This window comes from Paracoccus angustae, assembly GCF_042648745.1.
Classification (GTDB): domain Bacteria; phylum Pseudomonadota; class Alphaproteobacteria; order Rhodobacterales; family Rhodobacteraceae; genus Paracoccus; species Paracoccus angustae.
Window position 1 is genome coordinate 337118 of the sequence record NZ_JBHRXY010000001.1, and the last position, 50777, is coordinate 387894.

Below are 50777 nucleotides of genomic sequence, written 5' to 3' on the forward strand. Positions count from 1 at the left end.
GCGGCGCAGCGTCAGGTTGACGCGCGCGCCGCGCACGCCCGGATGGGCCGCCAGCGCGGTTTCCACATCGGTGATGCAGGTCGCGCAATGGGCGGAGGGCAGCGACAGGATCAGCGTTCCGTCGGCATGATCGGCCCGGTCGGCCAGGCGTTGCGCCAGGGGGGCGGCATCGCAGGCGGGGCAGGCGCTGAAGCCCGATGCGGTCAGGTCGGCCATGTCATTTCGCCCTTGCGCCCGCATGATGGTTCAGCCGCTGCCGGAACGGCGTTCCGTCCTCGGCCACGGCCTGGACATGGATGATCCAGGCCCCCGGTTCCAGATCCAGGGGAACGCGATAAACGCCGCCCGCCACGGTGAAGCCGGGCGTCACATCCGCGCGCTTGTGCGTGGGCCTGCCGATCGTGGCCGAAAAGTCGCGCAGAACCGGATGCCGCCCCTGCCGGTCCAGGATCTCGATGGTCAGCTCGGATCCCGCATGGCGGGCCCTGGCCGTCCAGCCCAGATCCTGCTGCGCCTGCCGGTCGCGGTCGAATTCCTGCGAGGCGACATAGCTGTTTGGCACCTCGAGTCCCGGAAAGCTGCCCACCGCCAGAAAAGCCATCACGACATTGACGGCGATGATGACGCCAAAGGCGGCCAGCGTGATGATCAGGACGTGGCGGCCCGTCAGTTCCCTTGCCATGTCATTGGCCCTTTCCGTGGAAGATGGTGCCGACCGTCGCGGCGGTTCCGTCGGTTTCGTCCCGGACCACAAGGTCCAGCGGAGTCGTTGCCGCCGTGGCAAGCGCCGATCCCGCGGGCGCCGTGACATACAGCCTGCGGCTCAGCGTCTCGTCCGCGGGCACATCGACCGCGCCCGAGGGGGCGCCTTCGACGGCGACGGCCACTCCGTCGGCGCCCTCGACATCGAAGCGGAAGGCGCGCGTTTCCTGCTGCTTGTTGCGCAAGCGGACCTCGTAGGTGTTGCGGATCGCGCCGTCGGACATGGTGACGAACAGGGGGTTGCGCACCGGCGAGACGTTCAGTTCCAACGGCGAGCGGATGAACAGCGCCACGACCAGCGCGACCCCGATGCCGGACCACAGCGTGAAATACAGCACGGTCCGAGGACGCAGGACGTGCCTCCAGACGGGCTTCGGCTTGGCCCCGGCGCGTTCGGCGGTTTCGTCCCGCAGCGCCATGTAGTCGATCAGGCCGCGCGGCTTGCCGATCTTGTCCATGATCTCGTCGCAGGCGTCGATGCACAGCGCGCAGGTGATGCATTCCATCTGCTGGCCGTTGCGGATGTCGATGCCCATGGGGCAGACATTCACGCAGGCCATGCAGTCGATGCAGTCGCCGGAAGGGTCGGCCGGGATCGGCCCGCCGACGCCGGTGCGCACGCCCGGATAGGGCACCGCCGGATACTGCCCGCCCGCAACGGGGCCCGCGGCATGGCTGGCGGCCGCGGCGGTTTCGGCCACGGCCGGGCCGCGGTGGCGGACATTGGTCTTGCCGCGCGGTTCGCCCCGCCATTCGCGATAAGCGACGGTCAGCGTGTCCTCGTCCATCATGGCGGCCTGGATGCGCGGCCAGGGGCAGGCATAGATGCAGATCTGCTCGCGCGCGAAGCCGCCGAAGAAGAAGGTCGTCGCGGTCAGGATCGCCATGGTGATATAGGCCACCGGATGGGCCTGGCCCGTCAGCAGGTTGCGCAGCAGCGTCGGCGCGTCGGTGAAATAGAAGATCCAGGCCCCGCCGGTCATCAGCGCGATGACCATCCAGACCGCCCATTTCGCGGCCCGCAGCCTGAACTTCCGGGCGTCCCAGGCCTGCCGGTGCAGGCGGATGCGGGCATTGCGGTCGCCTTCGATCCAGCGTTCGACCAGGATGAACAGGTCGGTCCAGACCGTTTGCGGGCAGGCATAGCCGCACCAGACCCGGCCCAGGGCCGAGGTGAACAGGAACAGCCCCAATCCCGCCATGACCAGAAGGCCCGCGACGAAATAGAATTCGTGCGGCCAGATCTCGATCCAGAAGAAGAAGAAGCGCCGGTCGGCAAGATCGACCAGGACCGCCTGATCGGGCATGGACGGACCCCGGTCCCAGCGGATCCAGGGCATGACGTAATAGATCGTCAAGGCCACGGCCATGACGATCCATTTGAGGTTCCTGAACCGCCCCTTGACGCGTTTCGGAAAGATCGGTTCCCGCTTGGCGTAAAGGCTGGGGTGGTCCAATTCGGAATTGGACATTTTGAAAGTCGCTCCTGTTTCGCGAGGGCCGGTCTAGACCGGATGCCCGGGCGATTCCTTGACCTGCGTCAAATGCGGCCCGCCCTTGTCCGGGCGGCACAGCCACTTTCGCCTGGGCAGGATCGTCGCGGCCTTCCGCCTTGCGCAGCATCGGTTCATGGCGCTTTCCTGCCTCATGCAGGTGGCATACCGTCCGTCTGACAGAAGGAGCCTTCCATGCTGACCATCCACGGCGTCACCCGTTCGCGCGCCTCGCGCATCATCTGGCTGTGCCACGAAATCGGGCTGGCGTTCCGGCAGATCCCGGTGATCCAGGCCTACCGCCTGGCCGATCCCGATGCGCCCGACGCGCCGCCGAACACGCATTCCCCGGCCTTCCTGTCGCTGTCGCCCGCGGGCGCGATCCCGGTGATAGAGGATGACGGCCTGATCCTGTCCGAGTCGCTGGCCGCCACCCTGTATCTGGCCCGCAAGCATGGCGGCGCCGTTGGCCCGGCAGATCTGGCCGAGGACGCGCTGATGATGCAGTGGAGCTTCTACGCCGCCACCAGCGTCGAGCCCGACGCCCTGACCATCCTGTTCCTGCACGCCCGGACCCGCCTGCAATCGGGCGAGGATCAGGCGCTTGTCGCCAATGCCGCCGAACGGCTGATCCGGCCCCTGACGGTGATCGAAGAGCATCTGGCGACCCACGAACATCTGGTCGGGACGCGCTTCACGGTGGCCGATCTGAACATGGCCGAGGTTCTGCGCTATGCCCAAGGGTATGGGGAATTGATGGGGCAGTTTCCGGCAACCATGGCCTGGCTGGAACGCTGCCAAACCCGTCCAGCCTTCCGCAGGATGTGGGAAGCACGTCTGGCAGAACCGGAGTGATCATGAAATGACATCAGAATGTGCAACACCCTAGGCATTCAGGCGTCTGCCACGACCCGCTTGCTGACCAACCACATCTTCACCATGACCGAGCTGCGCAAGCCGCATAAGATTCGTGAACGCTCTCGCGGCAAGCCGGTGGCGATCCCGACGAACTCGCAACTGGTCGGCTATCTTGTCACCGATGAGGCGACGGACAAAGGGCAGCACCGATACGCGACCCGCGACGAGGCGATGGAATCGCAGCGGCGCGCCAGGTATCGCGCGCTGCCCGTGCTTGATCACCTGCGCGGCAACCAGATCATGAGCGATTGGCTGCTGCCCTCGGCCAACATGGTCGAGACGATCCATGATGCTGTGCTCAATCCGGGCGAACTGTCGGGACGCGCATTGGACAAGTCGGGTGCGGGCACCGTGGCGCGGCCGAATGGCCGCGTGACACCGCCTGACCCGGCTGGCCTTGTCGCGCCCGGCATGAGATAGTCCCCCAGCCGAAAAACAAGAGCAGAACCCCATGGCCGACGACCTTCTTTCCGCCGTTGACGCGACCGACAGCTATTCCGCCGCCTCGATCGAGGTGCTGGAGGGGCTGGAACCCGTGCGCAAGCGCCCCGGCATGTATATCGGCGGAACCGACGAACGCGCGCTGCATCATCTGGTGGCGGAAATCCTCGACAACTCGATGGACGAGGCGGTGGCGGGCCATGCCAGCCGGATCGAGGTCGAGCTGCTGGCCGATCACAGCGTCACCATCCGCGACAACGGCCGCGGCATTCCCATCGACCCGCATCCCAAGTTTCCGGGCAAGTCCGCGCTCGAGGTGATCCTGTGCACCCTGCACGCGGGGGGCAAGTTCTCGGGCGACGCCTATCAGACCTCGGGCGGGCTGCACGGGGTGGGCGCGTCCGTCGTGAACGCGCTGTCGGACAGCATGATCGTGCAGGTCGCGCGGAACAAGGAACTGTTCGAACAGCGGTTCTCTCGCGGCATCCCGCAGGGGCCGGTGGCGCGGATCGGCGCCGCCCCGAACCGGCGCGGCACCACCGTCACCTTTCACGCCGACGAGGAAATCTTCGGCCATCACCGCTTCAAGCCCGCGCGGCTGCTGAAGATGGTGAAGTCCAAGGCCTATCTGTTCAGCGGCGTCGAGATCCGCTGGAAGTCCGAGATCGACGACGGCGAAACCCCGCGCGAGGCGACCTTCCACTTTCCCGGCGGCCTGGCCGATTACCTGGCCGAGACGCTGCACGGCGCCAGCACCTATGCCGACCGCCCCTTCGCGGGCAGCGTCGATTTCCGCCGCCAGGGCGCGCCGGGCAAGGTGGACTGGGCGATCAACTGGACGCCCTCGCGCGACGGCTTCATCCAGTCTTATTGCAACACCGTCCCCACCCCCGAGGGCGGCACGCACGAGGCCGGCTTCTGGGCCGCGATCCTGAAGGGCGTGCGCGCCTATGGCGAGCGGGTCAGCAACAAGAAGGCCGCCAACATCACGCGAGAGGATCTGCTGACCGGCGGCTGCGCGCTCGTGTCCTGCTTCATCCGAGAGCCGGAATTCGTCGGCCAGACCAAGGACCGCCTCGCCACGACCGAGGCCGCGCGGCTGGTCGAGAACGCCGTGCGCGACCATTTCGACACCTGGCTGGCGGCGGACACGAAATCGGCGCGCGCGATCCTGGACTTCCTGGTTCTGCGGGCCGAGGAACGCCTGCGCCGCAAGCAGGAAAAGGAAACCGCCCGCAAGACGGCCACCAAGAAGCTGCGCCTGCCGGGCAAGCTGGTTGATTGCAGCGCCACCAGCCGCGAGAGGACCGAGCTGTTCATCGTCGAGGGCGACAGCGCGGGCGGCAGCGCCAAGATGGCGCGCGACCGGACCAACCAGGCGCTGCTGCCCTTGCGCGGCAAGATCCTGAACGTGCTGGGCGCGGCATCGAACAAGATGGGCGCCAACCAGGAAATCAACGATCTTTGCCAGGCCCTCGGCGTCGGCATCGGCTCCAGGTTCAACGTCGACGACCTGCGCTATGACAAGGTCATCATCATGACCGACGCCGATGTGGACGGCGCGCATATCGCCAGCCTGCTGATGACCTTCTTCTTCACGCAGATGCGGCCGATGATCGACAAGGGGCACCTGTATCTCGCCTGTCCGCCGCTTTACCGGCTGACGCAAGGGGCGCATCGCGTCTATGTCGCGGATGACGCCGAAAAGGAACGGATGCTGGCCAAGGGCCTGGGCGGCAAGGGCAAGATCGACGTGCAACGCTTCAAGGGCCTGGGCGAGATGGACGCCAAGGATCTGAAGGACACCACGATGAACCCCAGGACGCGCAAGCTGATCCGCGTCAGCATCGACGACGACGAAGGCGGCGAAACCGGCGATCTGGTCGAAAGGCTGATGGGCAAGAAGCCGGAGCTGCGCTTCGAATACATTCAGGAAAACGCCCGCTTCGCCGAAGAACTGGACGTGTGAGATGCGGCAGTATCACGACGCCTTGCGGACGGTTCTGGAGCAGGGGCAGGAAAGTTCCGATCGGACGGGAACCGGCACGATCAGCCATTTCGGGCTGCAATGCCGCTATCCGCTGGCCGAGGGCTTTCCGCTTGTCACGACGAAGAAGCTGCACCTCAAGTCGATCATCCACGAGTTGCTGTGGTTCCTGTCGGGCGACACGAATATCGGCTATCTGCGGGAAAACGGCGTCTCGATCTGGGACGAATGGGCGGACGAGAACGGCGACCTGGGTCCGGTCTATGGCCGCCAATGGCGCCGCTTTCCCAAGCTGGTGCCCAGCGGGCTGGACGCCGATGGACGCCCGCTGTTCTTCGCGGGCCATGTCGATCAGATCGCCGATCTGGTCGAGGCGATCCGCAGGACGCCCGATTCGCGCCGCCTGATCGTTTCGGCCTGGAACCCCGGCGACGTGCCGGACATGGCGCTGCCGCCCTGCCACACGCTGTGGCAGGTGCGGATCCTGGGGGGCAAGCTGCATTTGCAGCTTTACCAGCGGTCGGCGGACATGTTCCTGGGGGTGCCGTTCAACATCGCCTCCTATGCGCTGTTGCAGGTGATGCTGGCGCATGTGACGGGCTACCGGCCGGGCGATTTCATCCACTCCATCGGCGACGCGCATATCTACAGCAACCACCTGGATCAGGTGCGCACCCAGCTTGAGCGGACCCCCAAGCCCCTGCCCCAGTTGCGCCTGCGCCGGCAGGTCGATTCCATTTTCGACTTCCGCTTCGAGGATGTCGAAGTGCTGAACTATGACCCCGATCCGGCCATCAAGGCCCCGGTGGCGGTATAGCCCATGCTGACCCTGATCGCTGCCCGCGACCGTAACGGCGCCATCGGCAAGAACAAGGGCATCCCCTGGCGCGCGCCCGAGGATCTGGCCTTTTTCCAACGCGAAACCATAGGCGGCGCCGTGATCATGGGCCGCCGGACCTGGGAAAGCCTGCCGGTCAAGCCACTGAAGAACCGCCTGAATCTGGTCGTGTCCTCGGACCCGGCGGTTGCCGAGCAGGTTTTTCCCTTGCCCGGCGCGGCGGTCGATCACGCGCAACGGGCGGGTCATCGGCGCGTGTACGGGATCGGTGGGGCGGGCATCTATCGCGCGCTGCTGCCTGCGGCGGACCGGCTGCTGCTGACCGAGGTGGACCTCACGGTGCCGGACGCCGACGCGTTCTTCCCGGAGTTCGACGAAGCTGACTGGCTTTGCCTGGGCTCGGTCCCGCTGCGCCCTGCCGAGCCCGGCTGCGTGCTGTTCGAATTCCTGCGCCGCCGCTAGGCGGTTTGCACCCTGCCGCCCGCCGTGCCAAGCTGCGGACGATCCGCGGCAAGACAAGGAGATCTCCGTGAATATCCGTTACCTGCACACGATGGTCCGCGTGAAGGATCTGGACAAGACCATGGCCTTCTTCAAGCTGCTGGGGCTGGAGGAAACGCGCCGCGTCGACAACGACAAGGGCCGCTTCACGCTGGTCTTCATGGCCCCGCCCGGCCAGCCGGAATGCCCGGTCGAGCTGACCTACAACTGGGACGGTGACGAAGGGCTGCCCTCGGACAGCCGTCATTTCGGCCATCTGGCTTATCGCGTCGGCAATATCTACGAGCTGTGCCAGAAGCTGATGGATGCGGGCGTCACCATCAACCGGCCGCCGCGCGACGGGCACATGGCCTTTGTGCGCAGCCCCGACAACGTGTCGATTGAACTGCTGCAAGAAGGCGATCCCCTGCCGCCGGCGGAACCCTGGGCCAGCATGGAAAACACCGGCCACTGGTAGGCCTGCCGCCGCCGGTCAGTAGATATAGCGGATCTGTTCCAGCCAGAACCGCTCGATCCGGCGGCTTTGCAGGTTCACCTGCTCCAGGGGCGGGTCTTCCAGAACGCCGGACATGGCCAGACCTTCGGCATGGCGCAGGAACAGCCGGTGGACCATGTCGCGGATCGCCTGGCCTTCCGCCGTCAGCTTGACGCGGACCGACCGGCGGTCCAGGTCGCTGCGTTCGTGATGGACATAGCCCATCGTGACCAGCTTCTTCAGGTTATAGCTGACGTTCGACCCCTGATACATGCCGCGGGACCGCAATTCGCCCGCCGAAACCTCGGCCTCGCCGAGGTTGTAAAGGATCATCGCCTGCACCGGGGTCAGGTCGTGCTGGCCGAGGCGTTCGAATTCGTCCTTGACCAGATCCAGCATCAGCCGGTGCAGCCGTTCCAGAAGCTGCAAGGACTCAAGATAGGCTTCGGTCGTGTCTGCCAGATCCGGCAGGGCCTGAACGTCGGCCTGGGGGCGCATATCGCGCGGCGCGGGGGAAATCATGGCGTCTCGCGGTCCTGATTTGTTCGACATGACCGCATCATTGCCCTGAAAATCAAAATCTTCAGTTAATGCGACGCAACTTCCGCAAGGGATTAGAGAAAATTCTAGCGAATTGGCCGCAGCCGCTCTGCCGCATGGGCCGCGATCCTGTCCAGGATCGCAGAGATCGTCGCAGGGCCGCGGTTGCCGCCGCCGTTCACGCGGGCCGTGATCCACAGATACAGATCCTGGTCGTTCTCGCTCAGGACGGCCTCGTAGGCATCCAGATCCGCGGGCGACAGGTCGGCCAGGGAACCGTCCGCGAAATGGCCCAGAATCAGGTCCATCTCCTTCATGCCCCGGCGCCAGCTGCGCATGGTCAGGCGGCGCAGGCGGATCTCGGCGGTTTCATGCATTCTGTCGTTCCTCATGCGGCGCGCTGCCTGCGCTTGTCGTCCCGGTCCGGGCAGCATAAGCCATGCGGCGACGCCATTCAAACCGCCGAGGCCGCCCATGGGTTTTCTGTCCGACCGCCTGTCCCGGATCAAGCCGTCGCCCACCATCGCGATGACCACCCGCGCGGCCGGGCTGCGCGCCCAGGGCCGCGACATCATCGGCCTGTCGGCGGGCGAGCCCGATTTCGACACGCCCCCCCATATCCGCGACGCCGCGAAGGCGGCGATCGACGCGGGCCACACGCGCTATACCGCCGTGGACGGAACGCCGTCGCTGAAACGCGCGATCTGCGACAAGTTCGCGCGGGAAAACGGACTGGACTATGCCCCGTCGCAGATCACCGTGGGCACGGGCGGCAAGCAGATCCTGTTCAACGCCCTGCTTGCGACGCTGGATGAGGGCGACGAGGTGATCATCCCCGCGCCCTACTGGGTCAGCTATCCCGACATGGTGCTGCTGGCGGGCGGCACGCCGGTGGTCGTCGAATGCGGCCTGGACCAGGGCTTCCGCCTGACCCCCGAGGCGCTGGAGGCGGCGATCACGCCGCGCACGAAATGGCTGATCCTGAATTCGCCGTCCAATCCCTCGGGCGCGGGCTACGACCGGGACGCGATGCAGGCGCTGACCGACGTGCTGCTGCGCCATCCGCAGGTCTGGTGCCTCGCCGACGACATTTATGAACATCTGGTCTTCGACGGGTTCGCGTTCGTGACGCCCGCGCAGGTCGAACCCCGGTTGAAGGATCGCACGCTGACGATGAACGGCGTCAGCAAGGCCTATGCCATGACCGGCTGGCGCATCGGCTATGGGGCGGCGCCCGAATCGCTGATCAAGGCGATGGCCAAGCTGCAATCGCAGTCCACGTCCAACCCCTGTTCGATCAGCCAGTATGCGGCCGAGGCCGCGCTGACCGGGCCGCAGGACTACGTCACCGAAAGCCGGGCCGTGTTCCAGCGCCGCCGCGATCTGGTGGTGTCCGGGCTGAACGCCTGCCCCGGCATTGAATGCCCGGTGCCGCAGGGGGCCTTCTATGTCTATCCCTCCATCAGGGGTCTGATCGGCAAGACGTCGGCCGGGGGGATCGCCATCAGCGACGACGAGGCGTTCGCCAACGCCCTGCTGGAGGAAACAGGCGTCGCGGTGGTCTTCGGCGCGGCTTTTGGCCTTTCGCCGCATTTCCGCATCTCTTACGCCACCAGTGATCGGCAATTGACCGAGGCCGTGTCCCGGATCCGCCGGTTCTGCGAAAGCTGCGCGTGACGGCGCCTAAAGCGCCGTCCAGCCGCCGTCCACGCTGATCGTCGTGCCGGTGATCTGGGCGGCCGCGTCGCTGCACAGGAACACGGCCGTGTCGCCCATCTGCTCGACCGTGGCGAATTCCTTGGATGGCTGGCGTTCCAGCATGACGTTGCGGATCACCTCGTCGCGCGTCATGTTGTATTCCTTCATCGTGTCGGGGATTTGCGCCTCGACCAGGGGGGTCAGGACATAGCCGGGGCAGATGGCGTTGCAGGTGATCTGCTCGCGCGCGGTTTCCAGCGCCGTCACCTTGGTAAAGCCCACGATCCCGTGCTTGGCCGCGACATAGGCCGACTTGAAGGCGCTGGCCGTCAGTCCATGGGCCGAGGCGATGTTGACGACCCGTCCCCAGCCTGCGGCGCGCATCATCGGCAGGGCCGCGGCGGTGGTGTGAAAGGCTGAGGTCAGGTTGATGGCGATGATCGCGTCCCATTTCTCGACCGGGAAATCGGGAATCGGCGCGACATGCTGGATGCCCGCGTTGTTGACCAGGATGTCGCAGCGCCCGGCTTGGCGGATCAGGTCGCGGCATTCCTCGCCCTTGGACATGTCGGCCTTGATATAACGGACACTTACGCCATGTTCCTCAGCCAGATTCCGGGCCAGCGCATGATCCTCGGGGCGGTCGGTGAAACTGTTCAGGACGATGTCGGCCCCGGCCTTGGCCAGCCGCTGCGCCACGCCAAGCCCGATGCCCGAGTTAGAACCCGTCACGATTGCCGTTTTACCGCCTAGAAATCTTTCGAACATCGTGCCTCACACCTGTTGCCCGTGATGTCCCGGGGACGCCGTGGACCCCGGTTTGCAGGTGCAGCATGGGCAAAAAAAAACGCCCGCACAAGGCGGGCGCTAGTCATGAGGCAGGTTTCATACAGGCAAGAAACCTATCGAGCAGTAAGGTATTTATACGCCAAAGCCCGCCAGAGTCCAACGAATAAGTCTCACCTGACATTGACGATCTTCCGGCAAGTCAGTTGAATTTGTATCGAAAAGAAGAAAATCGGGCAGACGGGCGATGAAGATCTTAAGAAACCTTAACAAATCCGCGACTATACGCGTCTTGTGCCTAATATTGGGCGCTTTTTCAGGTGTTGCATCATTGCCGCTTTGGGCCCGCGCGGAAGGGGTCCACGCCCTTGCCATGTATGGCGAACCGGCGCTATCCCAAGGATTCGCCGCCTTGCCCTACGTCAACCCTGACGCGCCGCAAGGCGGAACGATTCGCCTGGCCGAACCGGGCGGGTTCGATTCGCTGAAACCCTGGGTGCTCAAGGGCAATGCTGCATATGCGATAGGCGTCCATGTCGCCGAGACGCTGATGTATCGCAGCCTTGACGAGCCGTTCACCCTGTATGGGCTGCTGGCCCGGTCGGTCGAGACCGCGCCCGACCGGTCCTGGGTCGAATTCACCCTGCGTCCCGAGGCGCGCTTTTCCGACGGCAGCCCGGTCACGGTGGAAGACGTGATGTGGTCCTTTCAGACGCTGGGAACGCAGGGGCACCCGCGCTATCACGCGGCCTGGGCCAAGGTCGCCAAGATGGAGCGGACGGGCGAGCGCAGCTTGCGCATCACCTTCACCGAAACCGACCGCGAGCTGCCGATGCTGATGGGCCTGCGACCCGTCCTGAAAAAGGCGCAGTGGGAGGGGAAGGACTTCTCGGCCTCCAGCCTGGAGGCGCCGGTCGGATCGGGGCCCTATGTGGTGGACCGCGTGGATCCCGGCCGCTCGATCACCTTTCGGCGCGACCCGGACTATTGGGGCCGGGAACTGGCGGTGAACCGGGGGCGCAACAATCTGGATGTGATCCGCTACGATTACTTCGGCGATGCGAACGCGATGTTCGAGGCGTTCAAGGCGGGCGAGGTCACGGTCTGGCGAGAGCTGTCCGCGCTCAGGTGGGAACAGGAATACGGCTTTCCCCTGATGCGGCGGGGAGACGCCCTGAAATCCGAGATCCCCAACGGCCGCCCTTCGGGGATCATGGGGCTGGTGATGAACACCCGCAACCCGCTGTTCGCCGACTGGCGGGTGCGGCAGGCGATGATCGAGGCGTTCAACTTCCGCTTCATCAACGCGACGCTGAACGGCGGCAAGGACCGGCGCATCACGTCCTATTTCGCCAATTCGGACCTGGCGATGCGGCCCGGCCCCGCCACGGGACGAGAGGCCGACCTGCTGGCACCCTTCGCCGCCGACCTGCCGCCCGGCACCGTCGAAGGCTATGTCCTGCCCGAGGGATCGGACCGCGCCCTGGACCGCACGGGCCTGCGCCGCGCCATCGGGCTGCTGGAGGAAGCGGGCTGGACGGTGCGGGACGGCGTGCTGCAAGACGCTCAAGGCCGGCCCTTCGCCTTCGAGATCCTTCTCAACCAGTCCGGCACCGCGATGCGCACCGCGTCCGAAACCCAGCAGATCGCAGACATCTATGTGCAGGCGCTGCGGAACCTGGGGATGCGGGCGCGCATCACCCTGCTGGATCCGGCGCAGTTCGTGCAACGCACCAACGAATTCCAGTTCGACATGACCTGGTACGAACGCGCGCTGTCGCTGTCGCCGGGCAACGAGCAGCTTCTCTATTGGGGATCGGCCGCGGCCGATCAGCCGGGCAGCCGCAACTGGATGGGGATGAAAAGCCCGGCCGCGGAATCGGTGATCACGGCCATGGTGAATTCGCAAACTGCAACCGATTTTACCGCCGCCGTCCGCGCCTTGGATCGAATTCTGACCGCAGGGCGTTATGTGGTGCCGGTCGGGTTCTCGCCGGTCTCGCGGCTGGCCCATGCCGCGGACCTGCGGTATCCTGCCCGGACAACGCCACTCTACGGAGATTGGCCGGGCTTCATGCCCGAGCTGTGGTGGCAGGAGGCAGAGGAATGAGAGCAGTGATTGGAGCGCTGCTGGCCTGCATGGTGCTGGCTGGCTGCAACACGGTCGCAGGCGTCGGAGAGGACATCACCGGCATCGCGACTTGGGCGCAATCGTCGATGGGAGGCGGATACTGATGAAATGGCACCACGTGCAACAGAACTGGGCCGCCTTCTACGAGGCGATCGTCGAGAAATGGCCCGAGGTGGACGAGGCGGACCTGGACGAGATCGACGGCGACCAGCGCGCATTTGTGGCCTATCTGGCCGAAACGACAGGCCAGGAACCGTCCGAGATCCGCGAGGAACTGCGCGAATGGCTGGCCGGAGAGATCCCCTCGGACGTGGTCATGGATCCGACGCATGACAACCACTCCATCGCGCTCAGCGGCAAGTACGTGAACGAGGGCGAGGACGAATATGCCGACGACGCCCGCTTCGGGGATGACGACGAATATCCCGACGACGGCGACCGCTGAGACCCTCAGGCGGCGCGCGGTCCCCACAGGATCAGGGCCGCGCCCGCCAGACAGATCGCCGCGCCCCCCAGATCCCACGGGTCGGGCCGCCGCCCCTCGGCCAGCCACAGCCATGCCAGCGAGGCGGCGATGTAGATGCCGCCATAGGCCGTATAGGCCCTGCCCGCCTGGCTGGCAGGGCTAAGCGACAGAAGCCAGGCGAACAGCGCCAAAGAGGCCATGCCCGGCGCCAGCCACAAGGCGGACCGCCCAAGCCGGAACCAGGCCCAGAAGGCAAAGCATCCGGCGATCTCGGCCAGCGCGGCCAGGACGTACAGGGCAAGGGCTTGCATGGCCTAGCGGATAGCCCGGCCAAGGGCCGAGGTCCACCGCCCTTTCCAGTTGCAACAAGCCGCGCCGTCTGCCAGATGCACCCCCGACGGAAGGGGCAGCATCGAAGGACCGCCGCCATGAACCGCACCTTGAAGATCGCCCTGGGCAGCATCGTGGTCGGCATTGTCGTGCTTGGCCTGAAGACGCTGGCCTGGCGGGTGACGGGTTCGGTCGCGCTGCTGTCGGACGCGCTGGAAAGCACGGTCAATGTCGCCACGGCGCTTGCCGCCCTTGTCGCCATCCGGATCGCCCAGCGGCCGGCGGACCAGGGCCACCCTTACGGCCACCACAAGGCCGAGTTCCTCAGCGCCGTTCTGGAAGGCGTGATGATCATCGTGGCCGCCCTGCTGATCCTGGAGGAAGCCTTTCGCGGCGTCATGGCGCCGCGCGCGCTGGACGCGCCGCTGGAGGGCCTGCTGATCAACGTCGCCGCCAGCACGATCAACGCGGCATGGTGCTGGGTGCTGCTGAGCCAGGGCCGCAAGCTGAAATCCCCGGCGCTGGTGGCCGACGGCAAGCACCTGTTGTCGGATGTCGTCACCTCGGGCGGGGTGATCGTGGGCGTGCTGCTGGCCATCGTGACGGGCCAGACGATCCTGGACCCGATCCTGGCGGCGGTGGTCGCGGTCAACATTCTGTGGTCCGGGTGGAAGGTGATGACCGCCTCGCTGGGCGGGCTGATGGACGAGGCGGTGTCGGACGACGTGCTGACGGCGATCCGCAGCACCATCTCGGACCAGGCGCATGGGGCGATCGAGGCGCATGACCTGCGCACCCGGCACGCGGGCAGCATGACATTCATCGACTTTCATCTTGTGGTGGACGGCGAGACCTCGGTTTCCGAGGCCCACGCGATCTGCGACCGGATCGAGGCCGCGCTGAAGCACCGCCTGGACGACGCGCAGATCACCATCCATGTCGAACCCGAACACAAGGCCAAGCATTCGGGCGTGCTGGTGCTTTAGGCCGCCAGCCTGACCCAGACGGGAACGTGGTCGCTGGGCTTCTCGGCGGCGCGGGCTTCCTTGTCGATGCCGGTTTCCACCAGCAGGTCGGCGGCCTGCGGCGACAACAGCAGGTGGTCGATGCGGATGCCGTCGTCGCGCGACCAGGATCCGGCCTGATAGTCCCAGAAGGTAAAGGGCCCCCGCGTGGCCCAGGGATCGCGGATGCGCACGGCGTCGGTCCAGCCCTGATGGACGATCCGGCGGAAGGCCGCGCGGCTTTCGGGCAGGAACAGCGCGTCCTCGGCCCAGGCCTGCGGGCGGGCGGCGTCGCGGGGTTCGGGGATGATGTTGAAATCGCCCCCCATCACCACCGGCATCTCGCTGGCCAGCAGGTCCAGCCCGCGTTGGCGCAGGCGCTCCATCCAGGCCAGCTTGTAATCGTATTTCGGTCCCGGCGCCGGGTTGCCGTTGGGCAGATACAGCCCCGCGATGCGGACGGCCCGGGTGCCCACCACCGTTGCCTCGATGTAACGGGCCTGTTCGTCCCCTTCGTCGCCGGGCAGCCCGCGGGCCACGTCCTCCAGCGGCAGCCTGGACAGGATCGCCACGCCGTTGAAGCCCTTTTGCCCGTGGGTTTCGACCGTCCATCCCAGATCCTCGAAATGGGACCGGGGAAAGGCCTCGTCCACGGACTTGATTTCCTGCAAGACGACCAGGTCGGCCGCCGATCCGGCCAGCCAGTCGGTCAGCGCCTGGATGCGGGCCTTGACGCCGTTGATGTTGAATGTCGCGATTTTCATGGCCGCATCTTTATCCGCCGCCCCGCGATTGGCAACCATGGGCGGGATACACGCGTTCACCCCCATGCGCCGCCTGTTCGCCCTTTTGCTGATGGTTGCCCTGGCCCTGCCCTCCTGGGCCCAGGACAGGCTGCCCGCCGGACTGATGTGGAACCGCAGCGGTTTGCCCGCGACCCTTCCCCTGGTCGTCAAGACCATGCCCGGGCAGGATTACGTCGTCTTCCTGGCCCCCACCGAGGGGGGCGATCCCGTGATGGCGGGCTATATCCGCGGCGGCGCGTTCTTCCGCCTGCTGGTGCCGCCCGGCACCTGGACGGTCCGCTTTGCCCATGGCCGCGACTGGCAGGGCGAGGACGAACTGTTCGGACCGGGAACCGAGTGGATCGGCCTGGACCGGCCGCTGACCTTCGAGGCGGGGGTCGCACGCAGGCAGGGCCATATCGTCCGGCTGATCGAAAGCGACGGACAGGTCAGGGTGGCTTCCTCTGGCCCGCTGGACATCTGCCAGGGCCTGACCGTCACAACCGAGATCGACAAGCGCGACGAGAACCGCGAGGCTCTGAACCTGCTGCCCGCGCCGGGCCTTCAGGATCTGCGCGACGACTTCGACGCCTTTCCGCGCAGCGACTTCAACCGCCTGCCCGCACCCGGGCTGCGCCGGACCGAAACGGAACTGGACACCCGCAGCCGGGTCTGCCCCTAGATCGAAGCCCGGCCGCGCAGGCGGCTAAATCGAGAAGGACGTGCCGCAGCCGCAGCTGCTGGAAGCGTTCGGATTGTCGATGACAAAACGCGCGCCGATCAGCTCATCGGCAAAGTCGATGGTCGCCCCCGCCAGATAGGGCAGCGAAACGGGATCAACGACGACCTTCTGGCCCGCGCCTTCCAGCACCAGATCGTCGGCCTCGGCCCGGTCCAGGCGGATGTCGTATTGAAAGCCGGAACAGCCACCGCCTGCCACGGCCACGCGCAACGGGCGGACCTCGCCCGAATCGTTGATCTCGGCCAGGCGGGCAAAGGCGCGTTCGGTGACTTTCGGCGGCAGGTTCATGGGGCGTTCCCGTTTTCGAGGGCAGGCCCTAAATATAGGGTCCACCGCATCCGTTGCAAGGAAGGCCATGCCCCCGTGACTGCCCCCTATGCCTGCCATCCCGAAGCCAGCCGCGGGCGGCTGCACCCGGAACGCATGTCCACATTCCGCAGCCCCTGGCAGCGCGACCGCGACCGCATCATCCATTCCTCGGCCTTCCGCCGACTGAAGCACAAGACCCAGGTTTTCGTCGAACACGATGGCGAGGCGTATCGCGGCGATTATTTCCGCACCCGCCTGACCCACACCATCGAGGTGGCCCAGGTCGCCCGCACCATCGCGGGCGCGTTGGGCCTGAACCCGGATCTGGCCGAAACCGTGGCCCTGGCCCATGACCTGGGCCACCCGCCCTTCGGCCATACGGGAGAGGATGCGCTGGCCGCGTTGATGGAACCCTATGGGGGCTTCGACCACAACGCGCAGGCCCTTCGCATCGTCACCCGCCTGGAACGCCATTACGCCGATTTCGACGGCCTGAACCTGACCTGGGAGGCGCTGGAAGGCATCGCCAAGCACAACGGCCCCGTGACCGGTCCCCTGCCCTATGCCCTGGCCGAGGTGAACGCCCAGTGGGATCTGGAGCTGCACACCAACGCCAGCGCCGAGGCGCAGGTCGCGGCGGTGGCCGACGACGTGGCCTACAACCACCACGACCTGCACGACGGCCTTCGCGCCGAGTTGTTCACGGAAGCTGAACTGGCCGAACTGCCCTTGGTCGGCCCGGCGTTCGCCGAGGTAGACCGCCTTTACCCCGGCCTCGATCCCACCCGCCGCCGCTACGAGGCGCTCCGCCGCGTCTTCGGGGTCATGGTGGAAGACGTGATCGCCGTCGCCCAGAACCGCCTGGCCGGGTTGCAGCCGCAATCCGCGCAGGAGATCCGCGACATGGACGGGCCGATCATCCGCTTTTCCAAGCCGCTTTACCAGAACATCAAGGCGATCAAGTCCTTTCTGTTCACGCGCATGTACCGCGCGCCCTCGGTCGTGGTGGAACGCAGCAACGTCACGGCGATGCTGAACGACCTGTTCCCGCTTTTTCTGCACGATCCCGGCCAAATGCCCGAACACTGGTGCCGCGTCGCCCGGGCGGCGGGGGACGAGACGCAATGCGCCCGTGTTGTTCTTGATTACGTCGCAGGCATGACTGACCGCTTTGCCATCGCCGAACACCAGCGGCTGTTCTCGAACCGCTGAAATCTGAACCGAAGGCTTGCCCCCGGCGTTCGACGTGCTGAAGCATGAACGCAGGAAGGAACAAGACATGTTCACACGCAGCGGATCGGCCGAATGGCAAGGCGGGCTGAAGGACGGCCAAGGCAAGGTTTCCACCCAGTCGGGCGCGCTGAACGGCCTGGCCTACGGCTTCAACAAGCGTTTCGGCGATGAGCCCGGCACCAACCCCGAGGAACTGATCGGCGCCGCCCATGCCGCCTGCTTCAGCATGGCGCTGTCCAACGAGCTGTCCGGGGCGGGCATCGGCAACATTGCGATCGAGACGGCATCGAAAATCACCCTGGACAAGGACGGCGACGGTTTCGCGGTCACCAAGGCGCATCTGGTCACCCGCATTTCGGCCGACGGCGACCGCGCGCGGATCGAGGAACTGGCGCAGAAGGCCAAGACGGGCTGCCCTATTTCCAAGCTGCTGAACGTCGAGATCACGATGGACGCGACGGTCGCCTGATGCGCATCCGGATCGGGCACGAGATGACGATCGAGGTGCCGCAGGCCACGCCGCTGATCAGCCTGACGACACCCGAGACTGCGCGTCACCGCGATTATGTCTTTCCCGAGGATTTCAGGACGACGCCCCATGTCCCGGTCCAAAGCTATGTCGACCGTTTCGGCAATGTCTGCCGGCGCATGGTGGCGCCGGCAGGCAGCTTCACGCTCTACAGCGACATCACGATCAACGATCCCGGCACGCGGGACGAAGCCGACTTCGACGCCCCGGAATGGCCGGTCGAGGCGCTGCCCCCCGAGGTGCTGGGCTTTCTGACCGCGTCCCGCTATGTCGAGACCGATCTGGTCAGCGACGAGGCCTGGGGCCTGTTCGGCCATCTCGCGCCCGGCTGGAACCGCGTCCAGCACATTGTCGATCACGTCAACGGCAGCCTGGTCTTCGATTACAAGCTGGCTTCGCAGTTCCGCACCGCCGCCAGCGCCCGGAACGACCGCGTGGCCGTTTGCCGCGACTTCGCGCATCTGACGCTGGCCTATCTGCGGGCGCTGAACATTCCGGCGCGCTATGTCAACGGCTATGTCGGCGACATCGGGGTGCCGCCTGCCGCCGCGGCAATGGACTTCGCCGCCTGGATCGAGGTTTTCCTGGGCGGCAAGTGGTGGACCTTCGATCCGCGCAACAACGAGCGGCGCATCGGGCGCGTGGTCGTGGCGCGCGGCCTGGACGCGGCGGATGTGCCCCTGATCAACAGTTTCGGTCCTCATGCGCTGACCGGCTTCAGGGTCTGGTGCCATCCGGTGGACGAGACGGGCAATGAACTGGACGGGATGCTGTTCGCGTGACGCTTGCCATTGCGGCCGCCGCGTGACCATCTGGACGCGGCAACCTCCAGGATCACCATGCGACCCTTTCACGGCCTGTCCGCGTTTCCGATCACCCCCGCCGATCCCGACGGCACCCTTCGCCCCGCCGATCTGCGCGCGATCCTGAGCCGCGCCGCCGATGCGCAGGTCGACTCGGTCTGCGTGCTGGGCAGCACCGGCGGCTATGCCTACCTGGATCCGGACCAGCGCCGCGCCGTGGCCGAGGAAACGATGGCCGAGATCGGCGGCAGGGTGCCCGTCGTGGTTGGCGTGGGTGCGCTGCGCATGGATACGGCCGTCTCGCTGGCCCGCCATGCCAGCGATGCCGGGGCCGATGCGCTGCTGGTCGCGCCCATCTCCTATACCCCGCTGACCGAGAGCGAGGTCTTCGCGCATTTCTCGGCCATTGCCGAGGCCAGCGACCTGCCGATCTGCATATACAACAACCCGACAACCACGCATTTCACCTTTACTGCCGACCTGCTGACCCGGCTGTCCGGCATCCCGACCGTTCGCGCGGTCAAGATGCCCCTGCCCGCCGACGGCGATTTCGCGGCCGAGATCGCCGCCCTGCGCGCCCGCCTGCCCGAGGAATTTTCCATCGGCTACAGCGGCGATTGGGGCTGCGCGGGCGCGATGCTGGCGGGGGCCGACGCCTTTTACGGCGTCGCGGGCGGCACCTGGCCCGAACCGATGCTGCGCCTTGTCCGCGCCGCGCAATCGGGCGACGACATCGAAACCGCACGGATCGACACGGCTTTCCAGGCCATTTGGACGCTGTTCCGCCGATCCGGCAGCTTCCGCGTGGTCCACCGGGCCGCGAACCTGCTGGGCCTAACCGACGCGCAGCCCCCGCGTCCGATCCTGCCGCTGCAAGACGCGGACAAGGCGCTGCTTGCGGCCATGGATGCGCTGGCGGCGATCCAGGCATACCGTTGCATACCAATTGCCTATCCCGCTCGCGGCGGCTAGAACCGCGCCAAACCGCGAGGGAGCCTTTCGATGACCAAGACCCGCACCGAAACCGACAGCTTCGGCCCGCTGGAGGTTGACGCCAGCAAGTACTGGGGGGCGCAGACGCAGCGTTCGATCCAGAACTTTCCCATCGGCTGGGAACGCCAGCCCGTCGCGATCATCCGCGCGCTTGGCGCGATCAAGCTGGCGGCGGCGCGCGTGAACCAGGCCAACGGCGATCTTGATCCGGCCATCGGCAAGGCCATGGAGCAGGCCGCGACCGAGGTTTTCGAGGGCAAGTTCGACGACAACTTCCCGCTGGTCGTCTGGCAGACGGGATCGGGCACGCAGTCGAACATGAACGCCAACGAGGTGATCTCGAACCGCGCCATCGAGATCCTGGGCGGCGAGCTGGGCAGCAAGAAGCCGGTCCATCCCAACGACCACGTGAACATGGGCCAGTCCTCGAACGACACCTTTCCGACCGCGATGCATGTGGCCATCGGGATGATGGCGCGCGACACGCTGATCCCAGGCCTGGAAAAGCTGCACAAGGCCCTGGCCGCGAAGTCCGAGGAATTCAAGGACATCATCAAGATCGGCCGCACCCATACGCAGGACGCGACGCCCTTGACGCTGGGCCAGGAATTCGGCGGTTACGCCCATCAGGTCGCCAAGGGGATCGAACGGGTGAAGGCCTGCCTGGGCGACATCTACGAACTGGCGCAGGGCGGCACCGCGGTCGGCACCGGGCTGAACACCAGGAAAGGTTGGGACACGGCCATCGCGGCCGAGATCGCCAGGATCACCGGCCTGCCCTTCGTCACCGCCCCCAACAAGTTCGAGGCCCTGGCGGCGCATGACGCCATGGTCATGTTCTCGGGCGCGTTGAAAACGGTCGCCGCCTCGCTGTTCAAGATCGCCAACGACATGCGCCTGCTGGGATCCGGGCCCCGGTCCGGCCTGGGCGAGCTGATCCTGCCGGAAAACGAGCCGGGTTCCTCGATCATGCCCGGCAAGGTCAACCCGACCCAGGCCGAGGCGCTGACCATGGTCTGTGCGCATGTCATGGGCAACGACGCGGCGGTGGGGTTCGCCGGGTCGCAGGGGCATTTCGAACTGAACGTCTACAACCCGATGATGTCCTACAACGTGCTGCAATCCATGCAGCTTCTGGGCGATGCGGCGGGGTCGTTCACCGACAACATGGTGGTCGGCACGCAGGCGAACGTGGCGCGGATCGAAAAGCTGATGAAGGAATCGCTGATGCTGGTGACGGCCTTGGCGCCCACCATCGGCTATGACAACGCCACAAAGGTCGCCAAGACCGCGCACAAGAACGGCACCACCCTGCGCGAGGAGGCCATTGCCCTGGGCTTCGTGGATGGCGAGACCTTCGACCGCGTCGTCCGCCCCGAGGAGATGATCGGTCCCAAGGGCTGATCGGATCTTGACCTGATCCGGCCGGAGCGCGGTATGATGACCGCGCCCCGGCTTTTTCATGGAAAGCGCATGACGAAGATCATCAACCTGCGGCGGGCCCGCAAGCAGCGCAACCGCGATGCCGGACGCGCCGCGGGCGATGCGAACGCGGCCAGGTTCGGCGAAGCGAAGCCTTCGCGTCAGGCACGCGAGGCGGAAGCGGACCGCGCCGCCCGGTCACATGAGGCGCATCGCCGCGACGACGCCCCGGGCGATGCTTGACCTGCCCCCCATGACCCCGCCGCTGAAGCGGTCGGTGACGATCGACGGCCACCGCACCTCGGTGTCCCTGGAGGACGCATTCTGGCGCGGCATCGCCGAGGCCGCAAAGGCGCGCGGCGTCACGCGGGCGCAACTGATCGGTCAGATCGACCACGCCCGCCCGCCCGAGGTCGGGCTGGCGACGGCGCTGCGCCTGTTCGTTGTCGCGGAGCTGCGCCGTTAGCCGGGGGCTGTCTGCCCCCGGACCCCCGAGGATATTTAGACAAAGGTGAAGGGATCAGGCGCGCAGGGTGCCGCCGGTGGCCTTTCGCACCTTGTCGATGATCTTCTGGCTGACGGCCTCGATGTCAGCGTCCGTCAGGGTCTTGTCGCGAGGTTGCAGGCGGGCGGTGATGGCGATGGATTTCCTGCCGCCCTCAAGCCCGGTGAACTGGTCGAAAACCGTGACGCTGTCGATCAGCCCCTTGTCCGCCCCGGCGGCGGCATTGACCAGGGTCAGCGCCTCGACCTGCGGGTCCACGACAAAGGCGAAGTCGCGCTCGACCGCTTGCAGTTCCGGCAGGACCAGCGCCGGACGCGTCGCCGTGCGGGTCTTGGGGAAAGGCACGTTGGCGATGCGGACGGTGAAGGCCACCGCCGGACCCTTTACGTCCAGCGCGCGCAGGATGCGGGGATGCAACTCGCCGAAGGTCGCCAGGACATTGGGGCCAAGCGCGATGTTGCCCGCCCGGCCCGGATGCCACCAGGGATCCAGCTTGCGGTTCACCTGCACCTTGGCGGGCGCGCCGAGGATGGCCAGCACCGCCTCGGCATCCGCCTTGGCGTCGTAGAGATCGACCTTGCGGCGGCTGCCGAAGGGATCGCGCGGCGCGGTGTTGCCGATCATCAGGCCCGAAAGCTGCGTCGCCTGCTCGCCCGGCTCTCCGCCCGCGAAAACCGGGCCAAGCTCGAAAAGGGCAAGGTCGGCAAAGCCGCGGGCCTGGTTGCGGGCGGCGGCGGACAGCAGGCCCGGCAGCAGGTCCGGGCGCAGATGCGTCATTTCGCTGCTGATCGGGTTTTCGACCCGCACGGCATCCGCGCCGCCGCCGAACAGGTCCGCCAGGGCGCGGTCGATGAAGCTGTAGGTGACGCATTCGTTGTAGCCAAGCGCCGCCGCCTGCCGCCGCGCGGCCTTTTCACGGACCTGCAAGGGGGTCAGAACGGGCTTCGGCACACCGGGGCGCGGGCGCGGCAGGGGCTGGCCTTGCAGCTTGGTCAGGCTCGCGATGCGGGCGATTTCCTCGACCAGATCGGCCTCGCCCAGCACATCGGGCCGCCAGGACGGAACATGGGCCATGTCCCCTTCCATGCGGAAGCCAAGCGCCGCCAGCGTCGCGCGCTGCACATCCGCCGGAATGTCCAGCCCGACAAGGCTGGCGGTGCGGTCGGTGTCCAGGCGATAGGCGCGCGCGGTGTCGGGCACCGCCCCCGCCTCGACCACGTCGGACGGCTCTCCGCCGCACAGATCCAGGATCATCTGCGTCGCCCGTTCCAGCCCCGGGCGCGTAAAGGCGGGATCGACCCCGCGTTCAAACCGATACCGGGCGTCGCTGTTGATCTTCAGCGCGCGGCCCGTGGCGGCGATGGCAACGGGATCCCAATAGGCGCTTTCCAGGAACACGCCGGTGGTCTCCTCCGAGCAGCCGGAACGTTCGCCGCCCATGATGCCCGCGATGCTTTCGGGACCGTTGTCATCGGCGATCACCATGGTGCCCCGGGGCAGCGCATAGGTCTTGCCGTCAAGCGCCAGGATTTCCTCTCCGGCAGCGGCCGGACGGACATTCAGGTCGCCGGAAATCTTTTCTAAGTCAAACACATGCAGCGGCCTGTTCATGTCGTATGTGAACAGGTTGGTGATGTCCACCAGCGCGTTGATGGGGCGCAGACCGATGGCGCGCAGGCGCTGTTGCAGCCAGTCCGGCGACGGGCCGTTCCTGACGCCCCGGATCACCCGCCCCGCGAAATAGGGCGCCTTCCCGGCAATCGCCGGGTCGATGGTCACGGCGACGGGGCTGGCGAAACGGCCCGGCACCGCCGTCCCCGTCGCCGGCTTCAGCACTCCCAATCCGCGCGCCGCGAGGTCGCGGGCGATGCCGTGGACGCCAAGCGCGTCGGGGCGGTTGGGCGTGATCTTGATGTGGATCATCGGATCCACCTTGTCCGGCGCGTTTGCGGCCAGCCAGTCCACGAACCGCTGCCCCACCTCGCCCGAGGGCAGTTCGATGATGCCGTTGTGTTCGTCCGACAGTTCCAGTTCGCGTTCCGACGCCATCATGCCGTGGCTTTCGACGCCGCGGATCCTGCCCACGCCCAGGGTGGTGTCGATGCCCGGCACGTAATCGCCGGGCTTGGCCAGGACCACCGTGATCCCTTCGCGCGCGTTCGGCGCGCCGCAGACGATCTGCTTCTCGCCCTCGTCCGTCAGCACGCGGCAGACGCGCAGGCGGTCGGCATCGGGATGCTGTTCGGCGTGCAGGACGCGGGCCAGGGTGAAAGCCTTCAGCTTGGCCGCCGGATCGCGGACCTCCTCGACCTCGAGACCCAGGTCGGTCAGCGCCTCGGCGATCTGGTCAAGGGTGGCGGTCGTGTCGAGATGCTCTTTGAGCCAGGAGAGGGTGAACTTCATGACGCAGCTTTCCGGTTCGCGCTTGTGGCGTTTGCCTGCCTTGAACCGTTCCGGGGCGCGATGGTCAAGCGTCAAGCCCGATTTTGCCGCGCCGCAAGCCATCTTTCACCCGCTGGCGATTGTCTGTCGGTCCCGCCGCTGCCACAGTTCGCCCGAACCCGGCACCTGCCGCAGGAGGTTTCCCATGCCCTTTCGCCTATCCGTCCTGGCCAGCCTGACCGCATCGGCCCTTGGCCTGACCGTGCTGGCGCAGGAAGCGCCCCGGATCTGCGGAGCCGCGCAGGTCACATGGCTGGCCGAAAACGAAGCCGGTCAGGACATCTCGGCCAGCGAAGCCGCGCTGTCCGCCCCGGTGCGGGTGATCGGAAACCAGGCCGCCGTTCTGGCCTTCCGCAACACCGCCTCCAGCCAGGCCCTGCGTGTCGAGGCCGGCGCGGACAACGGCGATCCCGCGATCTCGCTGCTGACCGAAGACGGCGACGTGATCGCGGAAAACGACGACACGCCGGTGTCGCTGAACTCGCGCCTGGAAACGGCGGTCGGTCCGGGCGTCTATTGCGTCTCGGTCCGGTCGGTCGGAGACAGCGGCATGGCTGCCACGGTGCAGGTCTCGCGTCCCGAACAGGCCGCGCTGCTGGAGGAGAACAGCGAAGGCGGCGGCAACGGCATCGCCGCCTGCACTCCCGCCACCCCGGCGACACCGCTGGCCGAAGGGGCGATCGACGGCCAACTGGCCCGGGGGCTGGTCAGCGCCACGCAGGACGGCGCCCGGGTCGGCTATCACCGCTTCACCCTGTCGCAGGCGGCTCCCGTGACGCTGCGCGCGTCAAGCCCGACGCTGGACCCTCAACTGAAGCTGTTCGACGCCCAGGGCAACCTGATCGCGGAAAACGACGACGCCGACGGGTTGAACGCGCGGCTGGATTTTGTTCCGACCCTTGCGGCAGGGGATTACTGCATCGGCGCGGCCACCCTGTCGTCCGAAGCGGGCGAGATGACGGTCAGCGCCGAAAGGCTGGATCCCCAGACCTTCCTGCGCAATGCCTATCGCAAGGGAGAGCTGAACCCGCCGTCGGATGGCAGCTATCCGGTGCAGGCGCTGGACCTGGCGCGGCAAAAGCAGACGGTGGTTCTGCATGACGGCGCCGCGCAATGGCTGGGATTCGATCTGGACCAGCCGACGGTGGTCGTCGTCAGCGCCTTCGGCTCGCTGGTCGGGGCCGACCCGCGGCTGGTGCTGTTCGCGGCCTCGGGCGCGCTGGAGGCCGAGAACGACGACGTGGACGGCGGCACCGACGCGCGGGTCGGGCCGGTCCTGTTGCAGCCGGGCCGCTATCACCTGGGCGTCGTGGACGTCAGCCGAAACGACGCCGCGACGGGGCCGATCCGGCCCATCGGCCTGATGTTCGACCGCTTCCTGCGGGCCGAGTGATCCTTGCGCGAGACGCGGGGGTTCCTATCTATCAGAACAAAGGGGCGGCTGATCCGCCCGGCTGATGGAGAAAGCCTTGGCGGACACAATCCAGCAACAGCTGCTGATCGAGCAGCGCGTCGCGAACGAATCGAAATCGCAACTGGTCGCCTATCTGCTGGCGATCCTGCTGTGGGGACTGGGCGTGCATCGCATGTATCTGGGCCGCTGGGCCAGCGGCCTGATCATGCTGGTTCTGTCAGGCATCGGCATGTTGACGGCACCCATCCTCATCGGGTGGATCCCCCTGGCCTTTGTCTGGGTCTGGGCGTTCATCGACCTGTTCCTGATCCCGGGCATGATCCGCAACGACCAAGCGGTGATCCGGCAGCGGCTGATGGCGGGCCACCGATAAGGAAAAGGCCGCGCGGCATCTGCCAGCGCGGCCTTTCTTTGTCTGACGGACCGGCTTACCTCGGCGCGATCATCATCACCATCTGTCGGCCTTCCAGCTTGGGCATGGATTCGATCTTGCCCGCCTCTCCCACGTCGTCCCGAACGCGGTTCAGCAGTTCCAGCCCCAGATCCTGGTGGGCCATCTCGCGGCCGCGGAAGCGCAGCGTCACCTTGACCTTGTCGCCCTCGCCCAGGAATTTCAGGACCGATCGCATCTTCACGTCATAGTCGTGGGTATCGGTTCCAGGACGGAACTTGATTTCCTTGATCTCGATGATCTTCTGCTTCTTGCGGGCCTCGGCCTCGCGCTTTTGCTGTTCGTACTTGAACTTGCCGAGGTCCATGACCTTGCAGACCGGCGGGGTCGCGTTCGGCGAGATTTCGACCAGATCCAGCCCGGCGTCCTGCGCCATCTGCAACCCGACCGACGGCGGCACGACGCCGACATTCTCTCCGTCAGGGCCGATCAGGCGGATTTCGGACACGCGGATGCGTTCATTCACGCGGGGGCCGGTGTCGCGGGTGGGCGGTGCGTTATGCGGTCGACGGGCTATGGCGATGCTCCTTGGATGGCCAAATCGGAATGGACGGAAAATAATCGTCAAGGCGGCGCGATTCAACCGGATTTGATGGATGATTTGCCCGCGGGGCGCATCCGCCGCCCTGTCCGCCGCCTTTTCCGCACGTCCAGGCTGTGCCATAGCTGGCGGCGAACCGCCCCATCGAGCAAGGACTGCCCGCCATGCGTATTCTTTCGGCCATGATCGTGATTCTGCTTCTGGCTGTCGGCGGCTGGTGGATCTGGCAGGAAACCCGCCCTGCGCCCGCGGCCCCCGTGACGGCTGACGCCCCGCCCCCCGCGGATGCCCCCGCCGTGACCCAGGCGACCGAGGCCGCGGCCGATGCCGCCGCGGATGCCGCCGCCGTCGCGGCCGATGTCGCCGCCGAAGCCGCCCGGGCCTCCGAGGAGGCGGACCTCGCCCCCGTCAGCGACGCCGCCGCCCAGGCCGAGGCTGCGGCCGAAGCTGCGCTGACCGCAGCCGACCGCGCGGCCGAGGCCGCCGCGGCCCCGCCCGCCGTTCAGGCGGCCGAGGAAGCGGCAACGGCCGCCTCCGATGCCGCCGCGGCCACCGATCAGGCGGCCAGCGCAGCCGTTGCTGCCACGCGGATCCAGTCCCTTCTGACACCCGAAGGGTTCGACGCCGCCCAGGTCGGCCGGATCATCGACGAGGCCGCGATCAGCGACACGCAAAAGGCCACGCTCCGGCGCCTGGTCGAAACGGCGGGGACCAACCCCGACCTGCTGCGCCAGGCCCTCGACCAGGTAAGATCCGTGATGCCGTGACCGATCATCCGCCCCTGGCCGATTTCCTGAAATCCCGTCCCGCCGCGTTGAAGCGCGGTCCGATCGCCATTGTTCTGGCCGAAGACGATGCCGCCGTGGCCGAAACCCTGCGTCATCACGCCCGGATTGGATTTCGTCACATCCTGGCGCTGTCGCCCGATCCCGTTGCCGTGCCGGACGACCTGGCCCCCCGCATCACCTGCCTGCGCTGGAACACGAGGCGCCCTCAGGCCCACCGGGACGCGGTGAATGCGGTTCTGGCCTCCGTTCCCGCCGGAACCTGGCTTTACTACTGCTACAACGCCGAGTTCCTGTTCTTCCCGTTTTCCGAGACCCGCACCGTCGGCGAACTGCTGGCCTTCCATGCCGAGGAACGGCGCGAGGCGATGCTGACCTATGTGGTCGATCTTTATGCGCCCGATCTTTCCCGTGCCCCGAACGCCGTCAGCCTGACCGAGGCGATGTTCGACCGGGCGGGATATTTCGCCCTGGGCCGAAAGGGACCGGACGGCCGGCCGCTTGACCGGCAGCTGGATTTCCACGGCGGCCTGCGCTGGCGGTTCGAGGAGCACGTCCCGCCCGCCAACCGCCGGATCGACCGCATCGCGCTGTTCCGCGCCGCGCCAAACCTGCGCCTCGAGGCGAACCACAGCTTCAACATCGCCGAATACAACACCCATTCCTGCCCCTGGCACCACAACCTGACCGCCACGATCGCCTCGTTCCGCGCGGCCAAGGCGCTTGCGACCAATCCCGGATCCCGCGAGGCCATCGGCAGCTTCCGGTGGCGCAACTCCGAGCCGTTCCACTGGAAGGCGCAGCAACTGATGGACCTGGGACTGATGGAACCCGGTCAATGGTTTTAAGCTTGAGAAGATGGCGGACAGTGAGGGACTGCATATTCTTTGCAGTTTCAACACATTGTGTTGGAAAACAGCCGAAATGCCGCCGCATTTGAATCAATGGGTTAGCATGGGTGGTGGAAAACGCCGGGCATCGGATTTTCAATCCATCGCCACCCCCGCAATATCAACGGCTGCTGACCGTCCCGAGCGTCAAACTGGGGGCTGTGGGGCAATGGGTTGGCGGGGGAATGTCAAACCGCAGGAGGGATGCTGATGTGGATTGAAGGCCCGCACGTTCCGGTCGATCTTGAAGGCCGAGCCGCTTGGAAATGGGTCGATGTTTGGGGCGAGAAACGCAAGCCAATTATGGACGTGATCCCGACTGGATTTTCCCGCGAACCATGGCACTGCGGGGGAGTGTGGTTCTTCCCTATCGACCGCCCTGCGCCACCCGCCCCCACCACACAGGAGGATCGCACATGAGTGAGAAGGACCGCTTCTGGGAGTTCCACAACGGCTATGCGGAGACAAAGCGCCTGATCATTGACGGTCTGCGCCGCGCAGGCTGGTCCAAGGAGGACGCGAACGAGGAAGCCGACGTGCGCGAGGCCCGCGACTATGCGAAATGGCTCAAGCGGTTTCCTGTCCCCGAGGATGACCACCCATGAACCGCGTCCAGTATGACGACGACGGCCAGCTTGACGAGGTTGTCACAGATGCCGGGATGCACCTTGAGCGTATGAGCGAACATGGTTGGTTCCTGGCAGGGCAACGGTCGGACGGGACGGAGATTGCCATCTGGTTCAGGGGCAAGGTTACGCTGGTGGAGGAACGGATATGAGTGAGGCGCTGAAACGGCTGATAGACGCGGTGGATGCTGAACACACGCTGACCACCCAATTCGCGGATGCTTTCCCCAGCGAAGGCTTCCATGACGCCATACATGCGTATTCTGGCTCTTTGGATGATGCTAGATCGCTAATGGCTGACCTGCTGCCGGGTTGGCGGATGCGGATCGAACAGTCAGAAATTGTGGATCATGGCGATAGCTTCACGGCCTGCGTCTGGCCGAATGACTATACCCGCCGCGAACAGGTGTTCAGGCCGTCAGGTGAAGCCTCTAACCCCGCCAGAGCGTGGCTGCTGGCGATACTCCGCGCCAAGCTGGCCGAGGCAGACAATCCCGCCACGAAGCGGACATCGCCTGATTAGCCCGGAGGCTGCGCCTTCACGAAAAGGTGCGCCGTGGCCATCCCGCCACCGCCCCAACTGAGCCGCGCGTCTGCCCCTTTGGTGCCGCACTTTCCGCACCGCATTCGCGCCGCGTGGGATCCGATGTGGTAGTCCTCGCCATACCGCGCAGCTAGGTCGGCCACGGGCACAGTGACGTAGTGCCTGCACGATGCCGTATTGCCGCAGTAAAATGTGACGATATGGCCCATGTAGAGATGGGCGGGTCCAGGGGCGTGCTTGATCATCCCCTACAATCAGCACAAGCCGAGTGATTCGGCCAGAAACGATGTATCAACCCCTGCCCGCTAGCATGGTCCGATGATCTCGATACTGACCGCCATTATCCTGTCCGCAGGCATCCAGGTCCACGATGGCGACACTATGGCCCGGGGGCCGGACAGGGTGCGCTTGTGGGGCGTGGACGCGCCGCCGCTGGACGGAGCGGGGGGCACCGCCAGCCGAGACTACCTGCGCGCTCTGATCGCCGGTCGGCCTCTGTCCTGCGAGATGCTGTATCGGGACCGCTATGGGCGCCGCGTGGCCCGGTGTCGTCTGCCGGACGGGGCCGACGTGGGATGCGCGATGGTCGCTGCGGGACATGCACGGGACTGGCCGCGCTATAGCGGCAGGGCGTATCAGGGGTGTGGAAAAATGTAAGCAGCTTGCATTTTTTTGTTGACGCATGAATGTAAGCAGCTTAAATTGTAACTATGGGAACGGGTAGACGCCCACAGCAGGAGACAAGCAGATGACCCCCGAAGAGTTTTTTACTCAATACGCCGTCGCCGAAAAAGGCTTGGACGCCATGGAAGCCGCCATCGGTCCGCGCCGCAAATGCTTTAGCAATCCTGGCGCGCTGATGATCCGTTCCGCCACCGACGCAATTGCTCAATCTCTCGCCAGCATGATCGTCGATGCGGATGGACTGGATGCCGCTGCGCATGAAATCGGCCGTCTCTTGCTGGCTCGCGACACGATGGCTGACTGGACCGTCGAGGAGCGCGCCAACCTGGCCTACGAAAGCGTGACCCGCACCGATCATGTCGCGATGGTGGACTGACCATGGCACAGACAGGATACTGGAAAAACCGTGGGTTCTATCAAGCTTATTTCAATGGCCATTGGATCGGTGCTTTTGCCTCGCCGGAAGCGGCCCACGAAGCTGTCGAGAAAGCAAGGCGCAGGGCCATCGCATGACCCCCGAGGTTTTCACCTGCTGGCTAGCCGAGATGAAAGCGGCTGGCCGCGCCAAGACCGACAAGGAAGCTGGGACGATGCTCAGACTGTCCTCCACCTCCATCTCTCAGATGAAGCGCAAGGGGGTGACGGGCGATGCGGCATATCGCACGGCACTAGCCTGCGCTGCTGTGCTGCATGGTTTGGAGCCGTACGGCGGACCCGATACCAAAAAGTGAAAGCCATGCAAGGCATGACCCGTGCATGGCTTTCTCATATCCCCGAGGCATCGGGGGATCACGTGACCAAAGTCGTGATACGACATCGGAACTCGGTCTATCCCCGAGAGATCGGGGAATATAGGGAATGATGCCATGAGCGGCGGCGAAGTCAAGAGCGCGCGCCGATCAGTAGGCGCAGGCGATGACGGCGGGGGTCAAGCGCGGCTCCATTCGCTCTCGTGCCACCGCCGCTGCCACATGACGCCATCGCGCCATTGAAAGAAACCCGGCTCCTGCACCTTCTCCGTCAGCGGCTTGTATGCCGTGATGCAGAAGCCCTCGGGCATGTGGACGATGCGATGGATGCGGTCGTGCGGGATTTCGAACTCATCGCCTGGGCGCCGCTCGACTGTCTCCACCAGCCCCTGCGGCCCGTAGATTTCTTCGGTGTATCCGCCGCGAATGATCCGGCTTACACACCGAAATGGGTGGTCATGGGGGTCGCCCAGGTCCGGCAGGGTGAATTCATGGACCACCCATCCGCCGCCGTGCAGGTGAACCTTTAGCATCCCATCCCACATGCGTTCGGTGTGCGTATGGCTCATGCCGGATCACCCGGCGCGATTGGCGGCGCCACGGTATGCACCTGTCCCGCGTCCACCTGACAGGACACCCCGTCAGGCGTGGTGATCAGCGCGGTCCATGTCCCGCCCTCCGGGGCGATCCAGATTTCGAGGATCGCGCCACGGTCGGAAAGGCCCGCCATGATGCGCGCTTCACCGTATGCATCAGCCAGCCGGGCGTGTGCGTCCGCTGTCGGCAGGCAGGCTGCGGCCAAGGTCAGGGCGGCGATCATCACCGCACTGCCTGCTTGATCGCCTCGCCGATGGCCTGCCCTGCCTGAAACGCGGGTTCAGCCTTCACAGCCTCGATCTTGGACTTCGCCAAATTCTCGATGACAGCTTGCGACGGGTTCAGCTTGTTCAAGGCATCCGGCACCGAACGCTTGGCATAGTCGAGGATCAGGTCGATGGCTGCGGCACCGGTCATCTGTTTGGCGAGGGCCAGCCGGGCGGCGGTCGTCAGCGCAGTATGCAGGTCGCTCTGATACTTCGCCTCAATGTCGATGCCCCACTTGCGGCGGGCGGTGTTGGCAGCCCAGCCAATGATGGCCGTCAGCAGCAAGCCTGCAATTTCCAAAAGATGCGGAGCGGCAGCGTTGAACAGGTCGTCCATGGTCATTCTCCTTGAAGCGCCGCCCAGGTCGCCTTTCCGACGATCCCATCCGGCAGCAGTTGATGTTTCCGCTGAAATGCGACGACAGCCGCCTCTGTGGCGGGGCCGAAGATGCCATCCCCGACAAGGCCGAGGATCAGTTGCAGCGCGACGACCGCATCACCCCGGCTGCCGCGTCGGATGACCGGCATGGGGCCACGTGGGGCTTGCGGTTCCACGTCGCCCAAGGCTGCGCTGATCCGATCCCGCAGCATGTCACCGATCCGCACGGGATCACGGCTGTCCAGGATGCCAAGCGGGTCATAGTCATAATCCCATTTGTTTGCCTGAGTGACCCCCAGCGTCGTCTGCACCTCGGCATGGGACAGCACCGTGCGCCGCGTGACAGGGATGCTGTATTCGCGGCAGAGGCGGGCCACCTCGGCAATCATCCCCTCTACCTGCACAGGCGTCGGGAAGGCTTTGCAGGCGCGAGGGTTGCCCCATTCGGCATTCGCCATGCAGGCCATGCTGACGCCGATGGACCCCGTGTTCAGTCCGCGCGTGTGGGCCGCATACTGGCCGCTGCGCAGCACCTTACCGGCGACGTTGGCGCTGATGGGGTGCAGCCCGGCATGGACCTCGCCGTTGCCGTCGATCAGCCGGTGATAGTGCTGCTTGTCGAAGGCAGACGGGGACAACCCGCCCGCAGTGTGATGCAGAACGATGCGTTGCATGATGCTGTCCATGAAAAAGCCCGCGCTAGGCGGGCGGGGTCAGTAGCCGGGGTCGGGATGATGCCTGCCCGTCACAGGTGGCGGATCGTAGACCTGTGCGGCCAGCCAGCGCAGATGCACGTCTTCGCAATGCACTGGATCGCGGAACGCCACCGCCATGCACTCGATGAACAGGTGCCAGCCACGCCGCCATGCTCGGCTGCACAGCGGTTCGTGCATCGTGCCGCACAGGACGCGGTTGCAGGCCGCAGAGGTGCGCCAGTGCCAGCCGGTTTCGATCATTCCTTGCGCCCCTGCATCCGCGACTGGATTTCCAGCTCCTTCGCCAGATCCCCGATCACGTCCCGAAGATCATGCGCCTGATTGGCAACCGCATTAGCCGCTTGCGTGTTGGCCCGGATGACTGACAGGTTGTCGTTCTTGCTTTCCACCAGCCTGTCAGATGCCGCGCTGTTCAGCGTCAGGGCCTTGGTCAGCGACTGTTTCGCATCAACGTCCTTGTCGATAGAATGGGTCATCAGTTTGGCCGCTGCCGTGAAGGCGTCCAGCGATTGCACGATCCGCTCAACGTCCTTGCTGCTGACAATAGCCCCGGCGACTTCAAGAACATCCTCGCCAGCGGCAGGCTTGCCCTTCCGAACTCGCTGAACGCCCGCAAAGCCAAGCAGCCCGCCGATCAGCAACAGGATCGCATCTGCCCACTTGGCAGGGTCGATATTGCTCAAATCCATGCGTCACTTCCCCTGCCGACCCCGAAGAACGTCCACCCAGGATCGGTAGGAGTTGATGATCTCGAAAAGCACGGCGGTCGAATACATGGCTGGGGCTGACCATGCCCCGCCGCCGTCCATAGACGCATCCAGAAACCCGAGGCAGTAGCGCGACCAGAAGAACAGACAGGCCAGCGAGGCAATCAGCCGCATGTGGGGCGATATGCCGAAGCCCGAGAAGGTGCCGTTCACCGTCAAGGCAATGATCCGCATGAGGCAGCAGGCCAGGACGAACACCGACCATGTTTCCTGACTGGCAATCGCCGCCAATCGGGAGAAGGATGGAGAGGTCGTGAACATGTCGTGCTGGTATTTAAGCGCCAGCCCCATCGCCAAGGCGGGCCATGCCATACCCCATTCCGTGACGCGAATGGGCAGATGGGCATAGATGCCCTGCGTGATGCGGCGAACAATTATCATACCGGGGTCATCCTGTTGTTCCGTCTGTATTTTCGCGCCCGGATTGAGCATCCGCCTGCGCTTTCACCGAGACACGCCCCGCCTGCCGCATGGATCATTAACCATGAGTGATGATTCGCATTTCAGGGGTGGATTATGGGTATCAGGTCATTGTGCGCGGCTGCCGTCGCGGTTGTCGGGATCGGGCAGGCTGCGGAGGCGGCGACATATACAACGACGAATTACGATCTGACGGTCCGATACGAAGGGACAGTCTTCGACAGCGTGCTTTACAGCAGCCTTTTTGGCGAGGAGGACGATAAGTATTACGGCTACGTCCCCGCTGGCGACACGTCTCTTGGCCTGCAAAGCTATCTTTTCGGCGCCCCGGCGATCAGCACCACGTTCCGGTTCACCGTGAGCATCCTTGATCCTCTGGTCCCTATTACCGAGCCATTTTACGGCAATGGCGGGCGCACCCCTGTTTGTCAGCTTGGGCCTTGGGACTGCACCAGGACCAATCGGACATCCTTGGACCCTTACGGCTTTTTCCTGGCATGGGATGATGACTGGATCATCAGTGGCGCGCCCACGGTCGGCTCGTCAATAGAAGTGTTCTTTCATGCGATCTACGGCGACACGGAGGGGACTTTTTATACCACGGACCGCAGTCACGCGTACTCGTATAGCTTTGAGACATCGAATTTCACGGTGCTCTCCGTCAATGATCCAGCGCCCGTGCCCCTGCCCGCGACCGCTGCCCTCCTTCCGCTTGGCCTCGGCGCTCTCGCGGTGATGCGAAAGCGCCGCCGTCTCAGCTGACCGTCAGCACCAGCTTGCCGCCCGTCACGGTCACACCTGCGGGCAGGGATGCGCCGTTATTGACCACGGTGACGCCCGGTCCAGTTAGGTCGTAGGTGCCCGCGGGCAGGCCTGCGGGGACCACGATCTGCGCAGTCGGGGCAAGATTGACGGTCGCGGTCACGGTCGGCTCCACCAGTCCATCGCCCACCGCGCCCGAGCGGAGCCGTTGCAGTGAGCCGACCTCTGCATTGGATACTGTCCCGATGGTCAGCAGCCGCTGCAACGGCGCGCCGTTGTAGTTGCTTTGAGCGGTGATCTCGAAGGTCTCGCCTGCAACCGGGGTGCCGACCACATTGTCCAAATAGACTCTGTAGCTGTCCCCACGATTGTTGGCGCCTTGGCGCTCGACACCCGCCACGCGCGCGGTGAAACCGCTGATACTGCCGACGACCGGCTTGCCGATTGTCTTATAGATCAGCGGGCCATAGCTCGAGTTCGCACCGGCAGCCGTGGTGATGGAAAGACTTTTGCCAAATTGCAGCTTACCGGCAATGGTCATGGATGCGCTGCCAGAACCGTCCCACCCCGCCTTGCAGCGGCTACCCCCGATGGCCAGGGTCTTGCCAGCGGGGATCGTGCAATTCGGGCCGAACAGGGCTTGGGCCTGACCACACAAGTCAATGCTAAGCTGTGAGGCTTGCGAGGTGATATTCAGCCGTCCGCCCGAAGCGAATACATCAAGGGCTTGTGCAGCGGTGCCGATATAAAGCTGCCCGGCGCTCTTGATCGCCACTTGCAGGGCATCGGTCAGGGTGCCGACATTGAGGCGACCCGAGAAAACCTCGAGGAGCCCACCGCTGCTTTTCAGAGAGGCAATGACCGCATTGACCAGTGCAAAGCGGACGAAGTTGCCGGACAGGTCCACGGTGTCCGCCGCGTTAAGCCCCGGAAGGTCGTCCGTGGACCAGTTGTAATGGTTGTCCCAACGAACACCTTCAAAGTCGGGGTCGGGCACGAACACCAGATCGGCCTTGGCCGTCCTGGGATTGGCGGGGGTCCAGCCGAAACGGCTGCGCGCCCAGCGGACGCTTTGCTTCACCTTCGCGCCGACGCTTTCGGCGGCGATAAGATGCTCCGAAAGCTGGCGGATTGTGGTCTTGGTGGTGCCGGTCAGCAGGCCGCCGAGCCGCTGTGCCGTTGTCAGCTCAAGAACCGCCGTGTCCAAGCCCTCGACATTCTTGGTGAATTGGCCCCACTTGTAGACCTTGGTCGTATCCTTCAAACCAAGCGCGCCGATTTGGACAGCATCATCGACGTTAGGCTTTGCGGCGATCTCTGTGGAGTTTTCCGGGTCGGCGTGGTGCGCAAGAACACCTCCCTTCGAGACTGTCTGAATACCGCTGAAATGATGCCCGCCCTTGATGCTACCAATGGAACTCTTGGCTGTGCGATAGGCGGCACTGAACCCCACGTTATCGAGATTATTGGAGAAATGCTCTTTGCCAGTCAGAGCCTGATTATTCAAGTTGATATTGTTGTCGACTGACAGGTTCCCCTCAAGATGGACACCACCGCGAAGCTGTGTCCCGCAAGAAGAATTTTCGCCGAAGTAGTTATATCGAACCGTCATGTTGGTGACGCTTTGGGACAAATATATCCCGTGGCTGAACATGGTCGGGGGCTGCGGATAATTGATCGACCCTTTGATCTTGTCGTAACCATCGGCCCAGCCCGCGTGGTAAAACAGACTGCTGTCGATGACGATGCCATCAGAGTCGCTGCCATAAATCCCGGAACAATAATTGCCGCCTTGAGGACGCCAGACTTGGGTGCCGTCGGCCTCTGTATCCACGGCATCCACACGACCCTCCGTCGTCAGGTGATAGGTGCGGAAAGACTTCACCTCGCGGAAGGTATTCAGATAATTGTAAGAAAGCACCAATTCGTAACCAAGCGTCACATGGTCATAGGCAACGCAATAATTATAGCGAGGATAGCACTTCTCGTTGCGCACAGTCTCTACGTCTTGAACAACGCAATAAGGGATGAGATGGAAATTGCTGGAAATCTTGGTGATTGGCAGCGCACCGGAGCCAAAGGAAGCGATCCTCATGGGATGCAATTCGTCTTCCCCGTAAAGACCGCCCCAATTCAGAACCGTGTAAGTATATCCGCGCTCTAGGAAATAGTGATCGGAGCGGCCCGGCATATTCAAGCCGCCGACATGATCTTGCCAGATCTTCGCGACTGCTTCGCTGACAGCCATGGCGGCACTCCCGCCGTATTGCGGGCGAGCCAGCAGCCAAGGACCGTTTACCTGGGTTTCCGTGGTAGCGGTGCCGTTCGCGGTCGCATGGGCGGCGATCTGTGCCCTTGTCATGGCAGAGGGCGCATTAGAAACATACATCTTTCGATGCCGCTGGCCCGGCTCGCAGATGAACCGGTCTTTCGATGGGTCGATGGGGAGCCAGTAGCCCTCGCCATTGACGTGACCGCTGGCCTGACCGGCTGCCGTCACATGGATCAGCGCCTGCGACCCGCCCGGCAGATCAGCGGTCACATCTTGAGCCGCAAACACGTCCAGAAGGTTCAGTGTCGTCTTTCCATCGGGTCTTGGTGCCGCACGCCCGGCGGTGGGTGACGTAACATCGTCCTGCAAGACATTGACCCGCGCGCCGAGGGCGGTCATCTCGACGGTATCGGGCACCATTCCATAATTGGTGATCGTCACGGTGGGCTGCGGCACGCCGCCGATGATGAGCCGCGCCTCGAAGGTCTGGCCCTCAAGGCCGGGGGCTTTGATGGTGACGGTCATTTCACAGGCTCCGTAGGCGGGTGGTGGCAAGGATCTTCGCCGTGGCTCCATTCGGCATGACGAAGATGTAGTGCATGGCGACCCGGCCTGCTGCCGGGGTGAAAGTGTCGGTGCGGCTCAAGGTCGTCTGGCCAGTGGTTTTGGTGATGTCGAAAAAGTCCGTTCCCGTCGAACCGCCCGCATCCGCCAAACGACCGATAATCCGGGTTGCGCCGCCGAACTCCAGTTCGGTTCGTAGCTCATAAGCCTGACCCGGGGTCACATCGCAGTAGACGCGCGGGTTGGTGTTTGCTGCGGCATCCCACTCGATCAGCAAGTCACCATTCGGCTGCGGCGTGATCTTTCCTTTCTGGCTGGTCGTAGCGCTCGGCTTGAAGGTCGGGAATATCCCGGTGGACACCGCCGGGACCGCCGTCCCCGTCGCAAATGCCGTGCGCTCCCCGTGCTGGTCCGATGCCACGACCTCGAAGCGCACGGTCTTGCCCTGGTCCGCCGCGGTCAGGGTATAGGCCATGCCCGTCGCGCCTGCGATTACCACGGGCGTCTCACCCGTATTGGCCGTGGTCCGCCGGGTCCAGCGATAGGCAAGGTCGCAGTCGTCCGCCAGCGTCAGCCACAGGCCGGGATCGCCGGTCAGCACCTGACCCACGGTCCCGGTTCCGCTCTGCGTCGGCGCGACGTGCGCCACGGGACCAGCGGCCATCTGTGAGGGAGTGACGGTGCGAGTGCCTGCGTATCGGGCGGGCTGGATGATTTGGAGGTCGAATGGCGCGCTGGCGGCGTCCACGCCCGTGATGCGCCCGGTATTGGCGCTGGTGATGACCAGGGCCGGAGGCGCGGGCTGCACGTCCAGCGTGGCGCTGTAGGCGGTGTAGCCCGCCAGCGTGGCGCCGATGGTCACGGGGGCGTCCGTGGCGGGGGTGAAGGTCCACGCCTTCGTTGTCCCGACGCGGGTCGCCGTCAAGGCTGTGCCGCCTTGTGCCACGGTTACGGTATCCGGCGCTTCGTTGAAAGTGACCGTCGCCTGCTGGCCTGCCGTGAGGGTGCTGACGGTCGCGGTCAGGGTCGGCTGGGCGGTCAGGGTCCATTCGGGGGACCAGAGGATCAGCTCGCCCTGGCTGTTCCAGAACCGGGTGCCGGTGCGGATCTTGTCGCCTGCGGCAAGGCCGCTCGTGCTGAATGTCGCGCCAGTCTGGCCTTCCTGGATGGTGCCGTTCACCTCCCAGATCGCGGCAGCGGTCGGCACAGGGTTGCCCGTCGCCTCACCGATGGACTGGCGCGTCAGGGTGCTGCCGACGGTCGTGCCGCCACTGATCACAGGATCGGAGACGCGCGACGGGGCGGCAAGCGCAGGTGCCGCGCTGGTGGCCGTCTTGGCTGCGCTGGCAGGGCCTTGCCCGACCGCATTCACAGCCCGCAGGGTGATGCTGTATGCCGTGCTGGCGGCGGGCATGGTGATGGCGCGGGGACCAGTGTCCGCGCTGTCCAGAGCAACCCATTCTCCCGAGCCAATGCGATATTCAATGGCCGTGATCGATCTGCCTCCCGTCGCAGGCAGACTGATGATGTTCAGCGCGATTTCCGCCGGGCCGGTGCCGGTAGAAACAGACCATTGGCCCGCGCCGAACTGCGCAGGAGCCGTGGCAGCCGGTGCGCCGCTGGTGGCGGCCTTGGCCGTGCTGGGGTCGCCTGGGCCGACGACGTTCACCGCCCGCAGGCTGATGCTGTATTCCGTGGACGGGGCTGCCATCGTGACCGTGCGCGATCCTGTGCCGGTCCCGTCCAGGTTCACCCATGCGCCCGTGCCGACACGATACTGGATGGCGGTGATCGGGCTGCCATTCGCGGCAGGCAGGACGGAAACGGTGATGGTGATCTCGCGCGGGCCGGGGCCGGTGGTTACCGACCATTGATTGACGGCGAAGGTGTTGGGCTTGCTGATGGATGTTCCCGACAGCAGCGAGACGCCGTTCGCGTCCAGCATGTCAGTCTGCGTCGGCACGCCGTTCGCATCGGTCAGATAAACCGCCGTGAAGTTGTCGCGGATGTATTGCAGCATCGGATCAGCCCTTGATCAGATAGGCGGTGTTCGGCGCCTTGGGGTTCAGGGCGGCGTATTGGGCTGCCGTGATGATCTGGACGGTGAAGCCCTTGATCGCGCCCGCCAGCTTGTTGTCGGCGGCGATTTCTTCGATGGACTTGGGCGTGTCGCTGTGGCGGACGTAGATGTCTTTCAGGCTGGTGACGCTTGACCCGTCATCGAACGTGAAGGCCATGGTGTATTTGGTGGTGCCCTCAATGCCCTTGTCATTGGGCCACAAGGTTACGGTGAAATCGCCGGTCGCTGTGGTCACGTCCGCCTCCACGACCTTCTTGGCGATGATTTCCCCCGCCTCGTAATCGGAGCCGGACAGGGTGAACTTGACGCCAGTGATGGCCGCGTCCTGGTCGTCGGGCGTCTTGACCGACCCCGTGATGGTGGTTTGGCTGATCGGCATGGTCGCCTCCTTTGGCGCATGGAAAATCCGCCCGAAGGCGGTTATGGGGGGTCAGGATGTGGGGGTCGTCAGATCCAGCGGGGATTGGGGATGTTGAACCGGATCGCCGGTCCAACGCCGTCGGGCGTAAAGCGCCATACAGGGCTGAAAAACTTGGCGCCCGATGCGAAATCACGGTTGTTTGTGCGTCCATTGTCGGAATGACCGAACGCGACCGAATGTCTCACCGTGGTTTCAGGTGCAATGGTCTGCAACGTCATTACGTTGATGCCGATATAAGCCATGTCCTTGTTGTATTCGTAAACGGCGAGGCTGAAACTGCCATCAGCAGTCGGATGATCATTGCGGGCCTCGATGCTCATCAGGAACTGCGCATAAGGATCAACGCGGTAGATCTTGCGCGCTGGCAAGTTGGTCGCCGTATGGTCCGGGGCAACATAGCACCAGCCCAAGTGATCGTTGTCCTCGATGGTCAGCGGCGTATCGGCCAGATAGACCGGCTCACGGCGGGCATAGGTGGTGTGGGTCTGCGCTGCCACAAAGTTGGTTGCCCAGCCGAGGCCACCGTCTACGGTCAGATCGCATGACACCGGGTCCAGTTCGGCGGGCGCCTGCTCGGAGAAGGCCGCATCGGCGTAGCGTTTGCCAAGCGCGGTCAGATCCTCTCCGCTGAAATGCAAGTCATCGATCAGAGATACCGGCTGCAATCCGACCGACGACGCGATCTTGACGCGCGGAAACGCATCCTCGCGGGTGCCCATCTGGAGGCGCTTCAAAGACGATGCGTGTCTTACCCTGAAACGACCATTGGTGGCACCGACCAGCAATTCTCCCGCAATCACGGTCGTTTTGTTGCGCGCGATCCTCCCGTTCAGCTCAAGGCGTTTCAAAATGGTGCGAAGCTTGCGGGCATAGATCTCTACCTGATCTTCGCGGTTGGCCTCTCCCTGGTGCCAGATCATGTAGTCAACGCTGGTCGGGGCACCGGGAACCAGCGGGAGAGATGTGTTCATCTGGTTCATGGCGAAAGTGAAAAGATCCAGTTCGCCTGGTGTCTGTGACCATCCGTTATTCGCCACATCGACGCTGTTCATGAACGCCTCGATGTGGTGCCCGCCTGCCGCGACGAGGATCAGGTATACCTGCCTGCCAGTGCTAACCTGCAATTCCTTGCAGAACTGGAATGCGAGGTTGTTCGCCACAGTGCCAATAAAGGGATTTTGGCCGGGTGTTGCGACAACCCACGCTGTGCCGTTTGCTGCGGGTGACACTTGGCTGTTCCAAGCAAAGACGGAGGGGTTGACGGTTAGGTCGCCTCCAGTCTGTTCCGGGGTGGATCTCATGTTCGATTGGCCGAGGGCAAGCACGACAAGGGGAAGTTGGTCGTAATGCGCAATGATCTGATCCCGCATGGCGCGGAACTCATTCAGCAGAGCCGACTGTGCGGGACCACCAATCTGCGAAAAAACAGCAGCATCCCAAAGTTCACTTAGGCTGTCCTTGGTTTCACCCTCTACGCGGTCGATCCTCTCGCGCGTATCCGCCCACGTCTCATCAGTGTGGTCGTAGAGCGCGCCGAGGACACGGTTCACCTCGGCATCATGCGTCCGTTTTGTTGCCCGCCCGCTGTTTAGCGGCAAGCTGTAGTTCGGCTTTCGAGCCATCATCTTCTCCGATTAGGTGGTGGTGGCGCTGATCGAGGCGCTAAACGGCGACGGCTGGCCGTTCCGGTCGATGGATCGCGCGAAATAGTAGCGGGTCACGCCTGCCCCCAAGCCTGTGTGGACCTCGGTCACGGCAGTATTCGAGGCGCCATAGACCGGGCCAGCCATCAGGGCGGCGGCGGTGCTGTTGTTCGTGGCGGATTGCCAGATTTCCATGGCCCGATAATCCGGGTCATTCGGCGCGCGGAAGGTCGCGGCGATCTGCCCTGCCCCGCCGACCGCACTGACCGGCGTAGGGGCAGGAGCGAGATAGCCGCCCGCCGATGCGGTGATCCAATCCGAGACGACGAATTTGGATGCCGTGCCGATACCCAAGGTCCGCATCTGGACGCGATACTGCTGACCGACCACGACCGGGGCCACATAGCCGAACACGTCGCCGTCCGCGTCCCGGATCTTGCCGTCGATGGTCCCGCCCGCCTGCCACGGCTCCCCTTGGCGCTGATATTGCCATTCGTAGCTAATCGCACTGGCCGAAGGAGACGGGTCAGCCTCGAACCGGATGCGGGGAATGGACGTGTCGCCGCTGGTCAGGACCGTGCTGGCATCGCTGATCCCCGTGACTGCGCCCGGGGTCTGCAATCCCTTGATGGTCGGGTCGAAGTCCTCAAGGGTGATGTCCTGCTCGTCCGTCTCCGGGTTCCAGGCATAGATGGCCGGGCTTTCCTCGCGCAGCATGGCCGGGCAGCGCATGGCAACCCCGTCCTGCCCCACGGGATCGAAGCCGGGATGGATGCTCTCGACCTTGTATGTTCCGTTCCGCCGCGTGTAGGGCGCGGGTAGTTGCAGCGACATGACTGACGCCGCCACCAGATCGAAAGCATCGCCCGGTAGAACCCCGGACCAGGACCGTTGCATCCGCGTCCTGCGGCCCATGATCGCCGCGACGTATTGCGCCTGCCGGTGATCGGTTACAAAGCCCAGGTCGTATTGACCGAGGCGAGGCAAGCCGCCATCCTCTTGCTGCGCCCCGTCCAGGACATAGATCGGAGTGGTCGCATCCTCATACATGCGCTCTGGCGACGTGTAGGTGGCCGTCACCTCCGTGACCAACTCCCCAAGCGGACGGTTGCGATTAAAGGTCATCGGCTGATCGTCCAGTACGTCCGAAATCGTCATCACCGGCTCTTGCCAGACCGCTGGGACAAGCCCCAGCCTGCCGCCAACCCGGATGATCTCGGATGCCCCCGCCTCGACAAGCGGGATGATCGTATCCTCAAGCTCCTGCCCTTGGCTGAACACCAGGACGCCATTTGTCTCGAAGCGCGGAATGGTGCCGTTGCCCTTGACCGAGAATGGCACGTCAGCCTCGTCAGCAGCCCATGCGAAGGTATCCAGCCACAGGTTGCGGTCGTCATAGGGCCGCAAGGGGTTCTTGCGCAGGGCGTCCAGCACACACAGCGCCTGATTGGCCGACCATGCCGCCGGGGCCGAAGGATTGCGCGGATCGCGGACCAGCGACCAGCGACCGTCCACCATCACCTCGGGCGGGGTGGCGGGCAAGCGTTCCTGCCGGTCGTCGTTGTCGCCAACGTCCGCCCTTAGCCACAGAACCGTGCGCCCGCGCCAGCCGTCCGTGGCCTTGAAGATATCCCCGGCCTCCGAGAGGAACTGCGCGGGGGGCGAAACCTGATCCCCGCGCCCGATCCAGTAGCGGGTGTGGTTCTCGAAGGGATCGTTGGTCGCGGTCGCGCCGTTGCCCGCGAAGTCGTAGGGATTGCCGGTCGCCTCGACCTTGCGCTTGTCCAGATAGAGCGTGAACGGCCCCGCGCTCGGGCGGCTGTTCAGGATGAAGCAGCCATATAGGATCCTGCCCTTGACCCTGACTGGCGCGGGAGTTCCGGGTGCCCAGCATTTCCCATACACGAACCGATAGGCAGGCAGGCTTGTCGGCTGGTGCAGTTCGCGGATTACGTCCTGCTGGCGCGGGCTTTTCCGGGTTAGCGCCCCGACCGCGAGGTTCAGAATGACGGATGCGCCGATCTTGACCGCAGCCGCCGCCAGAGGCGACAGGGACGCGACCCACGCAGACACGGCCTGCACCGCTGCCACGACAGGCCCGGCATCAGCGGGGCCACCAAGACAGACAAGCGCCGTGGTCGCCAACAGAAGTCGTCTAAGCACGCCAGCACCGTTCTGCGCCGGGCAGGATAGTGTAACCCATCTCGCTTTTCCCCGCCCATTGGCCCGGTTGAATGCAGATCAGCAGCGCGCGCCCATCCGGCCCGCCCGCCATGCCCGGCCCCGACAGACCAATTTCGCCCGGCTGCCCTGTTCCGACATGAAGCCCCGATATGCGGGCCAGCGCCTCGGCCATCGCCGGGAAGCCGCCCCAATCGCGGATCAACCGATAGGCCCCAATGGCGTCCGAGTAGGTGCCCCTGACCTCCGCCATGGGGTCTGTGCCATGCAACAAGGCGAACACATCCGAAGCACTCGTGCAGCAATCTGCCGTGCCCCATTGCCAGCGTGCCGACATGACACGCTCGACTTCTTCCAGCACCTGATCGGGCGTCATGTCTCAGGCCAGGTAAGTCTTTGCGCTCTCGCATAGGCCATCTGCGTCAGCCGCCCCGCTGTGTCGGTCGGGTATTGCCGCCGCTGGTCCTCGTCGCTGTGCGAGATGGACGCCATGGACCGCGCCTCCTGCCCTGTCAGCACCGTCACCTGTGCCTCATGCTCCACGCCGGTATCCGATCCCGATGCGGTCAGGGTCAGCATGTCCATGATGCCGCTGAATAGCTGTATGGGCTGCCCTACGAGGGCATTGCCCTGCCCCGTCGTCTGCTTGCCGTCATGCCCGCCCGGCCTGCCTTTCACGGCGCCGATGTGCAGCGCCATGCTTCGGTTGCGGATCGTGTCGTCCGCATAGCCGTCCATGTCAGCCGCCACACCAGCAAGGGCAAGCACCGCCTCAACAGCGGCGATCTCCGCGCCTTCCTCGGGGATCTGCACGTTGCCGACCATGCCGACGCCCTTCCACGTCTTGCCGCCCCAAGTGATCGGCCCCACGCCGCTGTGCGCCCAGACCGGATCGTCGGGCCAGTCCAGCCAAGCGAACAGGACCGGATAGCCGCCCTGCCGGAACGCCGCCAAGGTGGCCGGGTCAACGCCGCGCCGCAGGATCACACCGGCCTCCACGGGTCAATCTCCGTGAAGGGGCCGCGCTCGTCCTCGAAGACCTCTGTGAACGTCCACTGATAGGACCAGTTCTGCCCCACAGGCTGCGCTGAACGGGGCATGGCATCAGCCTCGAACACACCGGTTTCCCGTGTCCCGATCTCGATGGTGCCGGATCCCGTCAGCGGCTCCAGCAGATACAGCACCGCCTCGCCGCTACCATCTGACCGCGCGGGCCGCATGACCATGGATGTCCTGCCGCCCATCGTGACGAACTCGCCAGGGCGCGCGACCGGCATGTTGGTAGGCAGGCCAGTGACGCGCACCCGATTGCCGGACAGCGCCTCGCCATAGGTGACGCCCGGCCCGGTCCACCAATCCACAGTCGCCGGTGGCGTTAGCCATGTGACCTCGGCAGGCGGCACGATCCACGACACCGGCTTGGTGCGCCCGGCATTGTCGGACATGTCGTCCAGATGCCAGTTGATCGGCGTGGAGTGGAGGCGCACCAGATGCACGCCCCCATCCAGCAGCCGTTTCAGCACCTCGATATAGCCCGCCCCGTTGCGATCAGCCGACAATGCCGCCACGTCCAGCGATGCCACCCGCCGCCTGCGCTGTGCCGCGCTGATGTAGCTGGCGCCCGTGATCAGCGACCGGGACCGGCTCACCGGATCAATGATCGTCCATTCCGCCGCGACATAATCCACCGGGGGCCAAGCATAGACATTGACCATCAGATGCCCCAGCCGCGTTTCGATTTGCCCATGGCACGGCGGGTCGCCCCGACCGAGCGGTTGACAAGCTGCGGGGCTGCCCCTGCGATTTCCCGCTGCGTCACCTTCTTGACGTAGGCATTGCCTTCTTCGTCAAAGGATGCCGTGACATGGAAGCCGCCCGACATGCCTTGCCCCTTGGTCGTGTCGATCACCTGTTCGCCGCGATGCAGCAGGGCCAGGAAGCCGCTCTTGCCGTCCAAGCCGCCGGAACGGGGACCGCTGGGGGTCCAGCCCCCGCCATCAAAGGAGGGGATGGCGTTCACGCCCGCCCCGCGCAGCGCACCGGCCAGCGGATCAACCGCACCGAAGGCAGCACCGAGCAGGCTGCCGAAGATGCCACCGCCCCCTCCCGTCCCGCTGAACTGCGACATGAGCGCCTGCCGGATGCCGCTGGTCATCAGGTCGTGCGCGATACCCTTGAAGATGTTGGCAAGGCTTTCGCGCAGGCTGTCACCGCTAAGGACAATATCTGCCATCGTTTCCGAGATTTCGTCTATGCCGTCCTGAAAACGCTTCTGCGCTTCCTCGGTATCAGCCAGTTGCTGCGTCAGGCTGCCAAACTGCGCCGCTTGCTGTTCGATCTTCGCCGTCATTTCCGGCGTCAGCTTCACGCCTTCCTTCTGGATGCGGTCGAAGGCTTCCCAACGGGCTTGCAGGCGGGCAACTTCGCCCTCGGATTTGCCGACTGCCTCGATCTGCCGCTTCAACAGTTCGGTGTCGCGGTTGATCGTCTCGAACGGGTCGAAGGCGGAACCGCCCCCACCGCCGCCGCCCCCGGATTTCTTGCGTCGTCCCCCACCGCCGCGCGGTGCGACATAGGTAGGCGCTTCCGGCGTGCGGATCACGCCCCCAGCCGCGACCTGAACGCGCATGGCGGACCCCTGCCCGCCGCTGAAATTGCCGAGCGGGTCCATGTTCGTCTGACTGGCCGCGATCTGCTTTGCCGCCCGTTCGGAGGCGACACGGGCGTTCGCCAGATCCCAAGCCGCCGTGGCTGCCGATTGCAAGGTGCCCAGAAGCCCGCCGGTTGCCGCATTGGCTGCGTTGAAATACCCGGCAAGGCCGCTGGCTGCGTCGGACATGGACCAGATTTCAATGCTTGCCAGCGTGGCGTTGGAACTCAACTCCACGACCGCAGCACCGGATTGCTCCGTCAGGGCTTGGAACTGCATTGCTGCCTGCCCGCTATCGACTAGGGCGGCGTAGACCTCTAGCAGGCGCGGCGGGATGTTATCGACCGTGCCATACACATCCAGGAAGTAGTCGCGCATCTCTGCGGCTGCGGCAGCCTGTGCCTGCGGTCCTTGTGCGCCTTCAAGTTCCCGGTTGAGTTGCAGCAGGCGGGCCATCTGGTCCACCGTGATCTCAAGATCCTCGGCCAGTTCCCGGGTCCAGCTTGCCGACCGATAGGTCATGCCGCCGAAGATGCCCTGAACCTCTTTGGCGATCCGATCAGCCCCGGCGTTCAAGTCCTGCATCGCTTGGACGCGGCGCAGTTCCTCTTGCTCCTCCAGCAAGGCGCGTGCGCTGACAGCCGCCCGCCCGTATTTCTCGATCAGGTCATCAAGCGGAGCATTGGCGCTCTCGATAGCGTCACCATAGGCGTCCATGCTATCGGCAAGGCTGTCCATCACCTCGTCAAGCGACTTGCCTGCATCGCCTGCGCTGATCAGATGCGGCACGATGGCAGCCGTGACGGCCACAGCCGTGCCCATGAGCGACCCATAGAGGGCCAGCTTTCCACTCGCACCCAATGATCCAGCGAACTGCGGGAACTGCTGGGTGAAAGCCATCATGGCGCTTTGACCAGAGGCGACCTGCACCGCGAAGTCCTGAACCTGGAAGCTGGCCTGGGTGACGCGATGGGCATAGCTGTTCAGGCCGTCCGAGCCGTCATCCACAGCCTTGTTCAGAGGGGCCATAGACTGTGCCGCCCGCTGACGTGCTGTCGCCGCCGCCGCAGCACTCAGGGCGCCGTCCCGTTCCGCCTCTGCGATCTCGTCAAGCGCCTTCTCATACTGCTTGGATGCGGCATAGAGGGGATTGTAGCGGGTCCGCAGTTCCTCCAGCCGGGCGGCATGACGGGCAGCCGCCGCCGCCGCATCGTCCTGCTTGCTGGTGTTGGTCTGCGTGGCGGTCGCATTGGTGTTTGCAGCCAGCGTGGCCTTGGCGATGTTGTTCGCCAGGGTATCGAACGCCTTGCCGTTCTTCTCGGCAATCGCGTTGCCCTTGTCCTGCGCCGCGACCACCTTGGATATGGCCGCGAGGATCTGGTTCAGGCTCTGGCTGGTGCGCTCGGACGCCTTCTGCAAGCCGTCCTGCGCATCATCCGCCCGCTTGGCAGCGCCGGTCATCTTGTCCAGATCGTTCGCCGCTTTCAGGGCGCCCGAACTGTCGATGGCAAAGCCGAGTGCTGCAACGTCCATCATTCGTCCTTTCGGAGCATCGCGGCGACCGTCTTGGCGTCAGCCTTGGCGGGCTGATCGTCTCGACCGTGAGCCAGATATTCCCGGTCCATGGCGCGGATGCAGGCGCGGAAGGATGCCCGCTCTGCATCCTCAACAGGCCAGCGATCAATCGCAGCAGACGGGATCGGGCCTAGGCCCATGCCCATCTGCCGGTCGGTCGTCAGTTCCAGGAAGGCATCAAGCCATTCCTCAGCCCCCGGAAGCAGATCAGGGGGCCACATATCGTCAGGGATCGCGATGCCGCGCCGATGCATGATGGCGCGGGCCTTTGACGCATCGCCGTGGGTGAGCATCCACCGCACGGCCTCGGTCAGTTTTTTTCAAGCGCCTTCTGGGCTGCTGCCTGCTTCTCGGTGACGCTATACATGGCCGTGCGAACACCAGCCTCGAACACCTCGACCGCCAGCAGTTCGGCGGCACGTTCCTGCGTGAACTCGACAGGCTTCTTGCCGCTGGTGACGTTCTCCCAGCCGGTCAGGACCGCAGCCAGCATCACATCGCGGTCAACCTGATCCTCCTGCTCGTCCGTCAGGGGCGACGGGATGGCCTTGCCGTCCTTGTCCACCGTCATCTGATCGGCAGCCACCTTGCGCCGGAACCGGCCATAGGCGCGCAGCACACGGGGATGGGTCAGGGGGCGCACCCGCAGGCGAATATCGCCCAAGCCGGGCAGATCGCCAACCCATTCACCGTCCGCCGCGTCGGCATCCGCCTTTTTCAGCGCGTCAATGTCCATCAGGCGGCGTCCACTTCGACCACGTTGGAGTTGATCTCCAGCGGGAAGGACCGCATCTGGATCGTGTTCGCGCCGCCGCCAACGATGCGGGACGACATGACCAGCGCCGAGAAATACAGGATCGTCGGGCTGGCGCCGCCATCGCCGTCCGACAGTTCGATCTTGAAGGCATAGTTGGCGCGCGACTTGGCTGCCTGCATCATCGCCTTCTGGCCGGGATCAGGCGTCACCCCCAGCAGCGCGGCGAACTGCATCTCCGTCGAACCGGCGTTGGCCGTGCCCTTCTGCTTCACGTCGCGGCCCCGGTTGATCAGCGCCGTGGTGATCGTGGCGTTGGTGTCGCCCACGTTGCCCATCGTCTCCCAGCCGTCCACCTCCAGCCAAGTCTGGCCCGAGAAGTCAGCTTCGGTGAAGTCCTCGTTGGTCGGCTCAAGGATGCCGCCAATGTAGAGTTTGCTGCCTGCTACAGCGAGTAGAGCCATGACGGCCTCCTATGTTCCCAGATGCTCAAGACGGACGCGGATCGGCGTCTGCCACCATGCCCCCTCGCGGAAGCCTTCACTGACATGCGGACGCTCCGTGACGCGCATCGCCTGCCACTCGTAGGTCAGTTTCAGATCGACCGGGAAATGCCCGGCGATCTGCCCTGCCTGTTCGTCTGTCACCTCGACCGGCTGCCTGTCCGACAGCGGGGTCATCAGCATCATCATCAGCGACCATACCTGCCGGTGCTGCGTTCGGATCGTTACCCGCTGCGGTTCAGCCTTGACCCGGCCAACCGCCAGATAAGCCTTCCCGTCAGGGTCGAAGTCGGCCTTGGGCCACGCAATCGGCAGATCGCCCGCCGCCGCGATGATCCTTGGCTTTACCGCCATCCATCGTTTCGTTTCGTCGGTCGGCATGTTATCTCCTTTCCATGAGCAAGCCGCCGATGAGCGATCAGGACATCTATGAAGCGTTGCACCAAGCGCAGCGCCTGTTCATTGGGCGCACCGCCGAAACCGTCCATGGCGATACGGTCATCAAGGCCACGCTCAAGACCCTCTCGGGAATGCAGCTAGGCATCCTGCTGATAGAGGCTAAGGCCGGGCAAACGCCCCTGCCACGCGACCCTGAATAAGCACGGCCTCCTCCATCACGATCCGCTGCCAACGTTGGGCAACGCCCTCGATGAAGTGATAGCCTTCCTGGTTGTAGCTACGGCCCCGGCTGTCCTCTCCGACAAAGCCGTAGTTCATCCGCCGGGCGTAGTTGGCCTGAAAGCCGAGATAGATCGTCTGGCCGATATCAGCCCCGGCAATGGTCAGTTCGATCCCGCCTGACTGGTCGGTGAAGCTGAACTCGCCTTGCCCTTGCACGATGCTCGGCATGGCCGTGGTCGAGCCTAGCAAAGACCGGCGCAGGTTGCCGGTCTTGATGGGCATCCGCCCGCCTTCGTTGACGGTCTGCCGGACCTCGTTGGCGACCCGCTGCGCACTGGATCGGAACACAGCGCGGGTGCGGGCCTCAGTCTGCGCTGCCCAGGCAGTCACCTGTGCTGCAAAGCCAGCCATCAGATACCGTCCTATTGTGGTGTCAGAAGCAAAACGCCCCCTCTCAGGGGGCGCTTCGTTGTTACGCTGCTATCAGGGCGCGGGCTTCATCTCGAAACCCGTCCCGCCATTCATCGGACAGACCGAACAGCCCGTAACTCGTGCTGGCAAGGATCGTCAGGGCCACGTCCGTGAACTTGAGTTTCGGGGCAGCCCGCATCTGGTTTTCGACCTCGATCTTTCGATCCGTGGCGGCGGCGTGTTCATCCTCGTCGTCGCTTTCGGCGTAGATGCGGCTCTCTTCCGCGTCCAATACCAGCCAGCGCCGAAAAAGGTCCTCCACGGGCGTTTCCGTTTCTGCCTCCGCCGGAACTACCCCCATAACAGGGAGAACGGCGA

At 64.7% G+C, this 50777-nt stretch carries 65 protein-coding genes (2 of these 65 running past the window's edge); 32 read left to right on the forward strand and 33 right to left on the reverse strand.

The annotated features are described in order from the left end of the window. The 3 genes in view from ACFOM8_RS01630 to ACFOM8_RS01640 are tightly spaced (at most 1 nt apart) and all read right to left on the reverse strand, a layout consistent with a single transcriptional unit that may run on beyond the window. A protein-coding gene (locus ACFOM8_RS01630; protein ID WP_377758687.1) for a heavy metal translocating P-type ATPase crosses the window boundary here: on the reverse strand, nucleotides 1-216 show its start. Its footprint begins 1986 nt before the window's first position; only the first 216 of its 2202 coding nucleotides appear in the window; it begins with the start codon at nucleotides 214-216; its stop codon lies beyond the left edge, outside the window. 1 nt (nucleotide 217) lies between these two features. Continuing rightward, on the reverse strand, nucleotides 218-682 hold the full coding sequence (locus tag ACFOM8_RS01635) for a FixH family protein (RefSeq protein ID WP_377758689.1): 465 nt from the start codon (nucleotides 680-682) through the stop codon (nucleotides 218-220). A gap of 1 nt (nucleotide 683) precedes the next feature. Then, entirely contained in the window at nucleotides 684-2234 is a 1551-nt protein-coding gene (locus ACFOM8_RS01640; RefSeq protein ID WP_377758691.1) for an RdxA/RdxB/FixG family protein, read from the reverse strand. A gap of 216 nt (nucleotides 2235-2450) precedes the next feature. On the opposite strand from ACFOM8_RS01640, the gene ACFOM8_RS01645 reads away from it, so the two are divergent. The 6 genes from ACFOM8_RS01645 (at nucleotide 2451) to ACFOM8_RS01670 (ending at nucleotide 7397) form a co-directional block, all read left to right on the forward strand. Then, entirely contained in the window at nucleotides 2451-3110 is a 660-nt protein-coding gene (locus ACFOM8_RS01645; protein ID WP_377758693.1) for a glutathione S-transferase family protein, read from the forward strand. An 18-nt stretch (nucleotides 3111-3128) separates the two neighbouring features. Then, the gene (locus ACFOM8_RS01650; RefSeq protein ID WP_377758695.1) at nucleotides 3129-3593 is read left to right on the forward strand and encodes a hypothetical protein; all 465 of its coding nucleotides are present in this window, start codon (nucleotides 3129-3131) and stop codon (nucleotides 3591-3593) included. Nucleotides 3594-3624: 31 nt separating this feature from the next. Next, complete coding sequence (gene parE, locus ACFOM8_RS01655; RefSeq protein ID WP_377758697.1) at nucleotides 3625-5583, forward strand: DNA topoisomerase IV subunit B; 1959 nt, start codon at nucleotides 3625-3627, stop codon at nucleotides 5581-5583. Between the two features lies 1 nt (nucleotide 5584). Further along, nucleotides 5585-6418 carry a thymidylate synthase gene (locus ACFOM8_RS01660; protein WP_377758699.1) on the forward strand — a complete coding sequence of 278 codons (834 nt, stop codon included), beginning with the start codon at nucleotides 5585-5587 and terminating at the stop codon, nucleotides 6416-6418. A 3-nt stretch (nucleotides 6419-6421) separates the two neighbouring features. Continuing rightward, nucleotides 6422-6901 (forward strand): dihydrofolate reductase, encoded by a 480-nt coding sequence (locus ACFOM8_RS01665; protein WP_377758701.1) that lies wholly within the window; start codon nucleotides 6422-6424, stop codon nucleotides 6899-6901. 67 nt (nucleotides 6902-6968) lie between these two features. Next, the gene (locus ACFOM8_RS01670) at nucleotides 6969-7397 is read left to right on the forward strand and encodes a VOC family protein (RefSeq protein ID WP_377758703.1); all 429 of its coding nucleotides are present in this window, start codon (nucleotides 6969-6971) and stop codon (nucleotides 7395-7397) included. Nucleotides 7398-7412: 15 nt separating this feature from the next. Here ACFOM8_RS01670 and ACFOM8_RS01675 read toward each other — a convergent pair whose 3' ends face one another. Next, entirely contained in the window at nucleotides 7413-7913 is a 501-nt protein-coding gene (locus tag ACFOM8_RS01675) for a MarR family winged helix-turn-helix transcriptional regulator (RefSeq protein ID WP_377759169.1), read from the reverse strand. Between the two features lie 128 nt (nucleotides 7914-8041). Then, the gene (locus tag ACFOM8_RS01680) at nucleotides 8042-8332 is read right to left on the reverse strand and encodes a succinate dehydrogenase assembly factor 2 (protein WP_377758705.1); all 291 of its coding nucleotides are present in this window, start codon (nucleotides 8330-8332) and stop codon (nucleotides 8042-8044) included. Nucleotides 8333-8429: 97 nt separating this feature from the next. Between ACFOM8_RS01680 and ACFOM8_RS01685 the strand changes: the two genes are divergently transcribed. Then, nucleotides 8430-9632 (forward strand): pyridoxal phosphate-dependent aminotransferase, encoded by a 1203-nt coding sequence (locus ACFOM8_RS01685; RefSeq protein ID WP_377758707.1) that lies wholly within the window; start codon nucleotides 8430-8432, stop codon nucleotides 9630-9632. A gap of 6 nt (nucleotides 9633-9638) precedes the next feature. Here ACFOM8_RS01685 and ACFOM8_RS01690 read toward each other — a convergent pair whose 3' ends face one another. Further along, nucleotides 9639-10421, reverse strand: a complete 783-nt coding sequence (locus tag ACFOM8_RS01690) for a 3-hydroxybutyrate dehydrogenase (protein WP_377758709.1) — start codon at nucleotides 10419-10421, stop codon at nucleotides 9639-9641. Nucleotides 10422-10812: 391 nt separating this feature from the next. On the opposite strand from ACFOM8_RS01690, the gene ACFOM8_RS01695 reads away from it, so the two are divergent. The 3 genes from ACFOM8_RS01695 to ACFOM8_RS01705 are packed head-to-tail and all read left to right on the forward strand — an operon-like array spanning nucleotide 10813 to nucleotide 13015. After that, entirely contained in the window at nucleotides 10813-12549 is a 1737-nt protein-coding gene (locus ACFOM8_RS01695; protein ID WP_377758711.1) for an extracellular solute-binding protein, read from the forward strand. Then, nucleotides 12546-12674, forward strand: a complete 129-nt coding sequence (locus ACFOM8_RS01700) for a hypothetical protein (RefSeq protein WP_377758713.1) — start codon at nucleotides 12546-12548, stop codon at nucleotides 12672-12674. The genes ACFOM8_RS01695 and ACFOM8_RS01700 overlap by 4 nt, the downstream gene beginning before the upstream one ends. Beyond that, a complete protein-coding gene (locus tag ACFOM8_RS01705; protein ID WP_377758715.1) occupies nucleotides 12674-13015 on the forward strand; it encodes a hypothetical protein in 342 nt (113 codons plus the stop codon). Before ACFOM8_RS01700 ends, ACFOM8_RS01705 begins: the two co-directional genes overlap by 1 nt. A gap of 5 nt (nucleotides 13016-13020) precedes the next feature. Here ACFOM8_RS01705 and ACFOM8_RS01710 read toward each other — a convergent pair whose 3' ends face one another. Beyond that, on the reverse strand, nucleotides 13021-13347 hold the full coding sequence (locus ACFOM8_RS01710; protein ID WP_377758717.1) for a YnfA family protein: 327 nt from the start codon (nucleotides 13345-13347) through the stop codon (nucleotides 13021-13023). Between the two features lie 117 nt (nucleotides 13348-13464). On the opposite strand from ACFOM8_RS01710, the gene ACFOM8_RS01715 reads away from it, so the two are divergent. Further along, nucleotides 13465-14352, forward strand: coding sequence for a cation diffusion facilitator family transporter (locus tag ACFOM8_RS01715; protein ID WP_377758719.1), 888 nt, complete (start codon nucleotides 13465-13467; stop codon nucleotides 14350-14352). Here ACFOM8_RS01715 and xth read toward each other — a convergent pair. After that, nucleotides 14349-15134: an exodeoxyribonuclease III gene (xth, locus tag ACFOM8_RS01720; protein ID WP_377758721.1), complete on the reverse strand. Its 786-nt coding sequence runs from the start codon at nucleotides 15132-15134 to the stop codon at nucleotides 14349-14351. The two genes, ACFOM8_RS01715 and xth, sit on opposite strands and share 4 nt — an antisense overlap. A 64-nt stretch (nucleotides 15135-15198) precedes the next feature. Here xth and ACFOM8_RS01725 point away from each other — a divergent pair, with 64 nt between their 5' ends. Beyond that, the gene (locus ACFOM8_RS01725; RefSeq protein ID WP_377758723.1) at nucleotides 15199-15837 is read left to right on the forward strand and encodes a hypothetical protein; all 639 of its coding nucleotides are present in this window, start codon (nucleotides 15199-15201) and stop codon (nucleotides 15835-15837) included. Between the two features lie 24 nt (nucleotides 15838-15861). On the opposite strand, the gene ACFOM8_RS01730 is transcribed toward ACFOM8_RS01725, so the two are convergent. Continuing rightward, nucleotides 15862-16185 (reverse strand): HesB/IscA family protein, encoded by a 324-nt coding sequence (locus ACFOM8_RS01730; RefSeq protein WP_377758725.1) that lies wholly within the window; start codon nucleotides 16183-16185, stop codon nucleotides 15862-15864. Between the two features lie 75 nt (nucleotides 16186-16260). Between ACFOM8_RS01730 and ACFOM8_RS01735 the strand changes: the two genes are divergently transcribed. The 7 genes from ACFOM8_RS01735 (at nucleotide 16261) to ACFOM8_RS01765 (ending at nucleotide 21652) form a co-directional block, all read left to right on the forward strand. Further along, complete coding sequence (locus ACFOM8_RS01735; protein ID WP_377758727.1) at nucleotides 16261-17418, forward strand: deoxyguanosinetriphosphate triphosphohydrolase; 1158 nt, start codon at nucleotides 16261-16263, stop codon at nucleotides 17416-17418. Between the two features lie 67 nt (nucleotides 17419-17485). After that, complete coding sequence (locus tag ACFOM8_RS01740; protein ID WP_377758728.1) at nucleotides 17486-17908, forward strand: OsmC family protein; 423 nt, start codon at nucleotides 17486-17488, stop codon at nucleotides 17906-17908. After that, complete coding sequence (locus ACFOM8_RS01745; protein WP_377758730.1) at nucleotides 17908-18750, forward strand: transglutaminase-like domain-containing protein; 843 nt, start codon at nucleotides 17908-17910, stop codon at nucleotides 18748-18750. The genes ACFOM8_RS01740 and ACFOM8_RS01745 overlap by 1 nt, the downstream gene beginning before the upstream one ends. Before the next feature lie 57 nt (nucleotides 18751-18807). Then, the gene (locus ACFOM8_RS01750; protein WP_377758732.1) at nucleotides 18808-19743 is read left to right on the forward strand and encodes a dihydrodipicolinate synthase family protein; all 936 of its coding nucleotides are present in this window, start codon (nucleotides 18808-18810) and stop codon (nucleotides 19741-19743) included. 30 nt (nucleotides 19744-19773) lie between these two features. Continuing rightward, nucleotides 19774-21168, forward strand: coding sequence for a class II fumarate hydratase (gene fumC, locus ACFOM8_RS01755; protein WP_377758734.1), 1395 nt, complete (start codon nucleotides 19774-19776; stop codon nucleotides 21166-21168). A 69-nt stretch (nucleotides 21169-21237) separates the two neighbouring features. Beyond that, nucleotides 21238-21429 carry a DUF4169 family protein gene (locus ACFOM8_RS01760; protein WP_377758736.1) on the forward strand — a complete coding sequence of 64 codons (192 nt, stop codon included), beginning with the start codon at nucleotides 21238-21240 and terminating at the stop codon, nucleotides 21427-21429. Further along, entirely contained in the window at nucleotides 21422-21652 is a 231-nt protein-coding gene (locus tag ACFOM8_RS01765) for a ribbon-helix-helix domain-containing protein (protein ID WP_377758738.1), read from the forward strand. Before ACFOM8_RS01760 ends, ACFOM8_RS01765 begins: the two co-directional genes overlap by 8 nt. A 54-nt stretch (nucleotides 21653-21706) precedes the next feature. On the opposite strand, the gene pheT is transcribed toward ACFOM8_RS01765, so the two are convergent. Further along, nucleotides 21707-24094, reverse strand: a complete 2388-nt coding sequence (pheT, locus tag ACFOM8_RS01770) for a phenylalanine--tRNA ligase subunit beta (protein ID WP_377759171.1) — start codon at nucleotides 24092-24094, stop codon at nucleotides 21707-21709. 184 nt (nucleotides 24095-24278) lie between these two features. On the opposite strand from pheT, the gene ACFOM8_RS01775 reads away from it, so the two are divergent. Both ACFOM8_RS01775 and ACFOM8_RS01780 read left to right on the forward strand, forming a co-directional pair. After that, entirely contained in the window at nucleotides 24279-25526 is a 1248-nt protein-coding gene (locus ACFOM8_RS01775) for a DVUA0089 family protein (protein WP_377758740.1), read from the forward strand. Nucleotides 25527-25590: 64 nt separating this feature from the next. Continuing rightward, nucleotides 25591-25920, forward strand: a complete 330-nt coding sequence (locus tag ACFOM8_RS01780) for a TM2 domain-containing protein (RefSeq protein WP_377758742.1) — start codon at nucleotides 25591-25593, stop codon at nucleotides 25918-25920. Between the two features lie 55 nt (nucleotides 25921-25975). Here ACFOM8_RS01780 and infC read toward each other — a convergent pair whose 3' ends face one another. Continuing rightward, nucleotides 25976-26464 carry a translation initiation factor IF-3 gene (infC, locus tag ACFOM8_RS01785; protein WP_449301484.1) on the reverse strand — a complete coding sequence of 163 codons (489 nt, stop codon included), beginning with the start codon at nucleotides 26462-26464 and terminating at the stop codon, nucleotides 25976-25978. Nucleotides 26465-26703: 239 nt separating this feature from the next. Between infC and ACFOM8_RS01790 the strand changes: the two genes are divergently transcribed. The 9 genes from ACFOM8_RS01790 to ACFOM8_RS01830 all read left to right on the forward strand — a co-directional run bounded on the left by ACFOM8_RS01790 (nucleotide 26704) and on the right by ACFOM8_RS01830 (nucleotide 30799). After that, on the forward strand, nucleotides 26704-27306 hold the full coding sequence (locus ACFOM8_RS01790; protein ID WP_377758744.1) for a hypothetical protein: 603 nt from the start codon (nucleotides 26704-26706) through the stop codon (nucleotides 27304-27306). Then, on the forward strand, nucleotides 27303-28172 hold the full coding sequence (locus tag ACFOM8_RS01795; protein WP_377758745.1) for a glycosyltransferase family 2 protein: 870 nt from the start codon (nucleotides 27303-27305) through the stop codon (nucleotides 28170-28172). Before ACFOM8_RS01790 ends, ACFOM8_RS01795 begins: the two co-directional genes overlap by 4 nt. 458 nt (nucleotides 28173-28630) lie before the next feature. Next, entirely contained in the window at nucleotides 28631-28819 is a 189-nt protein-coding gene (locus ACFOM8_RS01800; protein ID WP_377758746.1) for a hypothetical protein, read from the forward strand. Then, complete coding sequence (locus ACFOM8_RS01805; RefSeq protein ID WP_377758747.1) at nucleotides 28816-28992, forward strand: hypothetical protein; 177 nt, start codon at nucleotides 28816-28818, stop codon at nucleotides 28990-28992. The genes ACFOM8_RS01800 and ACFOM8_RS01805 overlap by 4 nt, the downstream gene beginning before the upstream one ends. Then, nucleotides 28989-29363, forward strand: a complete 375-nt coding sequence (locus tag ACFOM8_RS01810; protein WP_377758749.1) for a hypothetical protein — start codon at nucleotides 28989-28991, stop codon at nucleotides 29361-29363. The genes ACFOM8_RS01805 and ACFOM8_RS01810 overlap by 4 nt, the downstream gene beginning before the upstream one ends. 339 nt (nucleotides 29364-29702) lie before the next feature. Next, nucleotides 29703-30041, forward strand: coding sequence for a thermonuclease family protein (locus tag ACFOM8_RS01815; RefSeq protein WP_377758750.1), 339 nt, complete (start codon nucleotides 29703-29705; stop codon nucleotides 30039-30041). A gap of 91 nt (nucleotides 30042-30132) precedes the next feature. Next, nucleotides 30133-30444, forward strand: a complete 312-nt coding sequence (locus tag ACFOM8_RS01820) for a hypothetical protein (protein WP_377758752.1) — start codon at nucleotides 30133-30135, stop codon at nucleotides 30442-30444. Nucleotides 30445-30446: 2 nt separating this feature from the next. Further along, complete coding sequence (locus ACFOM8_RS01825) at nucleotides 30447-30581, forward strand: hypothetical protein (protein WP_377758755.1); 135 nt, start codon at nucleotides 30447-30449, stop codon at nucleotides 30579-30581. Further along, a complete protein-coding gene (locus ACFOM8_RS01830; protein WP_377758757.1) occupies nucleotides 30578-30799 on the forward strand; it encodes a hypothetical protein in 222 nt (73 codons plus the stop codon). The genes ACFOM8_RS01825 and ACFOM8_RS01830 overlap by 4 nt, the downstream gene beginning before the upstream one ends. 197 nt (nucleotides 30800-30996) lie before the next feature. On the opposite strand, the gene ACFOM8_RS01835 is transcribed toward ACFOM8_RS01830, so the two are convergent. The 7 genes from ACFOM8_RS01835 to ACFOM8_RS01865 are packed head-to-tail and all read right to left on the reverse strand — an operon-like array spanning nucleotide 30997 to nucleotide 33974. Then, nucleotides 30997-31386 carry a hypothetical protein gene (locus ACFOM8_RS01835; RefSeq protein WP_377758759.1) on the reverse strand — a complete coding sequence of 130 codons (390 nt, stop codon included), beginning with the start codon at nucleotides 31384-31386 and terminating at the stop codon, nucleotides 30997-30999. Continuing rightward, nucleotides 31383-31637: a hypothetical protein gene (locus ACFOM8_RS01840; RefSeq protein ID WP_377758761.1), complete on the reverse strand. Its 255-nt coding sequence runs from the start codon at nucleotides 31635-31637 to the stop codon at nucleotides 31383-31385. The genes ACFOM8_RS01835 and ACFOM8_RS01840 overlap by 4 nt, the downstream gene beginning before the upstream one ends. Continuing rightward, nucleotides 31637-32017 carry a hypothetical protein gene (locus tag ACFOM8_RS01845; protein ID WP_377758763.1) on the reverse strand — a complete coding sequence of 127 codons (381 nt, stop codon included), beginning with the start codon at nucleotides 32015-32017 and terminating at the stop codon, nucleotides 31637-31639. The genes ACFOM8_RS01840 and ACFOM8_RS01845 overlap by 1 nt, the downstream gene beginning before the upstream one ends. 2 nt (nucleotides 32018-32019) lie before the next feature. After that, nucleotides 32020-32733, reverse strand: a complete 714-nt coding sequence (locus ACFOM8_RS01850) for a peptidoglycan recognition protein family protein (protein ID WP_377758765.1) — start codon at nucleotides 32731-32733, stop codon at nucleotides 32020-32022. Nucleotides 32734-32772: 39 nt separating this feature from the next. Continuing rightward, entirely contained in the window at nucleotides 32773-33015 is a 243-nt protein-coding gene (locus tag ACFOM8_RS01855) for a hypothetical protein (protein WP_377758766.1), read from the reverse strand. Continuing rightward, entirely contained in the window at nucleotides 33012-33416 is a 405-nt protein-coding gene (locus ACFOM8_RS01860; protein WP_377758767.1) for a hypothetical protein, read from the reverse strand. Before ACFOM8_RS01860 ends, ACFOM8_RS01855 begins: the two co-directional genes overlap by 4 nt. A gap of 51 nt (nucleotides 33417-33467) precedes the next feature. Then, entirely contained in the window at nucleotides 33468-33974 is a 507-nt protein-coding gene (locus tag ACFOM8_RS01865) for a hypothetical protein (RefSeq protein ID WP_377758769.1), read from the reverse strand. An 84-nt stretch (nucleotides 33975-34058) separates the two neighbouring features. Here ACFOM8_RS01865 and ACFOM8_RS01870 point away from each other — a divergent pair, with 84 nt between their 5' ends. Then, nucleotides 34059-34724, forward strand: coding sequence for a hypothetical protein (locus ACFOM8_RS01870; protein WP_377758770.1), 666 nt, complete (start codon nucleotides 34059-34061; stop codon nucleotides 34722-34724). Here the strand turns inward: ACFOM8_RS01870 and ACFOM8_RS01875 are convergent. The 13 genes from ACFOM8_RS01875 to ACFOM8_RS01935 all read right to left on the reverse strand — a co-directional run bounded on the left by ACFOM8_RS01875 (nucleotide 34717) and on the right by ACFOM8_RS01935 (nucleotide 49748). Next, nucleotides 34717-37521 carry a hypothetical protein gene (locus tag ACFOM8_RS01875; RefSeq protein ID WP_377758772.1) on the reverse strand — a complete coding sequence of 935 codons (2805 nt, stop codon included), beginning with the start codon at nucleotides 37519-37521 and terminating at the stop codon, nucleotides 34717-34719. The genes ACFOM8_RS01870 and ACFOM8_RS01875 overlap by 8 nt on opposite strands. 1 nt (nucleotide 37522) lies before the next feature. Next, on the reverse strand, nucleotides 37523-39580 hold the full coding sequence (locus ACFOM8_RS01880; RefSeq protein ID WP_377758773.1) for a hypothetical protein: 2058 nt from the start codon (nucleotides 39578-39580) through the stop codon (nucleotides 37523-37525). Nucleotides 39581-39584: 4 nt separating this feature from the next. Beyond that, nucleotides 39585-40019: a hypothetical protein gene (locus ACFOM8_RS01885; protein ID WP_377758775.1), complete on the reverse strand. Its 435-nt coding sequence runs from the start codon at nucleotides 40017-40019 to the stop codon at nucleotides 39585-39587. A 68-nt stretch (nucleotides 40020-40087) separates the two neighbouring features. Next, nucleotides 40088-41686 (reverse strand): sialate O-acetylesterase, encoded by a 1599-nt coding sequence (locus tag ACFOM8_RS01890; protein ID WP_377758777.1) that lies wholly within the window; start codon nucleotides 41684-41686, stop codon nucleotides 40088-40090. Between the two features lie 9 nt (nucleotides 41687-41695). Beyond that, nucleotides 41696-43777 (reverse strand): phage tail protein, encoded by a 2082-nt coding sequence (locus ACFOM8_RS01895; RefSeq protein WP_377758779.1) that lies wholly within the window; start codon nucleotides 43775-43777, stop codon nucleotides 41696-41698. Between the two features lie 82 nt (nucleotides 43778-43859). Further along, nucleotides 43860-44261, reverse strand: coding sequence for a DUF6950 family protein (locus ACFOM8_RS01900; protein WP_377758781.1), 402 nt, complete (start codon nucleotides 44259-44261; stop codon nucleotides 43860-43862). Then, nucleotides 44258-44884, reverse strand: a complete 627-nt coding sequence (locus tag ACFOM8_RS01905; protein WP_377758782.1) for a hypothetical protein — start codon at nucleotides 44882-44884, stop codon at nucleotides 44258-44260. Before ACFOM8_RS01905 ends, ACFOM8_RS01900 begins: the two co-directional genes overlap by 4 nt. Beyond that, complete coding sequence (locus tag ACFOM8_RS01910; RefSeq protein WP_377758784.1) at nucleotides 44869-45600, reverse strand: hypothetical protein; 732 nt, start codon at nucleotides 45598-45600, stop codon at nucleotides 44869-44871. Before ACFOM8_RS01910 ends, ACFOM8_RS01905 begins: the two co-directional genes overlap by 16 nt. Continuing rightward, nucleotides 45600-48068 carry a hypothetical protein gene (locus ACFOM8_RS01915; protein ID WP_377758786.1) on the reverse strand — a complete coding sequence of 823 codons (2469 nt, stop codon included), beginning with the start codon at nucleotides 48066-48068 and terminating at the stop codon, nucleotides 45600-45602. The genes ACFOM8_RS01910 and ACFOM8_RS01915 overlap by 1 nt, the downstream gene beginning before the upstream one ends. Beyond that, the gene (locus ACFOM8_RS01920) at nucleotides 48068-48364 is read right to left on the reverse strand and encodes a phage tail assembly chaperone (RefSeq protein WP_377758788.1); all 297 of its coding nucleotides are present in this window, start codon (nucleotides 48362-48364) and stop codon (nucleotides 48068-48070) included. Before ACFOM8_RS01920 ends, ACFOM8_RS01915 begins: the two co-directional genes overlap by 1 nt. A 56-nt stretch (nucleotides 48365-48420) precedes the next feature. Beyond that, a complete protein-coding gene (locus tag ACFOM8_RS01925; RefSeq protein WP_377758789.1) occupies nucleotides 48421-48846 on the reverse strand; it encodes a hypothetical protein in 426 nt (141 codons plus the stop codon). Beyond that, complete coding sequence (locus ACFOM8_RS01930) at nucleotides 48846-49328, reverse strand: hypothetical protein (protein WP_377758791.1); 483 nt, start codon at nucleotides 49326-49328, stop codon at nucleotides 48846-48848. Before ACFOM8_RS01930 ends, ACFOM8_RS01925 begins: the two co-directional genes overlap by 1 nt. Nucleotides 49329-49337: 9 nt before the next feature. Beyond that, nucleotides 49338-49748: a phage tail terminator-like protein gene (locus ACFOM8_RS01935; protein ID WP_377758793.1), complete on the reverse strand. Its 411-nt coding sequence runs from the start codon at nucleotides 49746-49748 to the stop codon at nucleotides 49338-49340. A gap of 29 nt (nucleotides 49749-49777) precedes the next feature. Between ACFOM8_RS01935 and ACFOM8_RS01940 the strand changes: the two genes are divergently transcribed. After that, nucleotides 49778-49966, forward strand: coding sequence for a hypothetical protein (locus ACFOM8_RS01940; protein ID WP_377758795.1), 189 nt, complete (start codon nucleotides 49778-49780; stop codon nucleotides 49964-49966). Here ACFOM8_RS01940 and ACFOM8_RS01945 read toward each other — a convergent pair. Further along, nucleotides 49926-50399 (reverse strand): hypothetical protein, encoded by a 474-nt coding sequence (locus ACFOM8_RS01945; RefSeq protein WP_377758797.1) that lies wholly within the window; start codon nucleotides 50397-50399, stop codon nucleotides 49926-49928. The two genes, ACFOM8_RS01940 and ACFOM8_RS01945, sit on opposite strands and share 41 nt — an antisense overlap. A 61-nt stretch (nucleotides 50400-50460) precedes the next feature. Then, nucleotides 50461-50777: the 3' portion of a hypothetical protein gene (locus ACFOM8_RS01950; protein WP_377758799.1), read on the reverse strand. 37 nt of this gene lie beyond the right edge of the window; the window shows 317 of its 354 coding nt (coding positions 38-354); its start codon lies off the right edge, out of view; its stop codon occupies nucleotides 50461-50463.

Bases quoted from the DNA above. Each gene is read 5' to 3' on its own strand.
- ACFOM8_RS01945 (WP_377758797.1), bottom strand. From the start codon at position 50,399: ATGGCTGGCTTTGCAGCACAGGTGACTGCCTGGGCAGCGCAGACTGAG.
- ACFOM8_RS01810 (WP_377758749.1), top strand. From the start codon at position 28,989: ATGAGTGAGGCGCTGAAACGGCTGATAGACGCGGTGGATGCTGAACAC.
- ACFOM8_RS01745 (WP_377758730.1), top strand. From the start codon at position 17,908: ATGCGCATCCGGATCGGGCACGAGATGACGATCGAGGTGCCGCAGGCC.
- ACFOM8_RS01695 (WP_377758711.1), top strand. From the start codon at position 10,813: ATGTATGGCGAACCGGCGCTATCCCAAGGATTCGCCGCCTTGCCCTAC.
- ACFOM8_RS01820 (WP_377758752.1), top strand. From the start codon at position 30,133: ATGACCCCCGAAGAGTTTTTTACTCAATACGCCGTCGCCGAAAAAGGC.
- ACFOM8_RS01730 (WP_377758725.1), bottom strand. From the start codon at position 16,185: ATGAACCTGCCGCCGAAAGTCACCGAACGCGCCTTTGCCCGCCTGGCC.
- ACFOM8_RS01920 (WP_377758788.1), bottom strand. From the start codon at position 48,364: ATGCATCGGCGCGGCATCGCGATCCCTGACGATATGTGGCCCCCTGAT.
- ACFOM8_RS01870 (WP_377758770.1), top strand. From the start codon at position 34,059: ATGGGTATCAGGTCATTGTGCGCGGCTGCCGTCGCGGTTGTCGGGATC.
- ACFOM8_RS01865 (WP_377758769.1), bottom strand. From the start codon at position 33,974: ATGCTCAATCCGGGCGCGAAAATACAGACGGAACAACAGGATGACCCC.
- ACFOM8_RS01840 (WP_377758761.1), bottom strand. From the start codon at position 31,637: ATGATCGCCGCCCTGACCTTGGCCGCAGCCTGCCTGCCGACAGCGGAC.
- ACFOM8_RS01775 (WP_377758740.1), top strand. From the start codon at position 24,279: ATGCCCTTTCGCCTATCCGTCCTGGCCAGCCTGACCGCATCGGCCCTT.
- ACFOM8_RS01790 (WP_377758744.1), top strand. From the start codon at position 26,704: ATGCGTATTCTTTCGGCCATGATCGTGATTCTGCTTCTGGCTGTCGGC.
- ACFOM8_RS01825 (WP_377758755.1), top strand. From the start codon at position 30,447: ATGGCACAGACAGGATACTGGAAAAACCGTGGGTTCTATCAAGCTTAT.
- ACFOM8_RS01665 (WP_377758701.1), top strand. From the start codon at position 6,422: ATGCTGACCCTGATCGCTGCCCGCGACCGTAACGGCGCCATCGGCAAG.
- ACFOM8_RS01780 (WP_377758742.1), top strand. From the start codon at position 25,591: ATGGAGAAAGCCTTGGCGGACACAATCCAGCAACAGCTGCTGATCGAG.
- ACFOM8_RS01715 (WP_377758719.1), top strand. From the start codon at position 13,465: ATGAACCGCACCTTGAAGATCGCCCTGGGCAGCATCGTGGTCGGCATT.
- xth (WP_377758721.1), bottom strand. From the start codon at position 15,134: ATGAAAATCGCGACATTCAACATCAACGGCGTCAAGGCCCGCATCCAG.
- ACFOM8_RS01875 (WP_377758772.1), bottom strand. From the start codon at position 37,521: ATGACCGTCACCATCAAAGCCCCCGGCCTTGAGGGCCAGACCTTCGAG.
- ACFOM8_RS01685 (WP_377758707.1), top strand. From the start codon at position 8,430: ATGGGTTTTCTGTCCGACCGCCTGTCCCGGATCAAGCCGTCGCCCACC.
- ACFOM8_RS01640 (WP_377758691.1), bottom strand. From the start codon at position 2,234: ATGTCCAATTCCGAATTGGACCACCCCAGCCTTTACGCCAAGCGGGAA.
- ACFOM8_RS01705 (WP_377758715.1), top strand. From the start codon at position 12,674: ATGAAATGGCACCACGTGCAACAGAACTGGGCCGCCTTCTACGAGGCG.
- ACFOM8_RS01855 (WP_377758766.1), bottom strand. From the start codon at position 33,015: ATGATCGAAACCGGCTGGCACTGGCGCACCTCTGCGGCCTGCAACCGC.
- ACFOM8_RS01760 (WP_377758736.1), top strand. From the start codon at position 21,238: ATGACGAAGATCATCAACCTGCGGCGGGCCCGCAAGCAGCGCAACCGC.
- ACFOM8_RS01725 (WP_377758723.1), top strand. From the start codon at position 15,199: ATGCGCCGCCTGTTCGCCCTTTTGCTGATGGTTGCCCTGGCCCTGCCC.
- ACFOM8_RS01680 (WP_377758705.1), bottom strand. From the start codon at position 8,332: ATGCATGAAACCGCCGAGATCCGCCTGCGCCGCCTGACCATGCGCAGC.
- ACFOM8_RS01645 (WP_377758693.1), top strand. From the start codon at position 2,451: ATGCTGACCATCCACGGCGTCACCCGTTCGCGCGCCTCGCGCATCATC.
- ACFOM8_RS01690 (WP_377758709.1), bottom strand. From the start codon at position 10,421: ATGTTCGAAAGATTTCTAGGCGGTAAAACGGCAATCGTGACGGGTTCT.
- ACFOM8_RS01750 (WP_377758732.1), top strand. From the start codon at position 18,808: ATGCGACCCTTTCACGGCCTGTCCGCGTTTCCGATCACCCCCGCCGAT.
- ACFOM8_RS01910 (WP_377758784.1), bottom strand. From the start codon at position 45,600: ATGGTCAATGTCTATGCTTGGCCCCCGGTGGATTATGTCGCGGCGGAA.
- parE (WP_377758697.1), top strand. From the start codon at position 3,625: ATGGCCGACGACCTTCTTTCCGCCGTTGACGCGACCGACAGCTATTCC.
- ACFOM8_RS01650 (WP_377758695.1), top strand. From the start codon at position 3,129: ATGTGCAACACCCTAGGCATTCAGGCGTCTGCCACGACCCGCTTGCTG.
- ACFOM8_RS01805 (WP_377758747.1), top strand. From the start codon at position 28,816: ATGAACCGCGTCCAGTATGACGACGACGGCCAGCTTGACGAGGTTGTC.
- ACFOM8_RS01850 (WP_377758765.1), bottom strand. From the start codon at position 32,733: ATGCAACGCATCGTTCTGCATCACACTGCGGGCGGGTTGTCCCCGTCT.
- pheT (WP_377759171.1), bottom strand. From the start codon at position 24,094: ATGAAGTTCACCCTCTCCTGGCTCAAAGAGCATCTCGACACGACCGCC.
- ACFOM8_RS01675 (WP_377759169.1), bottom strand. From the start codon at position 7,913: ATGCGCCCCCAGGCCGACGTTCAGGCCCTGCCGGATCTGGCAGACACG.
- fumC (WP_377758734.1), top strand. From the start codon at position 19,774: ATGACCAAGACCCGCACCGAAACCGACAGCTTCGGCCCGCTGGAGGTT.
- ACFOM8_RS01635 (WP_377758689.1), bottom strand. From the start codon at position 682: ATGGCAAGGGAACTGACGGGCCGCCACGTCCTGATCATCACGCTGGCC.
- ACFOM8_RS01830 (WP_377758757.1), top strand. From the start codon at position 30,578: ATGACCCCCGAGGTTTTCACCTGCTGGCTAGCCGAGATGAAAGCGGCT.
- ACFOM8_RS01740 (WP_377758728.1), top strand. From the start codon at position 17,486: ATGTTCACACGCAGCGGATCGGCCGAATGGCAAGGCGGGCTGAAGGAC.
- ACFOM8_RS01915 (WP_377758786.1), bottom strand. From the start codon at position 48,068: ATGGACGTTGCAGCACTCGGCTTTGCCATCGACAGTTCGGGCGCCCTG.
- ACFOM8_RS01700 (WP_377758713.1), top strand. From the start codon at position 12,546: ATGAGAGCAGTGATTGGAGCGCTGCTGGCCTGCATGGTGCTGGCTGGC.
- ACFOM8_RS01800 (WP_377758746.1), top strand. From the start codon at position 28,631: ATGAGTGAGAAGGACCGCTTCTGGGAGTTCCACAACGGCTATGCGGAG.
- ACFOM8_RS01765 (WP_377758738.1), top strand. From the start codon at position 21,422: ATGCTTGACCTGCCCCCCATGACCCCGCCGCTGAAGCGGTCGGTGACG.
- ACFOM8_RS01660 (WP_377758699.1), top strand. From the start codon at position 5,585: ATGCGGCAGTATCACGACGCCTTGCGGACGGTTCTGGAGCAGGGGCAG.
- ACFOM8_RS01925 (WP_377758789.1), bottom strand. From the start codon at position 48,846: ATGGACATTGACGCGCTGAAAAAGGCGGATGCCGACGCGGCGGACGGT.
- ACFOM8_RS01815 (WP_377758750.1), top strand. From the start codon at position 29,703: ATGATCTCGATACTGACCGCCATTATCCTGTCCGCAGGCATCCAGGTC.
- ACFOM8_RS01890 (WP_377758777.1), bottom strand. From the start codon at position 41,686: ATGATGGCTCGAAAGCCGAACTACAGCTTGCCGCTAAACAGCGGGCGG.
- ACFOM8_RS01710 (WP_377758717.1), bottom strand. From the start codon at position 13,347: ATGCAAGCCCTTGCCCTGTACGTCCTGGCCGCGCTGGCCGAGATCGCC.
- ACFOM8_RS01935 (WP_377758793.1), bottom strand. From the start codon at position 49,748: ATGCCGACCGACGAAACGAAACGATGGATGGCGGTAAAGCCAAGGATC.
- ACFOM8_RS01835 (WP_377758759.1), bottom strand. From the start codon at position 31,386: ATGAGCCATACGCACACCGAACGCATGTGGGATGGGATGCTAAAGGTT.
- ACFOM8_RS01880 (WP_377758773.1), bottom strand. From the start codon at position 39,580: ATGCTGCAATACATCCGCGACAACTTCACGGCGGTTTATCTGACCGAT.
- ACFOM8_RS01885 (WP_377758775.1), bottom strand. From the start codon at position 40,019: ATGCCGATCAGCCAAACCACCATCACGGGGTCGGTCAAGACGCCCGAC.
- ACFOM8_RS01900 (WP_377758781.1), bottom strand. From the start codon at position 44,261: ATGACGCCCGATCAGGTGCTGGAAGAAGTCGAGCGTGTCATGTCGGCA.
- ACFOM8_RS01930 (WP_377758791.1), bottom strand. From the start codon at position 49,328: ATGGCTCTACTCGCTGTAGCAGGCAGCAAACTCTACATTGGCGGCATC.
- ACFOM8_RS01940 (WP_377758795.1), top strand. From the start codon at position 49,778: ATGAGCGATCAGGACATCTATGAAGCGTTGCACCAAGCGCAGCGCCTG.
- ACFOM8_RS01845 (WP_377758763.1), bottom strand. From the start codon at position 32,017: ATGGACGACCTGTTCAACGCTGCCGCTCCGCATCTTTTGGAAATTGCA.